At 31.6% G+C, this 57,671-nt stretch carries 67 protein-coding genes and 1 tRNA gene (1 of these 68 running past the window's edge); 52 read left to right on the forward strand and 16 right to left on the reverse strand.

The genetic code is table 11. The features are described 5' to 3' along the window. Nucleotides 1-245: 245 nt before the first annotated feature. The gene (locus LQU93_RS01060) at nt 246-809 is read right to left on the reverse strand and encodes a restriction endonuclease (RefSeq protein WP_229932039.1); all 564 of its coding nucleotides are present in this window, start codon (nt 807-809) and stop codon (nt 246-248) included. Nucleotides 810-811: 2 nt separating this feature from the next. Next, complete coding sequence (locus LQU93_RS01065) at nt 812-1,063, reverse strand: TetR/AcrR family transcriptional regulator (protein WP_229932040.1); 252 nt, start codon at nt 1,061-1,063, stop codon at nt 812-814. A 234-nt stretch (nt 1,064-1,297) separates the two neighbouring features. Here LQU93_RS01065 and LQU93_RS01070 point away from each other — a divergent pair, with 234 nt between their 5' ends. From LQU93_RS01070 to LQU93_RS01115, 10 genes are all read left to right on the forward strand, one after another. Beyond that, nucleotides 1,298-1,726, forward strand: coding sequence for a hypothetical protein (locus LQU93_RS01070; RefSeq protein WP_229932041.1), 429 nt, complete (start codon nt 1,298-1,300; stop codon nt 1,724-1,726). 86 nt (nt 1,727-1,812) lie between these two features. Next, nucleotides 1,813-2,022: a hypothetical protein gene (locus tag LQU93_RS01075; RefSeq protein ID WP_229932042.1), complete on the forward strand. Its 210-nt coding sequence runs from the start codon at nt 1,813-1,815 to the stop codon at nt 2,020-2,022. A 34-nt stretch (nt 2,023-2,056) separates the two neighbouring features. Then, on the forward strand, nt 2,057-2,200 hold the full coding sequence (locus LQU93_RS01080; protein ID WP_229932043.1) for a hypothetical protein: 144 nt from the start codon (nt 2,057-2,059) through the stop codon (nt 2,198-2,200). Nucleotides 2,201-2,674: 474 nt separating this feature from the next. After that, complete coding sequence (locus tag LQU93_RS01085; RefSeq protein WP_229932044.1) at nt 2,675-4,252, forward strand: hypothetical protein; 1,578 nt, start codon at nt 2,675-2,677, stop codon at nt 4,250-4,252. Between the two features lie 5 nt (nt 4,253-4,257). After that, a complete protein-coding gene (locus tag LQU93_RS01090) occupies nt 4,258-4,674 on the forward strand; it encodes a hypothetical protein (protein ID WP_229932045.1) in 417 nt (138 codons plus the stop codon). Nucleotides 4,675-4,677: 3 nt separating this feature from the next. Then, entirely contained in the window at nt 4,678-5,859 is a 1,182-nt protein-coding gene (locus LQU93_RS01095) for a zonular occludens toxin domain-containing protein (protein WP_229932046.1), read from the forward strand. Then, a complete protein-coding gene (locus tag LQU93_RS01100; protein WP_229932047.1) occupies nt 5,813-6,952 on the forward strand; it encodes a type II secretion system protein GspD in 1,140 nt (379 codons plus the stop codon). The genes LQU93_RS01095 and LQU93_RS01100 overlap by 47 nt, the downstream gene beginning before the upstream one ends. 11 nt (nt 6,953-6,963) lie before the next feature. Then, nucleotides 6,964-7,206, forward strand: coding sequence for a hypothetical protein (locus LQU93_RS01105; RefSeq protein WP_229932048.1), 243 nt, complete (start codon nt 6,964-6,966; stop codon nt 7,204-7,206). A 115-nt stretch (nt 7,207-7,321) separates the two neighbouring features. Beyond that, nucleotides 7,322-8,653, forward strand: coding sequence for a replication endonuclease (locus LQU93_RS01110; protein ID WP_229932049.1), 1,332 nt, complete (start codon nt 7,322-7,324; stop codon nt 8,651-8,653). 48 nt (nt 8,654-8,701) lie between these two features. Beyond that, nucleotides 8,702-9,595 carry a tyrosine-type recombinase/integrase gene (locus LQU93_RS01115; RefSeq protein ID WP_229932050.1) on the forward strand — a complete coding sequence of 298 codons (894 nt, stop codon included), beginning with the start codon at nt 8,702-8,704 and terminating at the stop codon, nt 9,593-9,595. Between the two features lie 23 nt (nt 9,596-9,618). Here LQU93_RS01115 and LQU93_RS01120 read toward each other — a convergent pair. The 4 genes from LQU93_RS01120 to LQU93_RS01135 form a co-directional block, all read right to left on the reverse strand. After that, nucleotides 9,619-9,708, reverse strand: a tRNA-Ser gene (locus tag LQU93_RS01120). Between the two features lie 64 nt (nt 9,709-9,772). Next, the gene (locus tag LQU93_RS01125; protein ID WP_229932051.1) at nt 9,773-10,312 is read right to left on the reverse strand and encodes an SCO family protein; all 540 of its coding nucleotides are present in this window, start codon (nt 10,310-10,312) and stop codon (nt 9,773-9,775) included. A 10-nt stretch (nt 10,313-10,322) separates the two neighbouring features. Beyond that, nucleotides 10,323-10,763: a C2 domain-containing protein gene (locus LQU93_RS01130; RefSeq protein WP_229932052.1), complete on the reverse strand. Its 441-nt coding sequence runs from the start codon at nt 10,761-10,763 to the stop codon at nt 10,323-10,325. A gap of 1 nt (nt 10,764) precedes the next feature. Continuing rightward, nucleotides 10,765-11,199 (reverse strand): copper chaperone PCu(A)C, encoded by a 435-nt coding sequence (locus tag LQU93_RS01135; RefSeq protein WP_229932053.1) that lies wholly within the window; start codon nt 11,197-11,199, stop codon nt 10,765-10,767. Nucleotides 11,200-11,312: 113 nt separating this feature from the next. Between LQU93_RS01135 and LQU93_RS01140 the strand changes: the two genes are divergently transcribed. The 6 genes from LQU93_RS01140 to pyrF are packed head-to-tail and all read left to right on the forward strand — an operon-like array spanning nt 11,313 to nt 14,933. Then, a complete protein-coding gene (locus tag LQU93_RS01140; RefSeq protein ID WP_229932054.1) occupies nt 11,313-12,272 on the forward strand; it encodes a L,D-transpeptidase family protein in 960 nt (319 codons plus the stop codon). 1 nt (nt 12,273) lies between these two features. Beyond that, entirely contained in the window at nt 12,274-12,495 is a 222-nt protein-coding gene (gene cmeU, locus LQU93_RS01145; RefSeq protein ID WP_229932055.1) for a CmeU family protein, read from the forward strand. Then, nucleotides 12,495-13,508 (forward strand): alanine racemase, encoded by a 1,014-nt coding sequence (locus LQU93_RS01150; protein ID WP_229932056.1) that lies wholly within the window; start codon nt 12,495-12,497, stop codon nt 13,506-13,508. Before cmeU ends, LQU93_RS01150 begins: the two co-directional genes overlap by 1 nt. Then, the gene (locus LQU93_RS01155; protein ID WP_229932057.1) at nt 13,505-13,885 is read left to right on the forward strand and encodes a hypothetical protein; all 381 of its coding nucleotides are present in this window, start codon (nt 13,505-13,507) and stop codon (nt 13,883-13,885) included. The genes LQU93_RS01150 and LQU93_RS01155 overlap by 4 nt, the downstream gene beginning before the upstream one ends. Next, complete coding sequence (locus tag LQU93_RS01160) at nt 13,842-14,246, forward strand: hypothetical protein (protein ID WP_229932058.1); 405 nt, start codon at nt 13,842-13,844, stop codon at nt 14,244-14,246. The genes LQU93_RS01155 and LQU93_RS01160 overlap by 44 nt, the downstream gene beginning before the upstream one ends. Nucleotides 14,247-14,255: 9 nt before the next feature. Then, nucleotides 14,256-14,933 (forward strand): orotidine-5'-phosphate decarboxylase, encoded by a 678-nt coding sequence (gene pyrF / locus LQU93_RS01165; RefSeq protein WP_336245560.1) that lies wholly within the window; start codon nt 14,256-14,258, stop codon nt 14,931-14,933. On the opposite strand, the gene LQU93_RS10010 is transcribed toward pyrF, so the two are convergent. The 4 genes from LQU93_RS10010 to LQU93_RS01185 are packed head-to-tail and all read right to left on the reverse strand — an operon-like array spanning nt 14,922 to nt 20,761. Further along, entirely contained in the window at nt 14,922-17,765 is a 2,844-nt protein-coding gene (locus LQU93_RS10010; RefSeq protein ID WP_336245561.1) for a response regulator, read from the reverse strand. The two genes, pyrF and LQU93_RS10010, sit on opposite strands and share 12 nt — an antisense overlap. Further along, nucleotides 17,762-18,505: a hypothetical protein gene (locus LQU93_RS01175; protein WP_229932059.1), complete on the reverse strand. Its 744-nt coding sequence runs from the start codon at nt 18,503-18,505 to the stop codon at nt 17,762-17,764. The genes LQU93_RS10010 and LQU93_RS01175 overlap by 4 nt, the downstream gene beginning before the upstream one ends. Next, complete coding sequence (gene uvrC / locus LQU93_RS01180) at nt 18,502-20,307, reverse strand: excinuclease ABC subunit UvrC (RefSeq protein WP_229932060.1); 1,806 nt, start codon at nt 20,305-20,307, stop codon at nt 18,502-18,504. Before uvrC ends, LQU93_RS01175 begins: the two co-directional genes overlap by 4 nt. Continuing rightward, on the reverse strand, nt 20,294-20,761 hold the full coding sequence (locus LQU93_RS01185; RefSeq protein ID WP_229932061.1) for a hypothetical protein: 468 nt from the start codon (nt 20,759-20,761) through the stop codon (nt 20,294-20,296). Before LQU93_RS01185 ends, uvrC begins: the two co-directional genes overlap by 14 nt. A gap of 188 nt (nt 20,762-20,949) precedes the next feature. On the opposite strand from LQU93_RS01185, the gene nhaD reads away from it, so the two are divergent. The 3 genes from nhaD to LQU93_RS10140 are packed head-to-tail and all read left to right on the forward strand — an operon-like array spanning nt 20,950 to nt 24,352. Further along, nucleotides 20,950-22,320, forward strand: coding sequence for a sodium:proton antiporter NhaD (gene nhaD / locus LQU93_RS01190; RefSeq protein ID WP_229932062.1), 1,371 nt, complete (start codon nt 20,950-20,952; stop codon nt 22,318-22,320). Beyond that, nucleotides 22,320-23,855 (forward strand): glutamine-hydrolyzing GMP synthase, encoded by a 1,536-nt coding sequence (guaA, locus tag LQU93_RS01195; RefSeq protein ID WP_229932063.1) that lies wholly within the window; start codon nt 22,320-22,322, stop codon nt 23,853-23,855. The genes nhaD and guaA overlap by 1 nt, the downstream gene beginning before the upstream one ends. Before the next feature lie 38 nt (nt 23,856-23,893). Then, complete coding sequence (locus LQU93_RS10140) at nt 23,894-24,352, forward strand: hypothetical protein (protein WP_229932064.1); 459 nt, start codon at nt 23,894-23,896, stop codon at nt 24,350-24,352. A 91-nt stretch (nt 24,353-24,443) separates the two neighbouring features. Here LQU93_RS10140 and LQU93_RS01205 read toward each other — a convergent pair whose 3' ends face one another. Beyond that, complete coding sequence (locus LQU93_RS01205; RefSeq protein ID WP_229932065.1) at nt 24,444-25,019, reverse strand: helix-turn-helix domain-containing protein; 576 nt, start codon at nt 25,017-25,019, stop codon at nt 24,444-24,446. A 177-nt stretch (nt 25,020-25,196) separates the two neighbouring features. On the opposite strand from LQU93_RS01205, the gene LQU93_RS01210 reads away from it, so the two are divergent. The 14 genes from LQU93_RS01210 to LQU93_RS01275 all read left to right on the forward strand — a co-directional run bounded on the left by LQU93_RS01210 (nt 25,197) and on the right by LQU93_RS01275 (nt 39,554). Then, a complete protein-coding gene (locus LQU93_RS01210) occupies nt 25,197-25,373 on the forward strand; it encodes a hypothetical protein (protein WP_229932066.1) in 177 nt (58 codons plus the stop codon). Between the two features lie 181 nt (nt 25,374-25,554). Then, nucleotides 25,555-25,920 carry an N-terminal phage integrase SAM-like domain-containing protein gene (locus LQU93_RS01215; protein ID WP_229932067.1) on the forward strand — a complete coding sequence of 122 codons (366 nt, stop codon included), beginning with the start codon at nt 25,555-25,557 and terminating at the stop codon, nt 25,918-25,920. A 218-nt stretch (nt 25,921-26,138) separates the two neighbouring features. Further along, the gene (locus tag LQU93_RS01220; protein ID WP_229932068.1) at nt 26,139-26,591 is read left to right on the forward strand and encodes an AAA family ATPase; all 453 of its coding nucleotides are present in this window, start codon (nt 26,139-26,141) and stop codon (nt 26,589-26,591) included. A gap of 181 nt (nt 26,592-26,772) precedes the next feature. Beyond that, the gene (locus LQU93_RS01225) at nt 26,773-27,219 is read left to right on the forward strand and encodes a hypothetical protein (protein ID WP_229932069.1); all 447 of its coding nucleotides are present in this window, start codon (nt 26,773-26,775) and stop codon (nt 27,217-27,219) included. Between the two features lie 452 nt (nt 27,220-27,671). Further along, nucleotides 27,672-27,866 (forward strand): plasmid mobilization relaxosome protein MobC, encoded by a 195-nt coding sequence (gene mobC, locus LQU93_RS01230; protein WP_472843491.1) that lies wholly within the window; start codon nt 27,672-27,674, stop codon nt 27,864-27,866. Beyond that, nucleotides 27,866-28,489, forward strand: coding sequence for a relaxase/mobilization nuclease domain-containing protein (locus LQU93_RS01235; protein ID WP_229932070.1), 624 nt, complete (start codon nt 27,866-27,868; stop codon nt 28,487-28,489). Before mobC ends, LQU93_RS01235 begins: the two co-directional genes overlap by 1 nt. A gap of 84 nt (nt 28,490-28,573) precedes the next feature. Then, complete coding sequence (locus tag LQU93_RS01240) at nt 28,574-29,227, forward strand: hypothetical protein (RefSeq protein WP_229932071.1); 654 nt, start codon at nt 28,574-28,576, stop codon at nt 29,225-29,227. 224 nt (nt 29,228-29,451) lie between these two features. Beyond that, complete coding sequence (locus LQU93_RS01245) at nt 29,452-29,670, forward strand: helix-turn-helix domain-containing protein (RefSeq protein ID WP_037607075.1); 219 nt, start codon at nt 29,452-29,454, stop codon at nt 29,668-29,670. After that, entirely contained in the window at nt 29,671-31,617 is a 1,947-nt protein-coding gene (locus tag LQU93_RS01250) for a DNA methyltransferase (protein ID WP_229932072.1), read from the forward strand. A 1-nt stretch (nt 31,618) separates the two neighbouring features. Beyond that, nucleotides 31,619-34,030 (forward strand): DEAD/DEAH box helicase family protein, encoded by a 2,412-nt coding sequence (locus tag LQU93_RS01255; protein ID WP_229932073.1) that lies wholly within the window; start codon nt 31,619-31,621, stop codon nt 34,028-34,030. A 201-nt stretch (nt 34,031-34,231) separates the two neighbouring features. Continuing rightward, nucleotides 34,232-37,999 (forward strand): YobI family P-loop NTPase, encoded by a 3,768-nt coding sequence (locus LQU93_RS01260; RefSeq protein ID WP_229932074.1) that lies wholly within the window; start codon nt 34,232-34,234, stop codon nt 37,997-37,999. Between the two features lie 243 nt (nt 38,000-38,242). Continuing rightward, nucleotides 38,243-38,728, forward strand: coding sequence for an ATP-binding protein (locus tag LQU93_RS01265; protein ID WP_229932075.1), 486 nt, complete (start codon nt 38,243-38,245; stop codon nt 38,726-38,728). A 51-nt stretch (nt 38,729-38,779) separates the two neighbouring features. Continuing rightward, complete coding sequence (locus LQU93_RS01270; protein ID WP_229932182.1) at nt 38,780-39,334, forward strand: ATP-binding protein; 555 nt, start codon at nt 38,780-38,782, stop codon at nt 39,332-39,334. Nucleotide 39,335: 1 nt separating this feature from the next. Continuing rightward, the gene (locus LQU93_RS01275) at nt 39,336-39,554 is read left to right on the forward strand and encodes a winged helix-turn-helix domain-containing protein (RefSeq protein ID WP_229932076.1); all 219 of its coding nucleotides are present in this window, start codon (nt 39,336-39,338) and stop codon (nt 39,552-39,554) included. An 836-nt stretch (nt 39,555-40,390) separates the two neighbouring features. On the opposite strand, the gene LQU93_RS01280 is transcribed toward LQU93_RS01275, so the two are convergent. From LQU93_RS01280 to LQU93_RS01290, 3 genes are read right to left on the reverse strand one after another with little or no spacing between them, the layout of a single operon-like run. Then, entirely contained in the window at nt 40,391-40,903 is a 513-nt protein-coding gene (locus LQU93_RS01280; protein WP_229932077.1) for a PaaI family thioesterase, read from the reverse strand. A gap of 10 nt (nt 40,904-40,913) precedes the next feature. After that, nucleotides 40,914-41,807, reverse strand: a complete 894-nt coding sequence (cmoB, locus tag LQU93_RS01285) for a tRNA 5-methoxyuridine(34)/uridine 5-oxyacetic acid(34) synthase CmoB (RefSeq protein WP_229932078.1) — start codon at nt 41,805-41,807, stop codon at nt 40,914-40,916. Then, nucleotides 41,794-41,976 (reverse strand): hypothetical protein, encoded by a 183-nt coding sequence (locus tag LQU93_RS01290; RefSeq protein ID WP_229932079.1) that lies wholly within the window; start codon nt 41,974-41,976, stop codon nt 41,794-41,796. Before LQU93_RS01290 ends, cmoB begins: the two co-directional genes overlap by 14 nt. 91 nt (nt 41,977-42,067) lie before the next feature. On the opposite strand from LQU93_RS01290, the gene LQU93_RS01295 reads away from it, so the two are divergent. From LQU93_RS01295 to LQU93_RS01365, 15 genes are all read left to right on the forward strand, one after another. Beyond that, on the forward strand, nt 42,068-43,147 hold the full coding sequence (locus LQU93_RS01295; RefSeq protein ID WP_229932080.1) for a transglutaminase domain-containing protein: 1,080 nt from the start codon (nt 42,068-42,070) through the stop codon (nt 43,145-43,147). Further along, nucleotides 43,144-43,464, forward strand: a complete 321-nt coding sequence (locus LQU93_RS01300; protein WP_229932081.1) for an aryl sulfotransferase — start codon at nt 43,144-43,146, stop codon at nt 43,462-43,464. The genes LQU93_RS01295 and LQU93_RS01300 overlap by 4 nt, the downstream gene beginning before the upstream one ends. Beyond that, a complete protein-coding gene (locus LQU93_RS01305) occupies nt 43,457-43,723 on the forward strand; it encodes a heavy-metal-associated domain-containing protein (RefSeq protein WP_229932082.1) in 267 nt (88 codons plus the stop codon). Before LQU93_RS01300 ends, LQU93_RS01305 begins: the two co-directional genes overlap by 8 nt. Next, nucleotides 43,710-44,975, forward strand: a complete 1,266-nt coding sequence (locus LQU93_RS01310; protein ID WP_229932083.1) for a M20/M25/M40 family metallo-hydrolase — start codon at nt 43,710-43,712, stop codon at nt 44,973-44,975. The genes LQU93_RS01305 and LQU93_RS01310 overlap by 14 nt, the downstream gene beginning before the upstream one ends. Nucleotides 44,976-45,026: 51 nt before the next feature. Continuing rightward, nucleotides 45,027-46,964: a BCCT family transporter gene (locus LQU93_RS01315; protein ID WP_229932084.1), complete on the forward strand. Its 1,938-nt coding sequence runs from the start codon at nt 45,027-45,029 to the stop codon at nt 46,962-46,964. A gap of 65 nt (nt 46,965-47,029) precedes the next feature. Then, on the forward strand, nt 47,030-48,406 hold the full coding sequence (locus LQU93_RS01320) for a sodium-dependent transporter (RefSeq protein ID WP_229932085.1): 1,377 nt from the start codon (nt 47,030-47,032) through the stop codon (nt 48,404-48,406). A 4-nt stretch (nt 48,407-48,410) separates the two neighbouring features. After that, nucleotides 48,411-49,484: a hypothetical protein gene (locus LQU93_RS01325; RefSeq protein WP_229932086.1), complete on the forward strand. Its 1,074-nt coding sequence runs from the start codon at nt 48,411-48,413 to the stop codon at nt 49,482-49,484. Further along, nucleotides 49,478-50,683, forward strand: a complete 1,206-nt coding sequence (locus LQU93_RS01330; RefSeq protein WP_229932087.1) for a M48 family metallopeptidase — start codon at nt 49,478-49,480, stop codon at nt 50,681-50,683. Before LQU93_RS01325 ends, LQU93_RS01330 begins: the two co-directional genes overlap by 7 nt. Then, nucleotides 50,670-51,482, forward strand: a complete 813-nt coding sequence (gene prmC, locus LQU93_RS01335; RefSeq protein WP_229932088.1) for a peptide chain release factor N(5)-glutamine methyltransferase — start codon at nt 50,670-50,672, stop codon at nt 51,480-51,482. Before LQU93_RS01330 ends, prmC begins: the two co-directional genes overlap by 14 nt. 88 nt (nt 51,483-51,570) lie before the next feature. Beyond that, nucleotides 51,571-52,041, forward strand: a complete 471-nt coding sequence (locus tag LQU93_RS01340; protein WP_229932089.1) for a DUF4149 domain-containing protein — start codon at nt 51,571-51,573, stop codon at nt 52,039-52,041. Continuing rightward, nucleotides 52,038-52,445 (forward strand): DMT family transporter, encoded by a 408-nt coding sequence (locus LQU93_RS01345; RefSeq protein WP_229932090.1) that lies wholly within the window; start codon nt 52,038-52,040, stop codon nt 52,443-52,445. Before LQU93_RS01340 ends, LQU93_RS01345 begins: the two co-directional genes overlap by 4 nt. Next, nucleotides 52,442-52,756, forward strand: a complete 315-nt coding sequence (locus LQU93_RS01350; RefSeq protein WP_229932091.1) for a DMT family transporter — start codon at nt 52,442-52,444, stop codon at nt 52,754-52,756. The genes LQU93_RS01345 and LQU93_RS01350 overlap by 4 nt, the downstream gene beginning before the upstream one ends. A gap of 63 nt (nt 52,757-52,819) precedes the next feature. Beyond that, the gene (locus LQU93_RS01355; RefSeq protein ID WP_229932092.1) at nt 52,820-53,596 is read left to right on the forward strand and encodes a threonine/serine exporter family protein; all 777 of its coding nucleotides are present in this window, start codon (nt 52,820-52,822) and stop codon (nt 53,594-53,596) included. Beyond that, complete coding sequence (locus tag LQU93_RS01360) at nt 53,589-54,113, forward strand: threonine/serine exporter family protein (RefSeq protein WP_229932093.1); 525 nt, start codon at nt 53,589-53,591, stop codon at nt 54,111-54,113. The genes LQU93_RS01355 and LQU93_RS01360 overlap by 8 nt, the downstream gene beginning before the upstream one ends. Next, complete coding sequence (locus LQU93_RS01365) at nt 54,100-54,498, forward strand: YbgC/FadM family acyl-CoA thioesterase (protein WP_229932094.1); 399 nt, start codon at nt 54,100-54,102, stop codon at nt 54,496-54,498. The genes LQU93_RS01360 and LQU93_RS01365 overlap by 14 nt, the downstream gene beginning before the upstream one ends. Here LQU93_RS01365 and LQU93_RS01370 read toward each other — a convergent pair. Further along, complete coding sequence (locus LQU93_RS01370) at nt 54,482-55,660, reverse strand: hypothetical protein (protein ID WP_229932095.1); 1,179 nt, start codon at nt 55,658-55,660, stop codon at nt 54,482-54,484. The two genes, LQU93_RS01365 and LQU93_RS01370, sit on opposite strands and share 17 nt — an antisense overlap. Continuing rightward, entirely contained in the window at nt 55,657-56,241 is a 585-nt protein-coding gene (locus LQU93_RS01375) for a uracil-DNA glycosylase family protein (protein WP_229932096.1), read from the reverse strand. The genes LQU93_RS01370 and LQU93_RS01375 overlap by 4 nt, the downstream gene beginning before the upstream one ends. 157 nt (nt 56,242-56,398) lie before the next feature. On the opposite strand from LQU93_RS01375, the gene rpmH reads away from it, so the two are divergent. The 4 genes in view from rpmH to yidC are tightly spaced (at most 38 nt apart) and all read left to right on the forward strand, a layout consistent with a single transcriptional unit that may run on beyond the window. After that, complete coding sequence (rpmH, locus tag LQU93_RS01380; protein WP_229932097.1) at nt 56,399-56,533, forward strand: 50S ribosomal protein L34; 135 nt, start codon at nt 56,399-56,401, stop codon at nt 56,531-56,533. Between the two features lie 38 nt (nt 56,534-56,571). Then, a complete protein-coding gene (locus LQU93_RS01385) occupies nt 56,572-56,862 on the forward strand; it encodes a ribonuclease P protein component (protein ID WP_229932183.1) in 291 nt (96 codons plus the stop codon). Then, nucleotides 56,850-57,197, forward strand: coding sequence for a membrane protein insertion efficiency factor YidD (yidD, locus tag LQU93_RS01390; RefSeq protein ID WP_418884055.1), 348 nt, complete (start codon nt 56,850-56,852; stop codon nt 57,195-57,197). Before LQU93_RS01385 ends, yidD begins: the two co-directional genes overlap by 13 nt. Next, nucleotides 57,190-57,671: the 5' end (the start) of a membrane protein insertase YidC gene (gene yidC, locus LQU93_RS01395; RefSeq protein ID WP_229932099.1), read on the forward strand. The gene runs 1,090 nt beyond the window's last position; only the first 482 of its 1,572 coding nucleotides appear in the window; the start codon lies at nt 57,190-57,192; its stop codon lies off the right edge, out of view. Before yidD ends, yidC begins: the two co-directional genes overlap by 8 nt.

Consider the following 57,671-nt stretch of genomic DNA (forward strand, 5'->3'; position numbering starts at 1 on the left):
AATGGCGGACAGAGAGGGATTTGAATTATTACTTATAAAATGATATTTAAAATTTATTTGGTATAATTTCGCTTAAGGGGCAAAAGCCAAAGGTGGCCGCCTCTGGCTTTATGTTACGCCTCAGAAAGGCGGTGATATAAATGCTTAAAATTCTAACACTTGCAATTATACTACTTTGTGTAATTGTAGTCAAGGCTTATTAGTCTTGATGATAACCCTTACAATTTGTAAGGGTTGTTAGAATTTTACACCTTTGGTATTATTTTGTAATGTATTTTTGTTTCTTGTAGGTTATTGTATTCTTTTAAATAACATTCTACGCCGTAATCCATCTTTTCGCAACTAGTTATAAAAAATTTCTTTATATCTTTGTTTTTTAAAATTTTATTATTCTTTTGTATGTATAAATCGCAATCTATTAAAAATATCTTTAAATCTTTTTGTTTTGGTGGGTTTTTCCAGTTTTTGCATTGTATTAGTATTGCTTCATTGTCTTTGTATGCTATTAAGTCTATTCCGCTATCCTTTACTCCTTTTATATATCCGTTTGGATATACTTTGTAGTTTAAATTTTCAAAGTATATTTTTATAAAATATTCATATTCTTTACCCTTTTTAATCTTTTCTTGTTGTGATAGTTGTTTTTTTGTGCTATTTTCTTGATTTGATATTGATGTATTTTCTTTATTTGTATTTTTTTCTAGCCATTGTTTATCTATATTTTTTGTGTCTATGCTTCCGCTTAGCAGGTTATTATTATTTGTTTTTTCATTTTTGGGCTTTAATAAATCAATAATCTTTTTAAGCATTTTTAGCCTTTCTTGTTTTCCGTCTCTTTTCTCTTTTTTAATGCTTTAAATTTTATTTCTGTTTTATATAATTCTTGTTCATCTATATCTAGTTCATAAAAATATTTTAGAAATTCAGCTGCTTCACTTTCTCCTTTTTCGTATTTGTATGAATTTTCTATCATTTTTATTAGCTCTGGTTTCGTTTTTTCCCAGTTGTATAGCGTTACTAGTGACACATCTATTTTTTTTGCTAGTTCTTTTTTACTAAACATAATTAACCTTTTTTAAAATATTGTATTATTTTTTAATATATTTAAGTGTTGTTTAAAATTAAATATATTAAAATTATTTAATTAATGAATACAATTATTTAAATTATACCAAATTTAAGTATTTTTGTATTCGTTATAACCTAAGCATGTTATAAAACTGCTTCACCCTTTTTTAGATTTAGAGCCTTTAAAAGGGTGTAATTTAGCTCTAAAATTTATTTTAAAGGCTTTAATATGCAAATCATTCAAGAACAGTTTTTCGTAAATTATACGATTCAAGACGGTATTATTAAGAGTTCTGCAAGTGGTAACTTCCAGGGTAACAATTATGACTCTAGCGTTAGAATAACATGCTCTAATAGATATGAAGTTTTAAATGAAAAAACTGACAACATCGATGAAACAGAACAAAGGGTTGTTTTTAAAATACCATGCCCTGATAATAAAATTGCTGGCGAAGTGGCTAAGGCTATAAGGACAATTTTAAGAGAAAAGAAGCAATCTTTATCATTTGTTGGCGGTTTTCCTAATGATAATTTGGTTGTTAATGTTTCAACCCCTTATGATACATTTTTATTAAATCCTACTCCGATTTTAGTAACTGAGTTTGAAGCTGATAAAAATGACTTAAAAGGCAAAAACGAAGTTAAAAAAGATAAATAGATAAAAATTTGTAGCTACTTGCTTAAGCATTATTTTAATTCTTACTCAAGTAGCTACTAAAAAATAAAAATTTGAAAGGATATGCAATGTTTAAATCATTTAAATCTAAACTTGCTGTTGTTGGGGCTTCTGCTCTTGTTTTTGCCAATTCTGCTATGGCTGCTATTACCTTATCTAGTACTGGCGAAATATCTGGTCAATTAGATGTTGCACCTTTTATGGCTATTGCTGGTGCTGTTCTTTTGGCACTTGCTTCTTTGTGGGCTGTTCGTCAAGGAATACGCCTAATTAAGTAAAATTTATCCCCTTTAGCAATAAGGGGGCTAGTTTTTGGATAAAAGTATGTATGAGTATGAATTTATAGATTTAATAAAATTTTCAGGCTTTTTAATTATGTATTTGTCAATTGTCATTGGATTTTTTGGCTTAGTAAAAAGTGTTATTATGGGTATAGATTTACTTACTAGGGCATAGTATGAAGTATGATTTAGGTATCCCTTTGGAGCAATATCATTTTTTAATGAGCCTAAGCGGTGTTCTTTGTGGCTTTTTGTTTGTTTTAATAGTTCTTGTTATTTTATCAAAGATGTAGTCTATTTTAACAAATTTTGCTTTTTTGCGTGGTTTGCTTGACTGGCAAATAAGCTGTGAAACAAATATTATTTTTCATTCTTGCCATAGCCACTACCAGGCAAGGTTGCGTCATTTGTCAAGGGTGCGAAGCATCTACAAACGAAGTGAAGCCCTTTACAAATGTTTAGCAACTTTGCCAGTATTTGTGGCTTAGCAAGAAAAGAAAAATAATATATTTTTATACAAGGAGATAAGAGTGCTAACTGTTACAGGAATTTATAGTTTTGATTATTTTTTTAGTATTTTCTTTTATTTCTTGCTTGTAGTTATGCCAGTTTTTGCTGGATTAGTTTTATTTACTAAAAAAGCGTAAAAATGAGAGTTTTACTTATTTTATTTTTGTTTTTTATTGGTGTTTTTGCACAAAAATATGATAAGTCAATTTTAACTTATCACAGGGTTTTATCCTATCCAAATGCAGCATATAAATCTTTTACACCTAATATTTTAAATGATGAATACTATTTATATGTATCGTCTGATAGAAAAAAATATTGTAAATATGAAATAGTTCCTTTTGGCTATGGACCTTTTAGAACTTCTAAATGTAGTCCTGGCTTTACTCATAATAATGATAATAAATATGAGGGTGGTAATTTTTATTTTTCTGCTTGCTCTGTTGATTATGTTGCTACTTGTAGAGGAACTGAAAGCACCCATTTTTTTGATTGTGGATATGATTATCCTCCAGAATCCGCGACTTTTGAACTTGAATTTAGTATTGCTTCTATGTATAAGAGTCGTGGTTGCACTTTATGCAAACTTGATGAAGAGTTTGATTTTAATAATAAGCGTTGCGTAAAATGCCCTAGCGGTCAAAAATTTGATCAGGCTAGTGGCAAATGCTATAACGATTGCACTGATACAAATAATAATAAATACGGCTTTACTGATGGTTCTTGTTGGGATTGTTCTAATAAAAAAACCAATGACGAAATAAAAAAGTGTTATTGTCAAAGGGCAGGGAGTGATTATACGCCTAGTAAGCATTTAACTTATTTTGATGATGGAACTGTTTGCCCTGATTGTTCTGTTGAAATTTCTGCTGGTGATGGTACTGGTAGATTTATGGCTAGATGTGATAATGACTTAGAATTTCCATATAAACCTGTAGGAACCTTACCAGTAACGCCTAATAAAGAAAAAGACCCTAGCAATCCAGAAAAAGGCGAAACATCTACTTTACCATCTACGCCAATTGTTCCTGATAATGATACTAATAAATCTAAACCAGGTGATGGAATACAGCCTACACCTGGTGATGGAGTTTTAAGACCTATAGTTACTGGTTGGGGCTCTATAACCGAACCCAATCCTAATTATAAGCCAGATAATCAAGATGAAAGTGATAAAAATTCAAACAATAGCGATGATAACAAAGACGGCAAAGATGATAAATCAGATAAAGATGGCAAAGATAGCCCTAGTGGCAAAGATGGCGGTAGTCCTGACGCCAAAGGCAACATAATTACAAATATTACGCACAATCACTATTACGGCGATGAAGCAAAGCAATCAGATAGTGAATATAGCGATAAGGGTTATGATTTTTCAGAGTATGAAAAGGCTATTGATGATTTTGAAAAAAAATATACCGATGAGCTTGAAGATTATGCAAGTGAGCTTTTAAAATTTGTTGATAAAGTTCAAGACACTATAAAAGATTATAAAACTAAAAGTTTTAAGCATTTAAACTCTCCTAGCAAAAAGACTTCTTGTCCTATTAGCTCTAAGGTTCCTATTGGTAGTAAAGTTATAGATTTTAGTATTGATTTTTGCGAAATTTTTCATCGTTTTTATACTGCTTTTTATTCTTTATTTTACTTTTTGTTTTTTGTTTTGTTTTTAAGATTTAGTATAAAAATTTTTGTTCTTAGTTTTCCACAAAGGTAGTAGCTATGGGTGCAATTATTAATTTAATTACCTCTTTTTTTGGTATTTTTAGTAAAAATGGTGTTGTCTCTTTTGCTTTAAAATCTCTGTCTTTTTCTAAAATGCTTATTATAAACCTTTCTATTTTAGGTTTATCATTAACATATTTTTACTTTTTGTTTGAAACTATAATATTTTTTTACAACATGACAAATAAATTTTTATCTTTATTTAATGATTTGTCATCTAGTTCCGATAGGGTTGCTAGACTTGCTTATGATATTTTAAGCTCTTTTGGAATTTTGGGTGCTTTCATTGATGTTTTTAACCTTTTTTCTCCTTTATTTTTGGGCTTTTTTGGTGCTTATTTTACCAGGTTAGGTATTATTTGCTTGATTGCTATTAGAACGTCTTTAATCACTTTATTTATATCTAAGATTTAAGCCATGATAACTTACATAATAGGAAACCCTGGAAGCGGAAAAACTTATTACGCTGTTTATATGATTTATGAAACGTTTTTGAAAAAACCTAAACAAAGCTTTATTACTAGATTAAAATCAGAGTATTACAGACAAAAAAATAAATCATCTAAATCAAATTTAAAAAATGAGTATGATGAAAATTTAGCACTTAAAAATAATAAATTAGCTAAGTATAAATACTGCTACACTAATATAAATCAGTTTAAATTTGAACTAGATGAAAGATTTATAAAATTTGATTTTGAGAAATTTTATGATGATTTATCTATCTTATATGCTCATTATCAAGATAAAGCTACAGATGAACAACTTAACGAAGTAGCTAAAGAGTTAAAACTACATAACGTTATTTTTGTGATTGATGAAGCACATAATGTCTTAAAATCTAAAAAAGATGAAGTTTTAATTTGGTGGCTCACATATCATAGACATCTTTATCAAGATATATATTTAATTACTCAAGATTTAAGCCTTATTAATAACGAATATAAACGAATTGCAGAGTTTTTTTATAAGGCTGTAGATAGTTCTAAGCGTCTATTTGGCAATAAATTTCGTTATGTTGTTTTTGGCTCTTATAAGATGTTTAAAAAAGATGAGTATAAAAAAGTTCATGTTGATTTTTTAAATGAAGTCTTTAGTTTATATCATTCAGGACAAACAAACAATGGTAAATCTATTGTTAAGAAATTTTTACTTATTGCTTTATTTTTGTTTGTTTTTGTTGTTGTTTATTTTATCATGTTTGTTAGCTCTTTAAAATCTCAAGCTCCAAAAGATACTCAAGATAACAATAAACAAGTTTTGATATCTAATTCTTATCCTGATATGAATAGTTCTTTGTCTGCTTCGCCTAATGTTATTATTAATGAGCCTAATGAAAATTTGTATCTTTATTATGTTATTTGTTTTAATTCCATATGCACTCTAAAAGGCTTTAAAGAAACATTTCCAGAAAGTTTTGTTAGCTATTTGGTTACTGAGTATCAGCCACTTTATTATATGCCTATAACTAACAATTCTAGCAATGATTATTTTTTTGTTTTTAATAAACCATATCTTGAAATTTTAAAAAATCTTAATAAAGGCTCTAATGATGAAAAAGCTTCTAGTTTTTCTGCTCCTAAATCTTTGTTTAACTAGCTTATTTTCAGCTAAGTTATATGTAAATTTGCTTGATTTTATGATGATTACTTCAAAAACAAATAACGTGCGAATTGTTGCTGATGAGAGTTTAGACCTATCAACTTACCATTTTATTTATACGGATAATAACGATAAATTGAGCCTTGATGAGTTTAGACATATACTTTTACAAAAAGATTTATACCTATATCAAAAAGACGATATCTATATAGTAAGTGATAAATCACGTAATATCAGTGATTTAAGAAGTATAAAGCTTGATAATGTTTCAAGTTCTAAGGTTTTGCCTATTGTAAATTTATTTGATTTAAACGCTACATACGAACCACACAATAACACGCTTTATTTTAGAAGCGATGAAATGACTTATAATCAAGTTAAATCAAATATAAAAAATCTTGATTTTATTCCTGAAGTTGCAAATTTTAAATTAGTTATTACAGAAAGTAATTTAAATGACTTAAAAAATAAAGGCACGGATTTAATAAGTGTATTAAAGCCTTTAAATCATTCAGATTTAAGCCTATATGTAAATTTGCTTACTTCTCCATATCTTTCTAACTCAAATATTATAAAAGATAAGAGTTCTGCTTATTTTGGGATATTAAATTTTTTACAACAAAAAGAGATTATTAAAATTATATCTAGTCCTTTTATAACTGCCTTTAATGATACTGAAGTATTTTTTAGTTCTGTTAATACTATTCCGTATCTTACCAATCAATCACAAGTAACATCATCTCAATCTAGCACAACATCAAGTTATAACTATAAAGATGTTGGTTTAAAAGTAAAGCTTAAGCCTGTATTTTTAAAAGGTGGCATTAGGCTTGATTTGCATTTAGTCATTGAAGATTTATTAGACAATCAAGGATTAACGCCAACTACATCTAAAAAAGAATTAAAATCATCTTATTTTTTACAGCGTGGTGAAATATTGGTTTTAAGTGGAATAAATAAAAACAATAAAAGAGTTATAAATAATGGTGTTCCTGTTTTAAAAGATATATGGCTTTTAAAGTATCTGTTTTCGGCTGAAAAAGAAGTTATTGACGAAAGTATTTTAACACTAAGTATAGAAGTAAATTAAAGGAGCTTAAGATGAAAAGTGTAAATAAACAAGATTTAATTAAGGTAAAAAAGCTACAGGCTAAGCTTTTATATCGTGGTGTATTTGATGTTACTAAATTTTATGATGTTGCTGGTATTGATTTTCAGTTTAAAACTATATCTTTATATATTGATGATAACAAAGATGATATTTATCGCTCTGTAATTAATATCCCTTTAGTTAATTGCTTAGAGCTTAAGTTTAAAAATGAGAGTTTATTTGATGACGAATAGGGATGTTTTATGCGAGACAGCGAAGCTGTCGAGTGTAAAACACTCCCCTTGTCAAATTAATAAAAATCTCTTAGTTTTAAGTTTTAGAGTTTAAAACAAAAAAAGGATTTTATAAATGTATGGCATTTCAAACATAGATTTAAAAGTTTGTCAATTAAAACTTGATACTCAAAGAAACTTTTTAAAAAATTCCAAATTTATCAATGCTTTGGGTTGTGAAAGAAATTTGCTTGATATTAGCATGGGTGCAAATTTTAGCACAAAGTATTATGCTGAAGTTGCAAACAGGGTTAATGTTTTTAGTTCTTTAAGTGTTGATAATTTTTTAACTCCAGTGTTTTTAACTATTACTTTAAATGGTTGTTTTAGGGGTGCTTTAGTGGCTGATTACTCTAAATTCACAGCCAAAGATATGCGTTTTTTACCTGCTTATATAAAAAGAAAGATTAAATTAAATACTGCTTTGAGCATAAAGGATTTAATAAATATCTTAAATCATCAATGGAATAGATTTATTGTAAGATATCGAAACAAATATAAAAACTCCAATAGCTCTTATATTCGATGTTTTGAACCGCATAAAAAAGATGGTGTTCCACATATTCATGCTCTTTTTTATGTGCCTGATAATTCGATTGAATATATGAAAAAAATCTATAAGCAGATATTTAATGCACCACAAAATTTAAAAACAAACGCCATAACGACCGAACAAGAAAAAAACGGCGAGTTTAATGGATTTCAGACATCTATTAATAACCCAAGTGGCTATGTTATGAAATACATTCAAAAAACCTTTATAAATTCTAATAAAACTGATAAGCTTGATGATTTATCTGCTTGGTATGTAAAACACAAAGTAAGGCGTTTTTTAAGCTCTAAAACGCAAGTTCCTTTATGGGTTTATAGAAAAATAAATTTCATCTCAACATTTCAAGATTTTTATAATTTAAATGAGTTAAAAAATGATAATAGGGTAGTTATAGAATGGAATAAGCAAGATGATTATATAAGTATTGATATACCTTTTTTAAAAGAACAAGTTATTTATTTAAATGGTAGATTAGAACACTACAGGTCAAATAGATTAATTAATATCTATGATAAAGAAAAACCAAATTTTACCAACTCTTTAAGTTCTAATAGAATAGATTTTAACCAAATAAATAAAAACCTAAAAGAAATCAAAGAACAAAAAGAAAAAAGATTAAGTACTAAATCAAACATTCCACTTAGCAAGATGAAAGATTTTAAATTATATAACTACTATAATGAACTTGATAAGGATAGTGCAAATATTCAACATTTAGCTTATGTTGAAAATTTAATCCTTGAACGCAATATGGGTAATTTAATACATATTGATAAAAAACATGATTTAAATGATAAGGATAAAATTTACACAAACCTAAGCTATAGAAAGGTTATTTATAATGCATTTGTTTAAATTAATGACAAATTTTGATTTTTTAACTCTAAATTTTAAGAAAACAAGATGACTTTTAAACATTACGCAGATTTATATTTAAAATTTGGTAAAACAGAGTGGAAATTATCTACATATTGTAAAAATAAAGGAATTGTTAAAAATAGATTAAATGTGTTTTTTGATTATGATATAGATAAGATTAATGCTAGTATGATAAAAGAATTTATATGCAGTATAGACGATGTAGGCTTAAAATCTAAAAAACATTATATAAGCTCTTTAAGCTCTATTTTTAAACTTGCTTTAGATGACGAAGTAATAAATAAAAATCCACTTATACATATAAAAACCATAAAATCCCCTAAAAAAGAGATTGAACCATTTAATGCTGATGAAGTTCATGCTATATTAAATTTAGCCAAACTACATCAGAGCTTAAACTTTTATCTTTTTTTATCAATTGGCTTTTTTACTGGTATGCGAACAGGTGAAATTTTAGCTTTAAAGCTAAAAGATATAAATTTAAACAATGGTGTTATTTATGTTAATGCTACTCGTTCTAGATTTGGCGAAAGCTCTCCAAAGACTGAACTATCTAGACGTGTTGTTCCTATTATAGATGACTTAGAGCCTATATTAATAAAGGCTTTTAAAAGTTTTAAATTTAGAAGCAGTGATGATTATGCGCTTTTAAACTCTAATTTAAAACCTTATAGAGATACTGAAATTTTTACTAAGCGTTTTAAAACAATACTTGCATGTTTAAATATAAAATATAGACGACTTTATACTATGAGACATACTTACGCTACAAATATGTTAAGAGCTAATTTAGTATCACCTTTAGAGCTATCTTATCTACTTGGTCACTCAACCCCAAAAATGATTTACGATGTTTATGTAAAATATATAAATAAAAACTTAGATAGCTTTAATAGGTCTATTAAAATTTATAACTAAGTGTTTTATATCTCTTGAAGCAATGGCGGACAGAGAGGGATTTGAACCCTCGAGCCCCGTTAAGAGCTGCACCCTTAGCAGGGGTGTGGTTTCAGCCACTCACCCATCTGTCCCTAAAAGTGAAGTTGGTATTGTAGCTAAAATTAGCTAATTTTTGGCTTAAATTAAAAAATATAGCTATTTGTTTATCATTTGCAGGATTGCCTCTTTTATATCTTCTTCGGTTAAGTTTGAAATTTCTGAGTGAAATTTGCCTTTTTTATCGAGTAAGTAAAAGCTAGATGAGTGTGCAATAGAGTAAATCATTGCCGAGTCTGGCATCATTATTTTTTTATATTTTACACCGTAATTTTTCGCCGTAGTTTCTAAGTCATTTAGCACCATTCCGATTGAATTTTGACTGAAATTTTTAACATAATCATTAAGCATTTTTGCTGTGTCACGTTCAGGATCTAGTGTAACAAGTATCAGTTTTATATCATCTCGTGCGATCTCATCAAGCACTTTTGATATAGTGGATAATGCACTTGGGCAAACATCTGGACAATATAAATAACCAAAATACACTATCTTGTAGTCTTTGTTGAAATTTTTAAGACAAATTGTTGAGTTGTTCTCGCTTACTCCTTTTAGTTCATATGGGTTTGGCTTAAAACATAAGTAAAAGCTACCAATAACTACAAATAAGCATAAAAAAATTCCATAAAAAAACCTCATATTATCCTCTTTACATCTTCAGCTCGAAGTCGATATAAATTCCAATATCCCTTCCATCATCAAGCACCTTAAATCTATATATCATCACATCTATCACACAAGCACTTAGCACTATTTTCGAGACATAATCATCTTTATCTCGTTTTAGCTTTGCTTTGATGTCGCCCATATCCATGTTTAGTCCATAAAATTTCAAGCTTGGATTTTTTAGATTAAGTTTATCTAGACCGCTTATTTTAAAAACAATTGGTTGCATTGCATAAATCGGTCTTGGTGTTATTTCAAATTTGATTATTTTGCCATTGATTGCTTTTTCACACGCCCCCATATTTAAATCACAATCAATCTTAAAATTTTCATTAAACTCCGTGTCGTTAGTATGCTTTGGCTTTAAAAAAATAAAGCCAAATATGATTATAATGACAACGGCTAGTGCATAAAATTTTTTCATTTTATGGTTCTAAAAATAACCTTTTTGCTCCGTTGTTTAGCGTAATACCATCTAGTGTTATGCTTTTGCCAGTATCAAACTCAAGCGTTACACTAAACTCAGTTTCTGGAGTTATGTCTGCATTTAATCCCATTAGCATGATATGATAGCTTCCCGGTTTTAAGCTTGTTGTCTGATTCATTGGTATCTCAATAGCATCTATTTTTGTCATCATTTTCATGCCGTTTATAACAGCGTGAGTGTGTATTTCTACTGATTTTGATATGTTTGATTTTGCATTAATTAGCTTTATATTGGCATTAAGATTGTTTGTGATATCCATGAAAATAGCACCATTTATGCCATTTGGGGCAATTCTTGCATAGATATTTGATATATTAAGCTCGGAGCCAAATGAAAATATCAAGGCAAATATTAGTAGTAAAATTTTTTTCATTGCTGCATCCTTTAAAATTTTGTAAAATCGCTATTTTAAAATTTTATTTTTTAAACATGACTTAAATAAATAATTGTATAATCTCAACTTTAATTAATGTTTTGGGAAAAATTATGAAAAAAGTTGTTTTGTTGCTCGTTGCCTTTGCTTTTTTGTTTTCAAGTGACTATGAGAGTATATATCTTAAAAGTGGTGCAAATGCTGTTATTAAAGAGATTGAAAAGAATATATTAAGTGATGAATTTTGGACTAAAAAGCTGCAAAATTTGGATGTAAGATATGGATATTATGACTCTAAAATGCTTTTGAATGTGGTTGCTAAAGAAAGCAAAAAATTAGAGCTTTTTGAGTATTTAAATGGTGTTTTAACTCTAAAATTTACGAGCGACGTGCTTGTTGGAAAAAAAGGGGATAAATTAGTAGAGGGTGATTTAAAAACACCTATTGGAGTATATCAGCTTACTCGCAGATTTACGCCTAATGATCCATATCTTGGGCCACTTGCGTTTTCGTTATCGTATCCAAATCTATACGACAAACTAAACAAACGAACTGGTAGTGGGATTTGGATACATGGTTTGCCACTTAATGGTGAGCGTGACAACGATGTAACGAAAGGTTGCGTTGTTATGGAAAATGACATATTGATACAATATGATAAGTTAATTGATTATACAAAAAGTCTTGCGATAGTGTATGAAGATGATATAAAATACGCAAGCAAGGATGATATAGGTTTATTGTTTGCTGAGATTTTTAGATGGAAAAAGGCGTGGCAAGAAAATGATATAAACGCGTATCTTGCATTTTATGATAAAAATTTCAAGCGCTATGATGGATTAGAACTTGATAAATTTGCTAGTTCTAAACGTGCAATATTTTCTAAAAACGAACAAAAAACTATAATTTTTAGTGATTTTGTCATCTCGCCGTATCCAAATTCAAGTATAAAAGATATGTTTAGGATTAGTTTTTATGAAGATTATAAAGCTTTAAATTATAAATTTCAAGGCATAAAGACACTATATGTTAAGTTAGAAAATAAGAAAATGAAAATTTTAATTGAGGAATAAGATGAACGAGATAAAAGAAAAAATAGACAATGCGTTTGCTTCAAGGGATGAGTTTTTTGCTCTTTTAGACTCACTTGTGCCTAAGAAAAATGGCACAGACGTGTTTGATTTTGAGGCTGCAAAACCAGTAAATTTAAAACAAGTGTATGAGAAATTTTATGCATATGATTACAATATGCGAAAACTAATGCCATATTTGTATAAGGCGTATGATATAAAATAATGTCAATAATTAGACTAAACAAAGCAGCATACATACATAATCTAACAAAAATATTAGATAAAGTTGGTGATAAAAATAGGGTTATATTGATACTTAAAGACAATGCCTATGGTCATGGTGCTTCAATTATATCGGACGTGGCTAGTGAGCTTGGGTTTGGTTTTTGTGCTGTAAAAAATGAAATAGAAGCCAGTGAAATGGTAAATAAATTTAGCAAAATTTTAATACTTTCTCACATTGTTAATGGCGATGAAAACAGCAAATACATCTATACTATTAATGACATGGATGCAATTAAAAATATAAAAAGTGGCACAAAAATACATTTAGCAATCGATACGCTTATGCATAGAAATGGCATTGGGGTTGATGAAATTTTAACTGCACTTAATCTTGTTAAAAAGCGTAGTTTAATACTTGATGGTGCTTTTACTCATTTTCGTTCAGCTAGTGAATTAAATGCGGATTATTTTGTTCAAAAACAAAATTTTGCAAATGCTAAAATTTTGATCAAAAAATGGGCTGATGAAAATGGATTAAAAACGCCTATGTTTCATTCGCATAATTCTGCTGGATTTGAAAGAGTGCATAAATTGCACGATGAGAGCGTTCGTGTCGGTATGGTGCAGTTTGGTTATACTCAGTTTGATGAAAATTTTGATTTAAAACCGGTATTAAGCTTGTATGCTCATCGCTTAAGCAAGAGATTGCTAAGGGCAGGGCAAAGCGTGGGATATGGTGCAAAATATACTGCAACAAATGATATAAATATAGCGACTTATGATCTTGGATATGCAGATGGATTATTTAGATATGATGGCTATAAAGAGTTAATATTGGCAAATCAAAATAAAATTTTAGGCACCATGTCTATGGATAGTTTTAGCACACTAGATGTTGGAGACGAAGTGTGCGTGTTTGATGATGCTAGGGTTTGGGCAAAGTATTTTAATACGATTGAATATGAGATATTGGTTAAGCTTTCAAAGGATATTAGGCGAGTTTGGGTATGAGAATTATTTTGATTTTATTTGTCTGTTTTGCGATAATTTTTGCTAGCAGTGAGCATGATAAGTATCTTTTAAAAAATCTCAATGCAAACGAAATAACTGCTATTATTGAAATTTTATCTGCTTCAAAGCTACCAGCTAAAATCAACGAAAATATCACGCTAAAATCGATAAAATCAAATAATAATGCCTTAAATGCGTTTTTTGTGATTGATAATCCACATGATAAATTAAAACAAGAGCTAGAAAATATGGCTAGGGATGAAATTTGCAAAAATAATATTTTAAGAGAATTAAGCCAAAAACAAGTAGTTTATGTTGGGAAATTTTATCATGATGAAAAAAATTTATTTGATATTGTGCTTGATAGTTGCGATTAATGCAGCCCCAAACCCTGAGATACTTGCTAAAAATCATGCTAAGTATTATAAGAAAGAGCTACCATACCGCACTAGTAATAATCTAATTCTTACGGATTTGTTGGCAGTTGGCGAGAGCTTGATATATCGATATACTTTAAATGACACAATGAAAAATGCCGTAAGTAAGATGAGTGAAGACGAGCAATTGGAGTATATTAAGGTGCTTGAAAAATACGCCATTAAAAGCTCTTGTAATGATAGATATATTTTAAATATGCTTAATAGTGGTGTTTATATAGAGCATTTGTTTTATTATGAAATGACAAGATTGCTTTTTGAAATTAAGATAGATGCACGAAAGTGTGCTGAGCTAAATTAAGGAGTTTTTGTGAAATTATGTGTTGCGTTGGATTTGGCTAGCAAGGATGAAAATTTAAGTCTTGCTAAGCAACTAGTTGGTCGTGATGTTTGGCTAAAAGTAGGGCTTAGGGCATATTTGCGTGATGGAGTTGATTTTATAAACAAACTAAAAGAGCTTGATTTTAAAATTTTTTTGGACTTAAAAATTTATGATATACCAAATACAATGGCTGACGCTTGCGAGGTTTTGGCTAAACTAAATGTAGATATGATAAATATACATGCTAGTGCTGGATTTGTTGCTATGCAAAATGTTATGCAGCGACTAAATTCTTTAAGCAAACGCCCTCTTGTTTTGGCTGTATCGGCACTTACTAGCTTTAATGATGATGAGTTTTTTGCTGTATATAATCAAAATATAGATCATGCCGTTAAGAAGCTTAGTGTAAGTTCTTATAAGGCTGGACTTGATGGTATGGTTTGTTCGGTGTATGAAAGCAAAATTATAAAGCAAAATACAAGTAGTGAATTTATCACGCTTACGCCTGGAATTAGACCTTTTGGTGAGTCAAGTAACGACCAAAGCAGGGTTGCTAATCTGCAAATGGCAAAACGTGAGCTAAGCGATTTTATCGTAGTTGGGCGTCCGATATACAAAGACAACAACCCAAGCAAGATAGTAGATAAAATTTTATCAACTATCTAATTTGTTTTTATTGTTTATTTGTAATTCTTGCTTTACGATAGAGCTTAGAATCGTTTTGTTGATATTTGGAGACAAGACCTTAACGTAGTGCTTGATGCTAAAATCAGATTGTGGCTTGTTGCTAAAAATAAATAATTTTGTATTTACGCCAAACATTACACGTGATTTTTCTATGTTTTCTAAGATGCGTCTAATGTTGAAATCTTTGACGCTATCATCTATAAATACTAGTCCAAATATCGTATTATCAAGATGTCTGCTAAAATCATTTATGTCTTGTGCTGTATATAAATGGCTATCAAGTTCATTGATAGCATCGGCAAATATTTTATTTTCTAATGACGTTTTGTGATATAAAAGAATATTTTTTGATCTTATGTGTATGTTGTTTTCTTTTAGATATGTTTGCAGATTTGGTATGAAACTACTAAGTATGCGTTTTAATTCTAGTTTGTTATATGGCTTTTTAATATAATCATCAAAGACTACTAGTGCATCCTTTGCTGAAATTTCACTTGTGTTTGATAGCATGGCTATTAGTGGTGTATGTTTGCCTATGTCATTTGCTTTAAATTGTTTTGCGATTTGCATTGTGTCTATGTTTGGCAAAGCTGTATCCATTAAGACAATGTCAAATTTTCGTTTTTTTGTAATTTCTAATAAGCTTCTATATTCGTATATGGATACGATATCTACATTATAATCTTCAAAGGCATGTTTTATGATTTGTAAATTTATGCTATTGTCTTCTAAGACTAATATATGTGGTCTGCTAGAGTTTAAAAACATTGTATTGTTGTTTGATGGTGTGCTTTGTAGGTAGCTCAGTATCTTTACTGGCGTGATGGGGTCTTTTATTTGTATTAAATTTGGAATATTTAGCATATTTTCACTAATACGTCTAGTTAAAACCATATCATACGATTTTGATGTGTTTAGTTGGTTCAGGTTTGTGTATATGTCGGCTTTAATATTAAAATCACTTAAAGTTTGTATCACATTTTTATTGTAATCTTTGTTTATATCTTCAAAAAAAGCAATCGATTTTTTAAAATTTAAATCCTTTAAGTATTCAATTTTATCACCATTTTTAAGCAGCAATTCAAAGCTAAACATATTTCCGACATTTTTTATTGTTTGAATTACTAAATTTGATTTAAATAATTTTAAATGTATGTCTATTATTGATAGCCAAAAAGACACATATTCATCCTTGATGCTAAATAGTTTGTTTTTAGGTTCATGCGCTATTTCTGTATCGGCATCGTTTTGGATGATAAATTCTATACTTGTTACATCTGCACTTAAAAATGTTATTTTTTGTTTTATTTCAACGCTAAGTTTTGAATACTGGTTGCATTGATATATCGCACAATTTAGTAAATTTGATAATATAAAAACAATCTTACTACTATCGCTTATGAGATTTTTATTTATTTTTGTATCGATATATGTGATGTAGTTTATCTCTTTTTTTGTGATGTCGTCTGCTACACTTTGTAATGCTTTGCTAAAAAGCTCTTGCGGATCAAAAACTTTTTCATTTAGTTGAAGTTTTTTACTCTCAAGAGCCAAAACGCTTTCTAAGGTCTTTAAATTTGCTAAATTTTTTGCTTGGCTTTCTTGTAGCATATTTATGGCTCTTACTTGTTCGTAGTTTAGTGCGGTTTTACGTAGATAAGCAATGTTTTGCAGTCTTTCTTCGTTTTCATTTTCTGTAACCTTTAAAACCTTGCTTAAATAGTCGTTTTTTATATTTTTGTATATTGTTGCGTTTTTGAGTGCTTCACTTAAAGCATCATATGCTTGTTTGATGCGTATTATACTTTTTACTGGTGTATCTTTTTGATTTTTTATGTTTAGTTGTTCTTTTGCTTTATTTAGTGCTTCTATAATATTTTGATTGATTTTTATGATGCGTGATGTTTTAAATAGCGTTATGGTGCTTAATGTAAATATAAATATATAAATTACTAAAATTAATTGAGATTTACTTAAGGCTTCTTTGCAGTGTATAAATAGTTCAGACTCTAAAATATTAGAAATTTCAAGCATAAATATAAATTTTTCTCGCTGCATTATAGATAAAGAAGACAATTCATCTTCTGTTATCCATTCGGTTTCTAGTTTGTGTATTGTGTTATGTAATTTTTGTGATTTGTTTATTATTTTTTTGTAATCATTTGCATTTTGAGTATATTCATTTACACGCTCTTGTGTTTCGTTGTTTAGTAAAAATAATATATTGTGCTTGTCTAGCGTGTCAAAGTCAAGCCATTTTAAGGCATTGTCTTTATATACACGCTCTTTGTTTATTATTGCTTTTTGAATATATTCTCGATTTTTATTTATTTCTATCATATCATCATACATTACTTTTAGTCCCAATATGTATGCTTTTGTGTTGATATTGAGTAGTTCATTGTCAATATATGTTATGTAATTTTGATTAATTGAGTTTATGATGTCTATATAAAATGTTATAAAAGTGCTAACGCCATTGCTTTCTTGTGTATTGTCTATGATGGTATCACGCAGTTTTTTTACATGCGAAGACAAAAATATACTTTTGTTATCTGTGTTTGATTCGTTTATTTTTTTTATATATTCATCGGTATTTGCTTGGATTTGCTTTAAATTTGGACTTGTTGGTGCCGTGGTAATTTCTGCTATTATGCTTCTTATTATATTTTTTAATAACTCTTGTTCTTTTAGTGTATTAAGAATTTGACTTGAGTTATATATGTTGTGCGAGTGTATGTAGATATTATAAACACATATAAGCATTGCAAGAACTATTGGTAGTAAAATTGTGCTTTTGTTGATTTTCATAATATATCCTGATAGCGTTTAAGGGTATTTTGAAGGTTGCTTAAAATTTCTTGTGTGTGCAACAAATGAATATTTATATCATTACTATTTGAGTTTAATATTTCGTTAAAAACCTTAACTACTGGTGTTAGATGTAGGTTTATGGCTGGTTCTTTTAGTTTTGCAATGATGTTTTTTATGGCTTGTATGTTGTTTGTAATAATTGCATTTTGCATGGATATTTCCGCCTTTTTACAACCCTGTAAAAATATCTCAACATACTCTTTATACTCTTTCATCTCTAGTCCTAGCAAATTTTTAGCCTTTTCAAGAACTTCATAATTTAGCTGATTTGATCTAGTTACATTTTGTATCTGTTTTTGTTTAATGCCTTGTAAAATCGGAAGTCTAAGTTCTGGCAAAGAGACGCTTTTTGTTAAATTATTATCTATTGCATCTTGGATATTTAAGTCCAACTCATAAAACACATCATCAAATTTCTTTTGTATTTGTAGTGCTTTGGCGATTACTATTAGTGTTTTGTTTTCTTTTGTTTTAATTTTTACCATTTCGCCAGAAATTTTGCCATTAAGAACGCTTTGTATAAGTTTTGTGCCACTATCTTTTCCGCTATAGCTTATTGTTACATCGTCTATATCGTTGTGAAATGATGTAAATTCTTCAAAATTTTTGTAGCCTAAAATTTTAAGTACTTTTTTGCCTATTCCGATTAAATTGTAATTTTTATCATAAAGTATCAATTCTTATCCTTAAATAGTTTATCAGCTACGCTTTTGTTTGTAAGCTTTGCAATTTCATCGTATGAAGCTTGATGGATTTTATCAAAATTTCCATAAAATTTTACTAATTTTGCAATGCTTGCATCTGATATACCGAGTGATTTTAACTTTGAGCTTTGCATATCGTTTTTTCGTCTTGTTTTTTGATGAAAACTTATGGCAAATCTATGTGCCTCGTCACGTAGTTTTTGTAAAAATTGTAATTTTTTGTCATTTGTGTCAAGGCTAAAAGTCGCATTTAGCGTGTAAATTTTATCTTTTGCACTGCCTTTTGCACGATGTGCTAAAGCATTTATTTTTTCTTTTGAGATTGCGATTACATCGATGTTTGCACCACTTGATTTTATGATATCGTGTGCCAAATCAAGCAATGCTTTACCGCCATCAATTACCCATAAATCAGGTGGATTTAGTTTGTCAAATCTCATTGCTCTCATGCTTAAGCTTTCACGCATTTGTTCATAGTCGTTTTTGCTATCTAAGTGCATGTGCCTATACTTTTCTTTGATAAATTCGCCATTTTCGTATCTTATCATAGCTGCAACTGATGCTTCGCCAAACAGATGAGAATTGTCAAAACACTCTACGCTAAATGGGACATGAGATAGCGAGAAATATTTGGCAAATTCATAATAAAAGCTCTCGTTATTGTTGCTTAAGTGTCTTTGTATGCTAAGTTCGGCATTTTGTCTTGCGATATTTGCTATGCGAAGTTTTTCTCCTATTTTTGGCGTTTGTATGCTAAATTTTTTGCCATGTCTGGAAGTTAAAATTTCAGATACAAGCTTGCTGTCGTCAAATTCATCAAGTGTGTATAATTTTGTACTTGTAAAAGGCGTATCGATACTGAAACTATCAAGTATAAATTGCTTATAGATTTCATTTTTTTCATTGCTTGAAATTTCGCGTGATTTTATTATTTCGCTTTTTACACCACTTATTTTTCCACTATTTATGCTAAATCTAACCACACAATATATATCATGATGCGAGGCTATGGCAAACATTTCAAAATTTTCAAGCTTTGCGATATCAACTTCGATTTTAGTATCAAGTAAGCTTATGGTATTTATTTGATCTCTTACTTTAGCGGCTTGTTCGAAGTTTAAATTTTTTGCATAAGTTTGCATTAGCTCTTGTAGTCTTGGTATTAAAATATTTGGATTTTGCAGTGATTTTATCGCCTGATTTACTATTTTTGCATATTCTTGTTTGGAAATTTTACTTTCGCAAGGTGCAAGACAGCGTTTTATTTGATAAAACATGCATGATTTTTTATTTTTCAAACAGTTTTGTTTTTGAATTAATTTATGATTTAGATAAATGGCATCAAGTAGCTCTTTGCAACCACTAAAAAATGGACCAAAATAACGTATTTTATCGCCTTTTATAATTTTTCTTGTTATGTCAAATCTTGGAAAATTTTGACTTAAATCAATATAAATATAAGGATAGGTTTTGTCATCCCTAAGGAGTATGTTGTATTTTGGCTTGAGCTGTTTTATGAATGAATTTTCAAGGATTAAAGCGTCGGCTTCTGTTGGGGTTATGATGTATTCAATGTGTGTTGTCTCGCTTATCATTTTAGCAATTCTTGGGCTTAGTCGCGGACTTGGCGAGAGTTTTGGCGTGAATATAAAGTAGCTTTTAACGCGATTTTTTAAAATTTTAGCTTTTCCAACATACAAAAGTCTTGAATTTGCATCAAAATATTGATATACGCCTGGATTATTGGGTAGATTTTTTATTTCAAGACTTAACAATATTTCTCCTTAAAATTTCCCTTAATTCTTCGTATGCGTTGTAAATTGTATCTGTTTTTGCACGATTTACAAACTCTCCTTTGCTTTTTTGCTTAAATTTTGGATAGTTTGTCACAAACGGATCTTTTGGTGCTTGAAATTTGATGTTTTTTAATACAAACACAACTATTTGTGTAATATTTTTAAAAATAGAGTTTTCGTTGGCTAAAATATGCATTTTTAATAGATTTTTTATCATTTTTATACTACTATCGTGGCTTAGTTCTTGTTTAGCGAGTGGGTGAGTGACTGCTAAAAACATCGTGTTATCACGCACGTAAGCAAATACTATAAGTTCTCGTTTGCGACGTTCTAGTAAATTTAATATGTCGCGACATTGTTTGGCGTGATATACTTTTTTATATAAAGGATTTTCATAAATATGCGATTTTATAATACTTTTAATATCTTTCATATGGCTATTTTAGCATTTTTTACATTAATTATACTTAGTGGTTGTGGCTATAAAGACGATCCATTTTATATTGATAGTAATGGCAGTGTTTATAAGCATGAGTTCAAAAAAGATAAAAATAAATTTTAAATTTAGATTAAATTATGTAGAATAACCAGATTTTAAAATTTCTAAAAAGGAGAAAGCGTATGAGATTTCTAGGTCTTTTAGCCCTTGCCTTTGCGATGGCTTTTGGTAGCGGTGGTGATGCGCATGAGCAGCTTCACTTGACGACAACATGGGTTGGCATAGCTTGTGCTGTAATTTTTGTTGTTGGTTACTTTTTTATTGCGGCTGAAGAGGTTTTTCACGTAAATAAAGCAAAACCAGCGATTTTCATTGGCACAGCGATGTTTTTCATCATTGGAATATACATGGTTGTAAATGGTATGGATTTGCATCCACTTCAAGGCAAAATTGATCATTTAATTATTGAAGTTGCCTCTATTGTATTTTTCTTAATGGTTGCCATGACATATATCGAAGCACTTATTGAAAGAGATGTTTTTAATACTTTAAAATACAACTTGGTATCAAAAGGCTACACATATAAAAAGCTATTTTGGCTAACTGGTGTGATTGCGTTTTTCTTAAGTCCAGTGGCTGATAACCTAACAACAGCTTTAATCTTATCAACAGTTCTTTTAACTATCGATAGAGAAAATAAAGCGTTTTTAATAGCTGGTGCGATAAATATCGTAGTTGCTGCAAATGCTGGTGGTGCATGGAGCCCATTTGGTGATATCACTACACTTATGGCATGGGCTGCTGGCAAGGGTACATTTACTGACTTTATCTCACTTTTCCCTGCGTCAATAATTGGTTGGGTTGTTACAGCGTTCTTGCTATCTATGTATGTCCCAGTTGGTGCACCTCATTTTGATGTCGCAAAAGAGAAAAAAGTAACAATTAAACCAGGTGGCAAAGTCATAATAGCACTTGGAATTTTAACCATAACTTCTGCTGTTTTAGGACATAATTTCTTTCATTTACCAGCTATGTATGGCATGATGTTTGGTTTTTCACTACTTGCTATTTATTCATATTTTTACAAAAAGACACACAAAAACGACGAGCCAATACATGTGTTTCACTATATGTCAAAAATAGAAAATGATACATTAATATTCTTCTTTGGTATTCTATCAGCTGTTGGTGCATTACACTTCTTAGGATTTTTAGAGTATCTAATAGCACTTTATGAGAGCATGGGACAAACTCCTGTAAATATTGCAGTTGGTATTGTTTCAGCGGTAGTTGATAACGTGCCTGTAATGTCAGCTGTCTTAAATGCTAATCCACAAATGAACCTTGATCAATGGCTACTTGTGACACTTACGGCTGGTATTGGTGGTTCGCTTATTAGCTTTGGTTCGGCTGCTGGTGTTGGTGTAATGGGCAAAATGCGTGGTATTTACACATTTGGTGCTCACATGAAATTAGCATGGACTATACTTATAGGTTATATTGTTTCTATTGCAGTTTGGTATGTGCAGTTTGAAATTTTGGGACTTTATTAATGAAAACATCTGACATAGTAGTTTTGGATTTTGGTTCTCAATATACTCAATTAATAGCAAGAAAGCTTAGAGAGCAGGGATTTTATACTGAAATTTTACCATTTAATGCAAAGCTTGACGATATAAAAGCAAAATTTCCAAAAGGTATAATTTTAAGTGGTGGTCCTGCGAGTGTTTATGCTGATGATGCTTATTTTTGTGACAGGGGAGTATTTGAGCTAGGTATTCCTCTTCTTGGCATATGTTATGGTATGCAGCTTTTAGCTCATACTTATGGTGCAAATGTTAGAGCAGCAAACAAAAAAGAGTATGGTAAAGCAGAACTAACTATAGTCAAAGAGCATGTTTTATTTAAGGATACGCCTACAAATCAAGTGGCTTGGATGAGCCACTCTGATGTTGTTGAAGAGTTGCCAAATGGATTTACGGCACTTGCAGTTAGTGAGCATTCGCCGTTTTGTGTATTTGGTGATGATGAGAGAAAATTTTATGCTATGCAGTTTCATCCAGAAGTAAATCATTCTGAATACGGACAAATTTTACTTAAAAATTTCGCCAAATATATTTGCGGTTGTGAAAGCACTTGGAATATGGGAAGTTTTGCAAAAGAGCAAATGAAACGCATAAAAGAAAAAGTTGGCGATGATAAGGTGCTTTGTGCTGTTAGTGGTGGGGTAGATAGCTCTGTTGTTGCTGCACTTTTGGCACATTGTATAAAAGACAACTTGATTGTGGTATTTGTAGATAATGGTTTGCTTAGAACAAACGAGCGTGAGCAAGTTGAAAATACGTTTAAAACACGTCTTGGTGTTGATTTAATAACCATAGATGCTAGTGAGTTGTTTTTAGGTCGTTTGGCTGGGGTGCGTGATCCAGAGACGAAGCGAAAAATAATTGGTGAAACATTTATAGAGGTGTTTGATATGGAGGCTAAAAAGCATACAAATGTCAAATACCTTGCTCAAGGCACACTATATACTGACATTATTGAAAGTTCGGTTGTTGGTGCTGGCAAGACTATCAAATCTCATCATAATGTTGGTGGTTTGCCTGATTGGATGAAATTTGAGCTTATCGAACCACTTAAGGAAATTTTCAAAGATGAAGTTAGGGCTTTGGGGCTTGAGCTTGGTCTTAGTCGCGATTTGGTGTTTCGCCACCCATTTCCTGGGCCAGGTCTTGCTATACGCATAATGGGTGAAGTAAATAAACCTAGCCTTGATTTACTAAGAAAAGCAGATGTTATACTTCGTGATGAGTTAAAAAGCACTGGTTGGTATGATAAAACATGGCAAGCTTTTTGTGTGCTTTTAAATGTTAATTCAGTTGGCGTTATGGGCGATAATCGAACGTATGAAAATGCCGTTTGTATTCGCGTGGTTGATGCTACTGATGGCATGACGGCTAGTTTTTCACGTTTGCCTTATGATGTGCTAGAAAATATTAGCAAACGCATCATAAATGAAGTTAGTGGTATAAACCGCGTTGTTTATGACATTAGCTCAAAACCACCTGCTACGATAGAGTGGGAGTAGTTAAAAACAGGCTCTAAAGCCTTATAAATAGCCATTTTGTGATTGGTGTGCTTGCGAAATGCTTGCAAATTTTAGAAATTGGTCACCTGAAGAATAATTTTCAAGGAATACAAAAAGCAACTAAGAGAAAAATCCTAGTTGCTTTTTTGTTTTTTATCATTTATAAGTTTAATGCTGCTTTCATCGAAACTGCCAACAAATCTGTGGCGATGGTTTTAGCAACTTCTAATGTAAACGGCAGAGCTTTATCTTTAATTATCTTCTTGACATTATTCCATGTAGTATCTTCTCTAATTTTATCTAAAAAATCACGTCTTTCCCAAGTTAATGAACCAACTGAAAAAAGTATAATGAGTTATCAGCATACTGAGCATTATAATAATCTATCAATCCAGCTTCATTTAAAATTTTACAATGATAAGCATTTTGTAAATTATCATAATTTTCTAGCTCAAGATTTGACAATGCCGTATCAATATATTGTTCTTAGATTTTAAATAAAATTTTTCTGCATAAGCCCATATCTCTTTTCAAGCTTAATACCTCCTGCATGACTTATAAAATTTTGTCGTTTTAACGATTCCGTTTTTATAGCAAATTATTTTCTTTCAAATACTCAATTCTCTTTTTTAGAATTTCATCTCTTGAAAGTTCCTCAAACTCTTTCTGTGTTAATGGGAGAGAATAATATTCTACAGACTTATTTTTCATAGAATCAAATTGTTCTTTTGTAATAGAGTAAGACTTCAAGTCAAACAGATTATCAGACAATTCTTTTAGAATATTGCATACGTCAGCATTAAAAGCGTTTTCTTTATCATTACCATAGAACACAAGCTTAATATTCCATTTATTTTCATCGGTTTCAATGTCATGATTGGGGAATTTATCTTCCACAATTATTTCAAATCCGATTTCTTTTTTCATTGCCAGTTCATACATAAATAATACAAAATCTCTCATGCTTGAAAGACCTAAAGTATAGTCACTTCTTCCGGTAAGCCAATCTAAAGATACTTTGCATTTGTTGGCAATATCTATCAGCACATCTATTGTAGGATTATTTTTACCATTTTCGTAAGCAGACATTGACGGTTGAGGTATTCCTAAAAATTCTGCAAACTCCTTTTGTGTTTTTTTATTTATAGAACGAAGATATTTCAATCGTTCCGATACAGTTTTATTATTAATATTATAATCTCCTATATTTATTATATCAAATCGTATACTAAAAATAAAGAGAAATTCTGATAAAAATTAGAAATAACTATTGACTTATATTATATAAATCAGTATACCAATATATATCGCAAGTTCAAATAGCGAGAGAGAAGGAAAAATATGAGAAAAATGTATGTTGATACTGAAGAAGTCAGCAAAGATTGGGGAGTTTCAAAACCTAAGGCATACAAAATGATAAAAGAATTAAATGAGAGAATGTTAAAGAGCAATCCAAATCTGATAGTGATTGCAGACAATATTAATCGAAAATTTTATGAAGAAAACTGTTATGGATAATCTAAAGAAGTGTAGGAGGTGGTGCTGTGTCAGCAAGCAAGGATAAAGAAAGAGGTACATGGAAAATTTATTTGATGGCAAAGAGTAAAACAAATCCATGCAAAACGTGGATTCGCTACAAAGAGAGAGGCATTGGAAATATGAAAAGGAGTTTTTAGCGAGTAAGTAAAGAGATTTGAACATGTTATTTGAATCTTTTGTTGAAATCTATTTGAGTGTTTTAAAGCCGAGGATTAAATACGACACTTATTTGACAAAGGCTCATATTATAGAAGCGAAAATAATACCATACTTTGCCAAGAAATCTATAGCTGAAATAACAGCTCCGGATATTTTACAATGGCAAAATGAATTGCTTAAAAAGTCAGATGGTGAGGGAAAACAATATCCTCAAACTTACTTAAGAGCAATTCAGAATCAACTAAATGCAATTCTTAATCATGCCAATAAGTATTATGGCTTAACAAGTAATCCTGCTCATAAAACTACTAAGATGTGGAAATCAAAGGCACAGGAAATGTTATTTTGGACTAAAGAGGAATATTAAAAATTCGCCGATTATAAAAATATAGATAGTAATGTGCCTGATATTGAAGGAATTTTAAAGGCAATCTATATGACAAATTGCAAAGGCAGAGAGCTTTTTAGAGGAGAATATTCCACAGGCGATGCAAGCAAAGACGATTTTTAATTGCTTCTTATCCTGAACAGCTTTACACACGGCAATGCAGACTTAATGCTTGAGATATTCCTAAAATCAGTGATATGAGTAAGAGAAGAACTGAAACAGCCTACATTAAATACTTAAATCAAAGCATCCAAAAGGCACAGGAAGTTGGCGGAAGGAATTATTGGGATTATAACTATCACAGAAAAACAAGGGAGGCAGTTCGTACAATAAACACTGAGTTTGATGCCTCTGATAAGTATATTGTAGACAATATTATTGCAAGAAAAAGCATTACATTGATTGTAGCTTCTTCTAAAAAAGGCAAAACTGCATTAGGACCAAATCTTGGTACTTGTATAAACGAAGGAATTGATTTTCTTGAAAATAAAGTTAATAAAGTAAAAGTTGTTTACTATTGCAATGAACTTTCCGGAAGGCTAATTCAAGAAAGAATTAGAGGGTTGGAGCTTCCTTATTCAAGTACTATGAAATTTTATGAAGGCACAAGTTATGTGGATTTTGATGAGTTTGAAAAAATCATAAAATAAGATGTTGAATCAGGCTATGAGGTGTTTATCGTCGATACTTTTTCCAAAATAAAATATGACAGAAAATACAATGCAAATGATTACAATGACACCTATGAAGTGATGGCAAAATACTATTATTTGATAGACAAGTATGGTTGCACATTTATTATGATGTATTATACAAAAAAAAGATTCGTCAGTGAAAAGTGTAAGCGAAAAGGTCATCGGTTCACAGGCATTATCCGGTTCAGTAGATACGATTATAGCTATAAATAAAGCTTCTGAATTTGATACAGAGTTTAGCTTAGATGTAACCAGTAGGCTACTTGAGTCAAAGATATATCAGGTTAAAATTCATCCGTCAAAGAAGATATTAGAGCTTGATAAGATAGATCCTATTGAAATGCTTGAACCATCTATTCAAAGATTGGTACAGGTTATGCCGAGATTAAAAGAAATAGAGGGAACAATCGTAGATATTTGTTCCAAAATCAATTTAGAAATTGAAAGTCCTCAGCAGTTTGGTAAGACCTTAAACAGGAACAAAGAAGTTCTCAAGAAAAATGGAATAAGTATTACCATGAAGCGAGGGAAAAACAATAATAACTATCAAGTTAAATATAATTCAGAGGATGTAATTTACTAAAATGCCGTTCAGAACGTTCGCATCGTTTGATGTTTCATGTGTAAGGGAATGTCGTGCGGTATGAACGGTGCAAACGGTAATTGAAGAATTTACATCTATTTTTTCTGTGCAAGTTAAAGACTAGTTTATAAAAATCATGAATTGCATGTTGATAGTAAGCATATACTTTTTGACCACACTCAAAAAGTAGGCTTGTAAGCTGCTAATTCAGCTTAATCAATTTTAGGGAGAACCCTAAGACCCCGAATGAGAAAGGAGTGATAAAAAATGTCAAAGACAGTTAGTCGTAAAAATAATTATACCATTCACTTTATGGTTAACGAAGAAGATATGAAAGAATTAAATCGAAGATTTGCATTGACCAATTTTAAGAACAAGAGAGAATTTTATAGGGACAGTATTTTAAGAACAGAATTATCAGTATTGATATTTCCGGAGCCTTCAGAAAAGAACTGAGGGAATTATCTTCTCTTGTAAGTCGTAACTCAGCAAACCTTAATCAAATTGCAAAAGCAGCAAACAGTACAGGAATTATTTATAAAGATGATATTGAAAGCATTAAGAAAGCTTTGCAAGGTGAACTACTTTTTTTGTCAGAATTTAGAGAAAAAGTTTCCGACTATATCGTCAACAAGGTAATAAGCTGATGGCAGTTACAAAGATACATCCCATTAAAACAACACTTAAAAAAGCCATAGACTATATCTGTAACGGAGACAAAACGGACAATGAAATCTATGTTACAACTCACCTATACAGCAGAGAAAATGCCTACAAGGAATTTGAACTCACCAAGAAACAGTTTAACTCAAGAACAAAGACGTTGGCTCATCATCTGATTCAATCTTTTGTTCCGGAAGAAGTAAGCTTTGAAGAAGCACATCAAGTAGGAATTGAACTTTGTGAAAAGATTTTAGAGGGAAAATATGAATATGTCTTAGCAACGCATATCGACAAATACCATATCCACAATCACATCATTTTTAATTCCATTGATGTCGAAGAAGGTAAGATATATCATTCCTATTACGGCTCATATATGAACATCAGAAATCAAAGTGACAAACTTTGTAGGGAGCATAATTTGTCTGTCATCGACCTGGAAACGCAAAGGGAAATCAACGAGATTAAGCGAAGAAAGTTCGTGAATTGGTATGACTGGAATGAAGATAAAAAAGGTAAAAGTTATAAGTCAAGACTTCAATTTGATATGGATAGAGTAATTCAAAAAGCAATAAACTGGGAACATTTTCTTAAAATAGTGGAATAATATAGATATGAAATTAAGTTTGGAAAGTATATTACTTTCAAACAGAAAAATCATCAGAGATTTACAAGAGCAAAGACCATTGGAGTGAATTATACCGAAGAAAAAATCAAAGAAAGAATCCGAAATAAGGATAAAGAAATAGGAGATTTTGTTGATAAAACCAAATATGGAAATCAGGATTGGGTAGTTCACACCAACATGCAAGTAGCATCCAAAATTCTGTTAAAAATAAGAGATAAAGGATTTAACTCTATGGAAGCATTGGAAAAAGGAATTCAAAAAATATCATTTCAAAAAATATCATTTCAAAAAATTGAATTGAAACAAGAATTTGATAAACTTTCATGGGAACAAAAGAGGATAAAGGAAATGGTTAAGCATATTCAAATCTGTATCAGCAAAAGAGAGCATTATCAGGGTTATCGCAAAAATCCGAATGATAAAATTTATATGATGATGAACCGAAAAGATATAGAAGCCTATCAGAAATCCTATGAGGAAATAGATATTTTTCTTAAGCAATTTCCGCATTTGAAAGATATTGTATTAGAAGGATTGAAGAAAAAATCAAGTAAAAATCTTTTTAGGAGATTAAACGAGCATTCTAAAGAATTACAAGCTAAACAAGAGGAGATAATCAAGAAACATAATTCATTAGTAGCACAATATGATGAATTGGAGCATTTAAAAAATAATATGAATGAGTATCTTGGTAAGGATAAAACAGAGAAAAAGTAATCAGTTATTGGTGCAATTAGGAAACATAGAAGTGAAGAAAGGGCAAATTCTAAGGAAAAGAATAAAATATCGAAAGAAAATGAGAGATAAATTCATGGTTGGTGTGGTCTTAGGGCTGCACCGATTATTTTTTTGTATACGATTTGTCTTTTGCAACTATATGTAGTATGTGTTATAATATGATGTATAAAAAATCCATTTTTATGGAATAAGGAGAAATAAAAATGAAATTCAATTACAATGGACTTTGGAAGACTCTAATAGATAAGAATATGAAGAAAAAAGACTTAATTGATAAAACAGGGGTATCGCCTACTACAATCTCAAAAATGGTTAGGGGAGATGCCGTATCGCTTACGATTATCGGAAAAATTTGCGAAGAACTTGGAACAGATATTGGGGATTTAATCTGTATTGAAAAAAATAGCTTGGAGGATAAATAAATGAATAAAAACATTTTTGAAATAGTCGAGGAAGTATTAAAGACCAATTTAAAATATATTTCTGATGATGGTAAATTACTCAAGGCGATAGTTTATAGCGATGTAATGACAATGGATAAAGAATTGTTGTGTTTGCTTTTATCAAATGAAAAAATCAAAGAAAGATTTTTTAAGGATGTAAATGGGACGCTTATTTTCGACAAACAAGGTTTTGCTTGGTTTATTGAGTCGAAAGAATTTTTGCCAGACTCATATACGAGATATACAAATAAAATCGGATTAACTAATGGCGGAGACTTCATCTCTAAGTCGAATGATGCGGTATTAGACTTCCCCTATAAAGATTGTGTGCTTGAAGGTGGTCAGGATAAGGAGGAACAGAAGCGTAAAGAGATTTTCTACAATGAGACTATCGCAAGCGATGAGATTAGCAAAATGCTTGCTCCGAAAGTTTTTACGAACGCAAAGAGATATACGAAAGACGGCATCGAAGAAAATATTATTTTTGATGAGAATGACAATTTAATTATTAAGGGAAATAACTTGATTGCACTTTCAAGCTTACTGAAACGATATGAAGGCAAAGTTAAGTGTATTTATATTGATCCTCCATATAATACTGGTGCTGATAGTTTCGGATACAACGATTCATTTAATCAGGCTACTTGGCTTTTATTTATGAAAAACAGGTTAGAGTTAGCGAAAAGAATGCTATCTGATAATGGTGTAATATTGATACAAATAAGCTTTCATCAATATCCATATTTAAGGATTCTTGCTGATGAAGTGTTTTCGCAAGGAAAACATCTATTAGATTTTAATACTTTGGTTAGACATCCGGAGAGAAGCTTAGCTGGAGATAAGGAATTTAATGATGTTGTTGAATATACATTGGTATATTCCAAGAATCCAGGTTATAAAATGCCTAAAATGAGAATAGAAAAAACAGATGATGACTATCAATATGATTTTGTGCTGTCTGGTGAACCGAAAGAAATATTAAATCTCGGAGGGAAATCAGTTTCTGTATACTATCCTGAGCAGGTGGATATTAGCAGAAGCACTGGTCATATAGGTGGTTTGAAATCAATGTCAATTCGAGGCAGTATTAGAGAAAAAAATTCGAGTGGAAGATTTTATGTGGCATATTTAGAACCATTGATTGGGAAATATCCAAAAGGAACAATTTTCACAGTTCCTGAAATGGGAGATGATGGCAATCCATATAGAATTTTTGAGCTGCCGAAAGGTAACAATAAAAATGGATTCTATTATCCTGGAAAACCAATTTCATCTGATGTTACCTTAAAACCATATCCAAATTTTTTAGATTTTGTGCAACAATATAATTTAGTTAATGATGAAGGAGATGTATCTTTTAGGAATGGGAAAAAGCCAGAAGAATATATAAGCTATTATTTAGATATTTTCTCTTCGAAGGACGATTTAATATTAGATTTTCAATTAGGATCGGGTACAACCTGTGCGGTAGCTCATAAAATGAACCGTCGATATATTGGAATAGAGCAAATGAACTATATAAGAGATATTTCTTCAGAGAGGCTAAAGAATGTCATAGATGGAGAACAGGGAGGGATTTCCGAGTCCTTTAATTGGCAAGGTGGCGGCTCATTTGTCTATTGTGAGCTTCTTGAAAACGCAAATACGCTTATTGAAAAAATTCAGGCAGCTTCAGAAGAAACAATCTCTGAAATAAAGAATGAAATATATGCTGATGAGCGTATTGTTCCATATATCACAAGGGAAGAGCTTAAGAAAGCTGATGAAGAATTTAATTCACTTGAACTTCAAGAAAAGAAAAAAGCTCTTATCAGCTTAGTCGATAAGAATAAACTCTATGTAAATTACTCGGATATGGACGATGAAAGTTATGATATAAGTGAGTCGGATAAGGCGTTCACAAAATCTTTCTATGCGGAGGTCTAATATGGCGGGACAGTTTTTATACGAAAAATTAGATGTCGCAAAAGAAGTTGGTATGAATGTCGACTTTCCTGAAATTATAAAAAGCGGACTATCAAAGAGAATTTCTCTAAGAGAATATCAAATTGATGCTTTTACAAACTTTGCTTTATATTTTGATAATGACGGATTAAGAAAAAACAAGCAAGTCCATACTCTTTTTCATATGGCTACAGGTAGTGGTAAAACTGTCATTATGGCAGGTCTGATATTGTACTTGTATACAAATGGATATAGGAAGTTTTTATTCTTCGTAAATCAGACCAATGTTCTTGAAAAGACGATTGATAATTTTATCAATCCACTTTCAAATAAGTATCTATTCAATGATGTTGTAGAGTACTTAGGAAAAAAGGTCAAGATAAAAAGGGTTGAAAATTTTAGCGGTAATGTTTTAGATGATGACATCGAAATATTGTTTACTACTACGCAAAAGCTTCATATGGATTTATTTGAAGCGAAAGAAAATTCGCTGACCTATGATGACTTTGAAAATAATAAAGTGGTTTTTATTTCTGATGAGAGCCATCATATCAATTCACTAACTAAGAAACCTACTAAAGACGAAGAAGAAGCTGCTAAAAGCTGGGAATACTCTGTTACAAATGCTTTGTCACGAAATAGAGATAGTATTATGCTTGAATTCACAGCTACTTGCGATTTAAAAGATGCAAATGTGTTACAGAAATATAGGGACAAAATTATCTTTAACTATCCGCTTATTTCTTTTAGAGAAAGTGGATATACAAAAGATTTTCAGAATTTCGCAACGGATACCGATTTATGGACAAGAACGCTTATGGCTCTTGTAATGAGTGAGTATAGGAGGTTTTTGTTTGCTGACTTAAAACTCAATATTAAGCCTGTAGTTATGCTTAAATCGCAAAAAATAGATGAGTCAAAAAGTTTCTACGATGAGTTTTTTAAGAAAGTAAAGGAGCTAACGAGCTACGAAATTCAGAACTTAGAATTGGTTGGAATAGAAAAATTGGCGGAAGCGATAAACTATTTCAAGGAAAAAGATGATACTCTGGAGCTTTTGGAGCAGTCAATTAAGACTGCATTTACTGAAGATACTTCGATAATAATGAATGGTTCTTCGGATAATAATAAGGAAAACCAGTTGTTAGTCAATTCCTTGGAAGACCTTGATAATCCGATTAGACTTATCTTTGCAGTAGATATGCTCAATGAAGGCTGGGATGTACTCAACCTCTTTGATATAGTCCGTCTGTATGATACAAGACAAAGTAAATCCGGCGGAAAGATAGGAAGCTATACAATTAAAGAAGCGCAGCTTATTGGAAGAGGTGCGAGGTATTGCCCATTCGTTGTAGATGATGAGGAACTTAAATTCAAAAGAAAATTTGATGGGGATATATCAAATCCGAATCGTATTTTGGAAACAATGTACTTTCACAGTAAAAATGACTCCAGATATATATCGGAATTGAAGAACGCCCTTATAGAAACAGGATTGCAGGCACCTGATCCGATCATCTTGGAATACAGACTTAAAGACGAGTTCAAGGAGAGTGATTTTTATAATAAGAGCTATGTATTTTCTAATAAGAGATTGCCTAAAGGTCGAGACGAAGTGCATTCTCTTGAGCCGAGTATGAGAACGAAGACATATTACTACACAGCTCTTTCTGGCAAAGGAAATATTATAAATCTTATAGGCGATGATACTCCAAACACAAGTTCCATTAAAACAAACCTGAAGAGTATTAAATTCAAGGACATAGATTATAACATCTTGCTTGGGGCTATAGAACGCTTTGAGGAACTTCGTTTTGATATACTTAAAGAGAAATATCCATCTCTAAAATCAATGAGGGAGTTTTTAATTTCAGATGAGTTTCTCGGAAACTCTAATGTGGAAATAACATATTCTCAAGATGAAGTTAATGGAAAGATTTTATTTTCAGCTGTGAAGCACGCCTTAGTAAAAGTTGCATCGCATGTTATGGCCATCAAGCCTGAATATGTAGGCTCTAAAGAATTTGAACCTAAACAGCTTAAAGTGATTTTGAAAGATAAGAAGATTAGTTTAGGCTCAATTGAGGGGAATGGTGGAAAAGGAAATTCACAAAACAACTGCTCCAATGAAGAATACAGATTAGACCTAACAAATGAGAGTTGGTATGTATTTAATGACAACTACGGAACGAGCGAAGAAAAGCTTTTTGTAAAATATTTCAAAACCAATATAGAGCCAAAGCTGAAGGAAAAGAATTTGGAATACTATGTTGTTAGGAATGAAAGAATTCCTGAATTGGCTATATATTCTTTTGAAGCCGGAGAGCGATTTGAACCTGACTTTTTGCTGTTTGTAAGAAAGCAAAAAAACGAAGGAAGTCTCACTTATCAGTGATATGTTGAGCCTAAAGGCAATCAACTCTTAGATAATGATGCTTGGAAAGAAGCATTTTCAATGCAGATTGAAAAATACCATTCTGTTAAAGGATTATTTGCTGATGATTACAAAATAATTGGTTTTCCGTTCTTTAACAATGATAATAGAATGGAGGAATTTAAGAAAGCGATTAACACATGGATGGAGACGGTGTAATTTATGGATAAAGAAAAAAATAAGTTTAATGCGCTTACTCCGGAAGTGCTGACCGAAAACAAGCAAATATATACAGAAGCACTTGATTATGCTTTTGGTAATAGCGATATAAAAAATATCGCTATTACTGGTATATATGGTGCAGGGAAAAGTACCGTATGGAACACTTATGTTCATCAAAAGGGATTAAGCAATGTAATTACTGTTTCTTTGGGTAAATATAAAAATAATATTAATGATGACGATAGTCTAAAAGAAGTATCGGTGACTAAACTTGCCGACTCAGAAACTGATGGTATTGAGGGTAAACTTAGAAATGAAAATCAAAGAACAGTGGATATAGATGATGACAATAGAGTGGAAAGACAGCTCATTAATCAGATTCTATCTCAGATAGCATCAAAGAAAATACCACTTAGTAAATATGGGTTTAAATCAAATAAAAGCATTCTGAATATATGCTTACAGTCATTGGCATTTCTATCAATAATATGTTCAATACTTCTTTGGATAACGAGAGATACCTTTTTACCTTTTATTAATGAGTCGTATAAAAATTTCAATGGCATATCAGTGATGCTTTTATGTGCCTTGTTGTTGTTTGTGCCATTGTTTTATTATTTGTATATATTCTATAGAGGGAATAAATTTAGAATTTCTAAAATCACATTCAAAGGTGCAGAAGCAAATGTAAATGATGATAAGAGCGATGAGTCAGTATTAGATAGAGACATAAAAGAGTTAGTTTATTTATTAAGAAGCTCTGATACAAAAATTGTTGTTTTTGAAGATTTAGATAGATATAACAGCACATCTATTTATACAAAGTTGCGAGAACTAAATTTTCTCTTAAATCACTATGTAAAAATAAGTGGAGATAAGAAGCCTGTGCGGTTTATATACATGCTTAAAGATAGTCTGTTTTTTTCTAAAAACAGAACTAAATTCTTTGACTTTATTCTACCTATTGTTCCTATTGTGGATTCGAAGACGTCAGAAAATGAGCTTATCGAACTTTTTAAAGCTGTTGAAAATGCACCAGATAGGAGCGTATTAGCGGATATTTCTTTATATGTAGATGATATGAGACTCCTTAAAAATATAGTTAATGAATATATTGTGTACTCTAAAATTATACCATTAGGACAGATTGATTTGGAGAGCAACAAGCTATTTGCTCTAATAACCTTAAAGAATATATTCCCCAATGAATTTGATCTTTTGCAGGAAGATAAAGGATTTATAAGAACTGTATTTGATAAATTAGAAGCTAATAAGAAAAAAGTTGTTAATAATCTTAATCAGAAATTGATAAAAATTGATGATAATCTTGAATTTATTAGGGATAGAGTTGAAAATGATAAATTCAAAGCAATGGCATTGATGATTCAATCAGATGTTGGATATTATTATCAGGAAACAAGGACTTGGGCTGAGTATCTAAAAGAATGGAGTAAAAAGCCAAATGAGCAGGCTTATATTAGGTATTCTGGGAGCAGTTCATATTTTTCATATAATGAATTTATCAATAGGTTTATTTTGAACACCGATGAAAAAAAGGTGTTAGTTGAGAAATTACCAGAAAATTTTTCGCTGGAAGTAAATAAACTTAATTCGGATAGAGAAAAAATAAAAAAACAAATCAGAGATATTGAGATATATAGCTATAAAGAGCTGATATCTATTATGAGCGCTGAGCAAAAAGATGATTTGTTTTCAATTGATGGTTTTGATATTGTAGAAAGCCATTACTTCCCTTTAATTAGAGTTTTAATTTTAGATGGTTTATTGGATGAAACATACTGGTATTATAAAGGAAACTTTGATGTAGATAGATCAAATACATTGAAGCGTAATGACATAATCTATGTAAAGGGTTTAAAAGAAGGAAAAGAACTTGATATCTTTTTAGATGTAGAAACACCTGAACAGATTATAAATCGTTTGAAATTAACTGATTTTAGCCGTGATAATATACTCAATAAGAAAGTATTAAAAACATGCATAGAAAAAAATAATATTAAATGCGTAATAGCTATAGCAGACTCAGTTGATGTCAATGATAAGTATGAGGATTTAGTTAGAATTTTAGACGAGTTTGATTTAGAGTTAGTGAGAAAATATTCTAATATACTGATTAATGATAAGTCATACAGACTTGTTAGCACTTTGGAATATTGTGAAGGTGAAAGTGTTGAAACATTCAAAAACATACTGATTTCAGTTGCAACAAATAAAACTATAGCTTTAGATAAGATGGTTGTATTTAAGGAATATATAGAACAAAATGAGAACATAATTTCTTTAATACCCGAGGAGCAATTTGATGTTTTCATTGATAATATTCGTTCTGCGGACATCAAATTTGAAGATGTGTCAGAATCAAATTGTGATAAAGCAAGATTGGTAGCTGTTGAACAGATTCAGGCGTATAAGCTAAATGTTGGGAATCTAATATTTATAACTGAAGCAATATTGGAAAAGACGATAAATTATGGAAGTTTACTGAATGAGATTTATAAATCTTTGCAATTATTGTCGAGCAAAGAATATATAGAGGATAATTTTTCGAGTATTGTATCTAACTATATAGATGAAAATAAGAGTGAAAAAAACTATGCCAACAACGAAGAGATACTGCTTAAAATTCTTAATTCCGATATTTCTGATGAACATAAATTTGAGTATGTAGAGAAGAACGAAACAGTGATTTTAAAGTTAGATAATCTACAGAACAGCTCTGTAACTACAAAAATACTGGATTGCTTATTGCGTAAAAATAAGGTTGAGTTTTGCTCAGATAACATAGCTGCATATTGGAATATGGTTGAAGAATACAGTAATGATTTCATTGAATATCTTGATAACAACTTGGATGAAAACAACTATGAAGATACACTAAGAAATAATGTATCGATTTGTAATACCTTTATAAATAGTCCGTTGATAAGTGGTAAAATTTTTGCATTTGTCATAAATTACGCGGATGAGGCAATAAGTGATATCAATCCTAAACTTCCACAAGATAGAGCTAATATTTTAATTCATCGGAGATTGATTGAAGTTACGGAAAAGAATATAGAAGTGTTATGTAATAACTCATATAATACCGAATTGACTTTGTTGGCAAATTGTGATGAAGAGGTAGAAGACATCGTTATTAATACGCTATTAAAATATGAACTTTCTGACGATTTAATATATAGTTTGGTTAATAGTGCGATTTCAGATGAAAATTCTTTGAATTTAATAAATTCAATAAAGGACAGCGTTTTAGTAGAAAGGATAAATCCGACTAAAAAATCTATCATAGAAGCCATTATAAAGGGCTATTTATCTTCGGTAAATATTAACTATATATGCAAGTCCTTTAAGATATTTGAGTTAAAAGATGAGTTTATAGAGTCATTAGATGATGAAGACAAATTGGAGGAATTGGAAGACGAAAATCTTAATGAAGATTTTATGAAATATGTCTTAAGATTATCAAATATAAAAACAGACACGAAGGTATCATTGATTGAAACAAAGATAAATAATCATTCTGATATAAATACTTTGAAACAGTATATATCTTCAGTTTTGGAAATTTCCGATTTATCAAGTGTTTGGGATAGGAGGCAACCGTTATTAGATAATGCGTATAAAGAGAGAGTCGGGCAAATGTTAATAAAATCAGGTTATGTTAGATTTCGTAAAGACAAGGCTGGTAAACGGATTATGCTCACAAGACGACTGAGAAATACCACTGTTGATACGCATCTATTGTAGAATAAAGGAGAATGAGGCTTCTACCTTTAGGTAACTGAAACTTTTGATTATTAGTTGATTATTAAAAAAATATTTTACAATGTAATGTTAAATGACAAAAATATCCCCCACTTTATCAACCACATATGATATAATAAACGTGGGTAATAAAGTGAGGGATAAAACTATGAATAAGTATCTTGAAATCATAAAAAATTTAATAAGTCATCAAACAGAAGAAGAATGGTTTGAATTCAAAGAAAATTGGTACGAAGTACATGGAATAGGAGAATATATATATCAGCACTGTCAAATGCAGCTGCAATTTGCAGACAGGAATATGGGTATCTTGTTTGGGGTGTAAATAATGAAACTCATGAAGTTTTAGGAACTAAATTTAATTATAGAGCAGATGTTAAAGGTGAGCCATTAGGGCATTATTTAGCAAGGCAGTTGAAACCGGATATTGTTTTTTCTTTCCATGAAGTGGATTTTGATAATAAGAGAGTAGTTCTATTAGAAATTCCTGGAGCTAAAAATGTTCTAACTTTTTTTGATGGGATGAGATATATTAGAATAGGTTCAAGTAAAGTGAGTGTTGCTAAATATCCTGATAGAGAAGCTCATTTATTTGAAGTACTAAGCAACAAAGAAAAAACAATAGATAGTATTGAATCTGAATATCAAGATTTAACTTTTGAAAGATTGTTTACATATTATGCAGGCAGAGGAATTTCTTTAAAATTTTAAACTTTTAAGAAAAATCTTGGGCTTTTAACTAAGGATGGCAGGTATAATTTGATGGCTCAATTGTTGTCGGATGATAGCCATATACATGTAAGAGTGTCGGTATTTAGCGGAGAAACGAAAGCAAGTCCCTTATATTCTGTAAAAGAGTTTGGGAACACGTGCATTTTGTTAAGCTTAGATAAAGTATTAGAATATGCAGATGTCATAAATATAATCCAAGCAGATGAAAGCAGAAGAATTACTACAAGAAAAGATGTTGCTTTATTTGATATGAGTGCTTTTAGAGAGGCGGTTATAAATGCCTTTGTTCATAATAAGTGGATAGATGGAAATGCGCCGATGATTACGGTATATAGTAACCGTATAGAGATTCTTTCAAGAGGAACACTTGCTCCGAAGCAGACGATTGAAGGATTTTATATGGGTGAGTCTATCCCTGTTAACCAAAAACTGTCGGGAATATTTTTGCAGCTTCACATCAGCGAGCGTTCCGGAAGGGGCGTTCCTAAAATCATAGATAGCTATGGAAAAGATGTGTTTGATTTTAGAGAAAATTCAATTGTAGTTAACATTCCTTTTAATTGGATTAACAATGTAGGGGGATAAAGTGGGTAATAAAGTGGGAGATAAAAGACCTCTAAATGATAGACGAAAGAAAATTTTAGAAGAAATAAGAAACAATCCTAATGTAACTCAAGCACAATTATCCAAAATTATAGGTATAGGATTAACCGCCATCGAAAACAACATTAGATTTTTGAAAGAAAATGAATATATAGAACGAGTAGGATCTAACAAGACAGGCTATTGGAAAATTAAGGAATAGTTTCGTGCTTGCAATATGCTTGCAAAAAATCGGATAAACATAAATAAAATGGATAATAAGGCTAAATTCGATAACAAAAACCTTGATTTTATGCCATTTATACAAAACGATATCAATGGACATATCGAGTGGGAGTAGAGTATTTATTTGATTTAGCCGCTTTTAAAAATCTCTTTAAGCGGTTAAATTTTAAAAAGTTTTGAGTTTTTAATTTGCATTGTCTTATGACTTATAAAATTAATTAAATTTTTAAAAATTTACTTATATTAATTTATACTTAACAAAGCTTAATTATATTAATCTCAACTTTAATTTAACGTCTAAAATAACTCTTATTTATTTTAAAATCCATATAAAAATATAGGCAAAATTGTATATTTGTTTTATGTGAGTTGCTTAAAATAGCTTTTGCAAGTTTTGCACTGCTAATAAATTTATCTTTAATATAATCATAAATAGCAACCTATTGTGATAGGGTAATTTAATATTATTTATTTTAATTTTGCTTTACAGGCATCTGTAAAATTGTAGTTAAAAACATCTTTAAAAAATTTTGGTTTATCTTAAACTTTTATGCTTTATTGTGGCACATTTTTGAGTAAGCAAATTAAAAATAGTATAAATTTAGACATGGTAAAAATCATAAAACTTAAATTTTATTGTCCATTTAAAGCCACCATTAAAGCAGAAAATTTACAAAATTATGCAGTCTTTAAAACAATATGACAAGACTAGATTGGGCTTTAAAATTGTTTTTACGCAAACACAACAAGCAAAATAATCAATATTTTATTATGCTAAATTAAGGTTTAGGCTTTAAATTTTATCTAAGTCTTTTATTGCGCCTTGTCTTTTGCACGTCTAATTGCTGCTTCTTTTTGTATGTTTTTTTGCTGTGCTAAAAATATATGTTCTTCAAGTACAACTAAGCTAAATGTGCCTTCAAACACCTTGATATCACGCACTTTGCCGATTACTCTTGCATCACGTTTGCGTGAGTCGTCAAAATATGCCTGAGCTTCAAACTCAACAACATCACCAAGCCTAATAGCTCCTAAAAAATTAATTCTGGCATTTATTGTCACGCAGTATTGCTCGTTTATAGATGCGAGTGCTGCATAATTTGCTGCTGAAAACACAAAACCACTGTGTATTAGCCCATCGTCATCGCAAACCATATCCTCTATAGTAAAAAGCTTTGTTTTTGCGTGCGATTTTTTAAGCTCAGTTGCTACACCTGAAAAATTTAGCTTAATTGCAGTTGATGTTTTTATCTCGTTTCTTAGTGGGTTTTCATCCTCTGGTAAGATTATATTGTCCGTGCTTTCTTCAAATATATCATCGCTCATTTTTATCCTTTTAAATTTTCACCTTCACATAAACTCTTTTTGGTGCTGCATAGCCCTCTATCGTCTTTGAGCTATCATTTGGGTTTAAAAACTGCTCTAAACTATACCCATCTATCCACTCAGTTTTTCTTTGTTCGTCTAAATCAGTATCTTTTGTTGCTAGTATCTGAAAGTCTTTAAATTTAGCTCTTTCGCACCAGTTTTGCAAGGCTTGTATTGTTGGCACAAAGTAGATATTTGGTATTTTTGAGTAGGTGTTTTTTGGCGTGAGTGCAAACTCGCCGTCCATGTCAATATACATCGTGTCTATATATGCTTCACCGTTAGCGTTTAGTGATGATTTTATATCTTTTAGCATTTTTATAGGATCGCTTCTGTGATAGATTACTCCAAGGCAAAATATCGTATCAAATTTATGCTCAAAATACGGCAAATGCTCAACACCAAGTAGTTCGTATGTGATATTTGATTTAACAAAATGATTTATAAACTTAAACTGTATTGCTGTGTGAGTGCTTGGATCAAAACCAACTATTTTTTTGGGATTAAAATCAAGCATTTTAAACATATAATAGCCGTTATTGCAGCCAACATCAGCAACAATCTTGCCATCTAAATTAAGATGTGGTTTTAAAAGATTAAACTTAATAAAGCTTTGCCACTCTGTATCTATAAATAACTCATCTATGCTAAATGGACCTTTTCGCCACGGTTTAAGCATTTTGGCTAAATTTTCTATCTTGTTTGAAACGTCATTTGTTGTATTGAGTGTTTTTATGCTTATAGTATCGTTAAAGCTTACTTCACACTCAGCGTCAATCTCATCTAAAAGAGCTAAAATTTCAAGGTGTTTTGCGGTTTTTAACTCCTTTTGTTTTGCCTCTCTTATGCTATTTAGATTCATGTTTTTGCCAGTCTATTATATTGTGCGGACACTCTTTTTGATATACTCCAGTAGCGTCATAATACTCTTTGCAGTCGTTATAATACTGCGTTGAGATACCGCGTTCATTTACAAACACACAGCCGTTTAAACAAAATAGTATTAAAAATATATAAATTATCTTTTTCATGTGTTAATTTTACATAAAATTTTATAAAAATAGTATATAATGTCTAAAATTTAGGGCTAAGTTTTAGCCAAAATAATACAAGGCAAATAAAATGCAAAGACGTGATTTTTTAAAATTTAGTGGTGTGGCTGCGGCTGCAAGCACTGTGCCAAGCGTAATTATGGCTAGTGAGATACAACAATCTGAGTGTAAAAAACGTATTTTTGATATTAGTTTAAGGCACAGTATAAAAGAGCAAGGCAAAGAGCATAAATTTTGGCTTCCGCTTCTTACAAGCAACAAATACCAGCAGTTAATTAGCGACTATAAAGTAAAAACAAATGCTAAAAATTACTATATTTCAGATCTGGCTATACCGACTTTATACGCTGAGTTTGATGATGTTGGCAGTCCATATATTGATGTTAGTTTTAGGGTAGCAACGGTTGATAGAAGTGTTAAAATTTCTTATAAAAATGGCGATGAAAAACTTCTTGATGATGTGCTTTATTATCTAAAGCCAACTACACAAATACCAAATGATGGCATTGTTAAGCAAAAAGCTGATGAGATAACAAAAGGACTAAAAACTGATCTAGATAAGGCTCGTGCGATTTATACCTGGGTTGCAAATACAATGCAGCGTGACAATAGTATAATGGGGTGCGGCATAGGTGATGTTAAGGCTATACTTGAAAGTGGCAAGTTAGTAGGTAAATGCACCGACATAAACAGCGTATTTGTCGGGCTTTGTAGGGCAGTTGGCATACCAGCTAGAGAGCTTTTTGGCATACGAGTAGGGCAGAGTAGATTTTCAAATGAGATGGGTAAGGCCGATGAAAATGGGGTGGCTAAAATTTCGCAAGCTCAGCATTGTAGGGCTGAGTTTTATCTAAAAGGCACTGGTTGGGTGCCGGTAGATCCTGCTGATGTGGCAAAGGTAAGACTTGGCGAAAATTTAACAAATGATAGCGAAAAATTGACAATTATTAGGGATTATTTGTTTGGAAATTGGGAGATGTGCTGGATAGGGTTTAATTATGGACGTGATTTTGTGCTTAAGCCAGAGCCAGAGCAAAGCCCTATAAATAACTTTGGCTATCCATATGCCGAAACAGATGGCAATGTGGCAAATTATTACTCGCCAAAAGATTTTTCTTATGAGTATGAGGCCGTAGAGATAAAAGCGTGAGAAAATTTTGGCTTATTTTTCTTAGTTTTGTGAGTGCGGTAGCGGCTAGTTTGTGCTGTTTGCCTGCACTTTTATTTTTGCTTTTTGGAACAAGCTTTGGCTTTTTAGCACAGGCTCAGTATCTTTATGAGTATAGATGGTGGCTTAGTGTGTTTTCGATATTTTGCTTTGTTTTATATGTTTTTTACATGTTTAAACAAAATAAAAGTTGTAATGCTTCATTTAAAACAAAGAGTAAAATTTTGCTAATTTTTGGCTTTGTTGTGTTAAATTTACTTCTTTTTTACCCTGAAATTTTAGGATATTTTTATGAATAAGATTATTTTATTATCGATGTTTTGTATTTTTGCGTTTGCAAAAGAGACTATTATAGTGCTTGATAGTATGCATTGTCCGCTTTGCACGGCAATGGTTCGCAAATCTTTGCTTGAAGTTGATGGAGTAAAAAGCGTAAAAGTATCTTTAAAGACAAAACAAGCCGTTGTTGATGCAAAGGATGATGTGAGTGATAAGGTATTGTTAAAGGCGTGTAAGGCGGTAGGTTATTTAGGGGTGATAAAAAATGAGCGTAATTGAAAATTTCAAACAAATTTCAAAAATTCCACATTGTAGCCACGATACGGCACAACTTAGAGAGTTTTTGCGTGAGTTTTGCATAGATGCTGGTGCTAGTGTGAATGTCGATGAATGGGGCAACATACACGCCATAAAAGGCAGTGCAAAAATATGCTTACAAAGCCATTATGACATGGTTTGCATAGGACAGGCACCTGAAATTTGCATGTATGAAAAAGATGGATTTTTAATGGCGAAAAACTCATCTTTAGGTGCTGATAATGGCATAGGCGTAGCCATGATGATGGACGCACTAAAAAATTACGAAAATATCGAGTGCTTATTTACAAATGATGAAGAAGTTGGCTTAATAGGTGCAAATAATTTTAACTCAAAGCTTGTCTCAAAATACCTTTTAAATTTAGATAGCGAGAGCGATGATGAAGTGATAATAGGCTGTGCGGCTGGAGTGGATATATGTGTGAATTTTAGCAATAAAATACAAAAAACATCACCAAAAAATGCGTTTTTGGTTGAAATTTTAGATCTTGTTGGCGGACACTCTGGCGTTCAAATACATCAAAATTTGCCAAATGCGATTAAGATTTTAGCTAAATTTTTGGCACAAAATAATTGTGAGATAGTAAAAATTTGGGGTGGAGAGCGAAGCAACTCAATCCCTGCAAATGCAAGGGCTGTGGTGCTTTGCGAAAAAGAGCTAAAAAGTAGTGATTTTAAGATAACAAATCTTGGGATAAAAGATGAGTTTTTAAAAGATAGTGATAAAATTTTAAGTTTTATAAACTCTTTTCATCAAGGTGTAAGAAAGTATGACACATCGCTAAATATTGTGCTTGATAGTATAAATTTATCACTTATAAATAGCGATGAAGATGAGATAATAGCTATAATGTTTGCTAGAAGCATGAGCGATGAAGGGCTAGATGAGATATGTTTTGAGATACAAAGTTTAGCAAGGGCTTTGAGTTGTAAGATTTATTTTAGTGATAGATCGTTTGCGTGGAAGCCAGAAATTTCAGAGTTTGCAAAATCTGTTTGTGACGAACTAAGAGCATATAACCCAGATGCTAAAATCACAGCGGTTCATGCTGGACTTGAGTGCGGAGTGCTTAAAAATTGCGGTGAGAATATGCAAGTTTGTAGCATCGGTCCAAACATTTACGCACCCCACTCTGTAAGCGAAAAAGTTGAGATAAAATCTGTGCATATGATAGCTAGTGTGGTTGATAAAATAGTTAAAAAATATCAATAAATTTTGTATATTTACCTTTTTATGCTACTTTGGTGAGATAAAGGAGCAAGAATGAAAAAAAGTAAATTTAACAAAAATGTTTTTTATCCGTCACTTGTTATAGTGATTACTATTACGATTTTTTCACTCATTTTGCCAGATTTTTCAACTAATTTATTTAAAAATGGTCAAAATTTTATCTCTGAGCATTTTGGTTGGTTTTATGTTTTGGCTATCGCTATTATCGTCCTTAGCGTATTTGTTCTTGGTTTTTCAAAATACGGAGAGATAAAATTAGGAGCCGATCATACGCGACCTGAATATAGCTTGATATCGTGGTTTGCTATGCTTTTTGCGGCTGGTATGGGGATAGGTCTTGTGTTTTTTGGCGTTGGTGAGCCACTCATGCACTATCTTACTCCGCCTATTGGCGAGGCAAGGAGCGTTGAGGCTGCACGACAAGCTATGAATATAACGTTTTTTCATTGGGGTATTAGTGCGTGGGCTGTTTATGCTATTGTGGCTTTGATTTTGGCATTTTTTGCTTATAGGCATGGACTTGCTTTAACGCTTCGTTCAGCGTTTTATCCTATAATTGGCGAAAAAATACATACAAAATTTGGTGATGCAATAGATGTTTTTGCTGTTGTAGCAACGCTTTTTGGTGTCGCGACATCGCTTGGATACGGCGTTTTACAGATAAATGCTGGTTTATCTCATGTGTTTAATGTGCCAAATATAAATATTTTATTGCTTGTGATTTTGTGTGCTTTAGCGACTATTTCGGCGGCTAGTGGAGTGGATAGGGGTATTAAAATTTTATCAAACACAAATATTGCAATTGCCATTATTTTTATGATATTTATTTTATTGCTTGGGCAAACAACTGGGCTATTAAAGGCATTGGTTCAAAGTAGTGGAGAGTATATTTCTACCTTAATCTCAAATACGTTTAATTTAAATGTGTATAAAAGAGCTGATGAGAGTTGGCTTGGTGGCTGGACGTTGCTTTATTGGGCGTGGTGGCTTAGTTGGTCGCCATTTGTGGGTCTGTTTATCGCTAAAATTTCAAAAGGCAGAACGATACGAGAGTTTGTCATTGGTGCTTTATTTGTTCCGACTGGATTTACATTTATGTGGATGACATTTTTTGGTAATAGTGCAATTGAACTTGTAAGCATAGGCAATGAAGCCTTGGCAAATGCTGTATCTAATGATATTTCGCTAGCACTATTTGTATTTTTACAGAGCTTTGCTTTAAGTGATTTTTTAAGCATCGTGGCTATAGTGATGATTATTGTGTTTTTTATAACTTCAGCAGATTCAGCTGCAATGATTATAAATATGCTTTGTTCAAACGGTGCTGATAATACGCCTGTATGGCAGAAAATTTTCTGGGGCGTAACCATAGGTGTTTTAGCAGCTTCATTGATGCTTGGTGGTGGTTTGGCATCTTTACAAGCGATGACGATTATGGCGGCGTTGCCATTTACTATTGCACTTATGTTTGCGATATTTGGACTTTTTAAAGCTTTAAGAATAGATTATATTAAAAAGTCTAGTCAAAATTTTTCAAATATGCCAATTTCAGAGCTTTCAAAAAGTTGGCAAGAGAGATTAAAGGCTATAATTGAGCTTCCAGGTAGGCGTGATGCGTATTTGTTTATGCAAGAAGTTGCAATGGTTGCTTTATGTGAGATAAGGGATGAATTTATTAAAAATGGATTAAATGCTGATGTTAAAATTTTGCAAAATGGTGCTTTTGTTACACTTGTAGTTGGTCTTGGTGATGAGCGTGATTTTAGTTATGGCGTTAAACTTGTAAGACGAAGTAGTCCAGGATATACTCAGGCACTTGATGGAGAAGACTTGTATTATAGGGCCGAGGTATTTTTAAATGAGGGCGGACAAGATTATGATATACTTGGTTGGAGTGAGGCGACGATTATAAATGATGTGATAGAGCAGTATCGCCGTCATATGCAATTTTTACATACAATCAGGGAGTAAATAGCAAAATTTAAAGGCATTTTTGATAAAATTATGGCTTTTTTAAATTAAATTTAGGGTAAATTATGAAAAAAAGACAAAACTGGAGCTCAAAACTTACATATATATTGGCAGTTGCAGGAGCTACGGTCGGCTTTGGTGCAACGTGGCGGTTTCCATATCTAGTCGGTCAAAATGGGGGTGGGGCATATGTGCTTACATTTGCTATTGCGATGGTGGTTATTGGTATTCCAATGATACTTGTTGAAAATGCCATCGGTAGGCGTTTAAAAGTAAATGCCGTTGATGCATTTAGCGGTATGGCAAATGGCAAAAAGATAGCTAAGGCATGGCAGATAGTGGGCTGGATGGGGCTTTGCGGTGCTTTTGGAATTATGGCGTATTATATGGTTATAGGCGGTTGGGTTCTTAGCTATATTGGACAAATTGCGTTTGGGTTATTTGATTTATCAAATCCAATTACGATTGCACAAACTTCGGCATTTTATGAACAAAATATTATAAACAATCCAATGACAATTAGTTTTGCAACGCTAGTTTTTGTGCTTATAAATTACGTTATTTTGGTGCAAGGTGCAGTTGAAGGCATGGAAAAAGCAGCAAAATATCTAATGCCACTTTTGTTTATTTTAATGCTTTGTATGGTAGCTAAAAATTTAACGCTCGATGGTGCTTTAGATGGTGTTAAATTTTATCTTACACCTGATTTTTCAAAGATAAATACAAAGCTTTTTGTCGATGTTTTAGGGCAGGTGTTTTTTGCACTTTCGCTTGGATTTGGCGTGATGATAACACTTTCAAGCTTTGTAAAAAAGGATGAAGGACTTATTAAAATTTCTATTATAACAGGGCTTTTAAATACCGCAATTGCAGTTCTTGCTGGTTTTATGATATTTCCATCGCTATTTAGTTTTGGTATTGAGCCAAACAGCGGACCAAGCCTTGTGTTTAAGTCGCTACCGATAGTTTTTTCACATATGCCATTTGGCACAATTATTGCGATTGCGTTTTTTACTCTTTTGATGATCGCCGCACTTACGACCTCGCTTCCGATTTATGAAGTAATAATTACAACGCTTCAAGAAAAACTAAAAATTTCTCGTAAAAAAGCGATATTTTTGGTTTTAGGCGGTATTTTTGTGCTAGGAAATATTCCTAGTTTAATGGCTACAAATTTACTTTCACACATTAGCATCTTTGGCAAAAATATTTTTGATGCTTATGATGCGATTTCGGCTACGATCTTTTTTGTTCTTACATCTTTTGGATGTGCGTTGTTTGTTGGTTGGGTGCTTGACGAAGAGGCAAAAAGAGAAATTTTAAAAGGTAGCGAACGATATGCTAAAGTTGTTAAATTTTGGTTTTGGTATGTTAAATTTATGATACCTTTTATCATTTTGATTGTTTTTGTAAGCTCTTTTTATGACAATTTTTTAAAATAATCAAATGCGTAATCTTATAAATTTAAAAACTGGCGATACTTTAACTTTAAGGCTTGATGGGCTAAACTTAGTTTCAACAAGCGTAAAAAATACCAAAGTGCGAGAAACGAAAAAGCAGTTTTTAAATCAAGATGAAGCAAAAAAGGCGTTAAGTAAAAAAGAGTGGGATGCTTTAAAAAAGGGTTATGTTTTAAAAAATGAGAGCGAAAAGCACCTTTATATCGGCGGTGGATACACTGGTGCTTTGGCGTTTGATGAGCTAAATGGTGTTTTTTATATCTATAAAAATAATAATTTAGACGCAAAGCTCATATGCGTAAATGAAAATTTAGAAAAATTTTTAGAGATTAACTTACCAAAGCCATTGGCGTGGGATATATGCGGCACTTGTAGCGATTTGTTTTTAAACTTAGATCACTACATATATAAATTTGATACAAAAAGTAAAAATTTTAAAGATCTTTATGAAACGCTCGGACTTAAAAAATCAAAATTTATGAGCTTTTTATGCTCTTATGAAGAGCGTGTAGCTTTTTGTATGTTTGGTAGGGTTTTTGTTTATGAAAATGATAAATTTAATGAGCTTTTTAAGCAAAAAATTAAAATCAACCAGCCCAAAGCACTGCTTAAAGCAGATATTAGTAAAAGACACCTTGCACTTCATACAAAGGCGAATGAAGTTTTAGTTTTTGACGCAAAAAGTGGTCAGCAAATAACACAAATATGCCATAAATTTGGCTATTTAAGTAGATTAAAATTTGCTCTAAATGGCACTATTTTACTGCTTCTTGATATGCTTGATTTTAAAATTCACGTCTTAAATAGCGAGTTTGAACCACTTGATATTGATTTTGGCGAGGTGGATGATTTTTGCGTTAGCAAGGACGGTTTGCTGGCTGCAGTTAGATTAAGACAGAGTGTGAAAATTTATGATTTAAAAGCTATGAAAGTCACGCAAAGCATTGCTATTAGGCACATTGTTAGGCATTGTGAGATGAAATTTATAGGCGATGATTTGGCGGTTAGAACCGATTATGGATGTTTTAGTTTGTATAAATTAAAAGGAGAACTATGTTAAATATTTTGATAACTTTATATATTGCTTATGTTTTGTTTAAGCTTGTTTTGTGTGTTTTGGATATGCGTTTTACAAAGATGCAAAGCACTAAACCTGCGGTTGTTTTGGCACAAAATGAGTATGAAAGTGCCGCTTTAATAAAGATAGCAAATCACAAATTTGAGATTATAACTACGATTTTTGGCTTTTTTGTCTTTTTGTTTTGGGTTTGCGGTGGGCTTGAAATTTTGCAAAATTTAGTCATTAAAAATGGCACAACAGCCGAAAATATCGCATTTGTGATGAGTTTTATCATTATCTCATCGCTCATTGAGCTTCCGTTTGGGATTTATGAGAAATTTATCAAAGATAAACGACACGGTTTTTCAAATGTGACGGCTAAAATTTTCATCATCGACACGCTAAAAATGCTTGGCTTAACTCTTGTTTTTGGTTTGGCTTTTGTTTGGCTGATTTTGTTTTGTATTAAGCAGCTTGGGACACTTTGGTGGTTTTGGGCGTTTTGCATTAGCTTTGCGATTATTTTGCTTATAAATTTGATATATCCGACCATCATCGCTCCGCTTTTTAACAAGGTAAAACCGCTTGAAGATGGCGAATTAAAGAGTAGTATTGAGAATTTACTAGATGGGCTTGGCTTTAAAAGTAGCGGTGTTTTTGTTATGGACGCTAGCAAGCGTGATAACCGCCTAAACGCCTATTTTGGCGGACTTGGAGCTACAAAGCGAGTAGTGCTTTTTGACACGCTTATAAAAAAGCTTAGCCTTAATGAGATAATTGCGGTTTTAGGGCATGAGCTTGGGCATTTTAAACATGGCGATATATTTAAGATGATAGCGATGAGTGCAATGATGATGTTTGCGATGTTTGCGGTTTTTGGCAACATTCCTGCTGAGTTTTATGTTGCCGTGGGATTGCCACAAAATGGCTCTGGAGTGATTGTTTTTATGCTGATTTTTGCACCGATTTTTAGCCTATTTTTTAGCCCTTTTATCTCTTTTGTAAGTCGAAAAAATGAGTTTGGCGCAGATGAGTTTGGCGCTAAAACAAAGAGTAAAATCGACATGATAAACGCTCTTAAAAAGCTAGGCAGCGAAAACAAAGCTTTCCCAAAGTCGCACCCACTTTATGCCTTTGTCTATCATAGCCATCCAAGCCTTTTTGAGCGTATAGCAAAGCTTGAAAATGACGATAAATGAAGCATTAAATCACGCCAAAAGTGAGCTTAAATTTCACGAAAGTGCAGCTTTTGTGGCTCGTGCTTTGATGCAGCATTTTTGTGGCTTAAGCAAGGAGCAAATTTATCTAAAAGGCGGCGATGAGCTTAGCGATGCTAGTGGGTATTTTAAGCTTGTAGATAGATTTAAACAAAACGAACCACTTGAGTATATTACTGGCAAGGCTGGATTTTATTCGCTTGAGTTTGAGTGTGAAAGTGGTGTATTAATACCTCGTCCTGAGACTGAAATTTTAGTCGAAAAAGCGAGTGAAATTCTATCTATCTTAAGCAATCCAAAAGTATGTGAAATAGGTATTGGAAGCGGTGCGATAAGCGTGAGTTTGCTTTTAAAATTTCCTAATCTACATATGAGTGCAACCGATATAAACGAAAAAGCACTCGAGCTTTCAAGGAAGAACGCCTTGAAATTTGGCGTGAGTGATAGGCTAAAGCTTGTAAAGACAAGCTTGATGGACGAAGTTTTGGGCGAGTTTGATATGATAATCTCAAATCCGCCGTATATCGCAAGGGATTATAAGCTTGATGATTTTGTGCTAAACGAGCCACATAATGCGCTTTTTGGCGGCGAAAATGGCGATGAAATTTTAAAGCAAATCATCGCTTTGTGTGCTTATCGTGGCGTTAAAATTTTAGCCTGTGAAATGGGACATGATCAAAGGCAAAGTATGCAAGAAGAGCTTGCAAAATTTGGTTTTAAAGCGGAGTTTTACAAGGATTTGGCTGGATTTGATAGGGGCTTTGTAGCAAGAGCGATTTAGTCAAAAATTGCCAGTTAAGCTTGATAAATTTAGCACAAAAACTAATTAAGCAAAGCTTTTTGCGGATTAATAAATTTAAAGGAGCAAAATGAGAAGTATTTATCTATTTTTACTAGCGTCGCTTGTGGGGATTGAACTAGCACTTGGGATGTTTGTCGCACCTGTGATATTTTACCCATCATCGCTTATAGGCGAGGGCGTTTTGACGCACTTTCAAAGTGGCATTTTGATGAGTCAAATTTTTATAAAATGCAACTATGCACTGCTTTTTGTCGCTGTTTGGGCGATTTTGTATGAGCTTTTTCATATAAAAAAAGATTTTTGTTTGCATATTAAAATTTCAAGCATATTTTTAGCATTGATTAACCTTACTTTAACAATTGCTTTTGTCTATTATTTTACGGATTTTATACTATCAGCTCAAGCACAAGGCGAGAGTGCAACGATAGGAAATGCCGAGTTTGATGCTATGCATAAAGCTAGTGAGTATGTGATGAAACTTATGATTGTTTCGCAAATTTTGCTATTTTTTATGCAAGGTTACAAAGAAAAAAGATGAGCAAGCTAAATTTTGCTTGGTTGCTTGTTATTTTGGGTGGAGTTGTTGAAGTATTTTGGGTTACTGGGCTAAAACACGCCGACACTTTGGCTACTTACGCGCTTACTGGTGTTGGTGTGTTGTTTTCGTTTTCGGCGATGATTATGGCTTGTAAAAATCTAGAAGTAAGTGTTGTATATGCAGTTTTTGTAGGCATTGGGGCTAGTGGTGTTGTGCTTAATGAGATGATTTTGTTTGGCGAGCCATTTTCTGTTATTAAAGTGTCGCTGATTGCTTTGCTTATGCTTAGTGTGATTGGGTTAAAATTTTCAAGCAAACAAAATGACGAAAAAATAGTGAAAAATATCTCAAAAGATCTTGGTTTAGACGAGCTACAAGATGAGATAATACAGGGGGCAAAATGAGCTGGATGGCACTTTTTGCTGCCGGTTTATTTGAGATATTTGGCGTAATAATGATGAAAAATTTAGCTCTAACTGGCAAAAAGAAATTTTTACTTTTTATTGCTGTGCTTTTTATGTTTAGTTTTTCGCTTTTAAGCTATGCTATGCGTGAGATATCTATGGGTATTGCGTATGCGATATGGACTGGTATTGGGGCTAGTGGTGGCGTGATGGTTGGAATTTTATTTTATAACGAGAGTAAAAATGCTAAAAAAATATTTTTTATAACGATAATTATAGCGTGTAGTGTAGGGCTTAAGTTTTTATCGTAAATTAGCCATTTTTAACATAGTAATTGCTAAAATATGGTTTAAAATTTCAAATTAGACAAGATAATGAATCCAAATATAGATGAATTTAGCGAGTTCTTGGTCGCTTATACTGCTAAAATGTTAAGTATTGGCACATACACAGCTAGGGTAAATCGTTGTGTGTGTCGTGTAGCAAAAGCTTATGGTTATAATGTTAGCCTGACCGCTTTTACTAAGCATTTTAGTATATCTGTTGTAGATAGAAATGATCACTCAAATCATAGAACTTATGTTGAAAATATCCCTTTTTCGCCTATCAGTTTTACTCATATTTCTGAGCTTAGTGCTCTTAGTTGGCATGTAAAAGACGAGCGATATGAGTTTAGCAAAACAGTTCAAATTTATAATCAAATATGCCAAATCACTTTAAATTCTCACATTAAATCGCTTCTTCTTATGAGCGTTGCTAGTGCTTCGTTTTGTCGGCTGTTTGGTGGTGATTTTGGCGGAGTTTTGGCTGTATTGGTTGCGACATTTTTTGGTTTTTTGCTTAGATTATATCTTGCAAAAAATACAATTGATATCAAAATACAATATATAATTGTGGCATTTATATCGTCTTTTATAGCTTACCTTGGCGTTTATTTTGGTTTTTCATTAACTCCAGATGCGACAATAGGCTCAAGTGTGCTTTATATGGTGCCTGGAGTTAGGCTTATAAATGCAGTGCTTGATGTGTTAAACGAAAATGTTTTGGTTGGCATAAGTCGTGGCATAAGTGCATTTTTGCTTATTATTTGCATGGCGGCTGGTGTTTATATCACGCTTTCATTTTCAAATATAGGGCTTTTAAATGTCTGAAATTTTACTTGCTACATTTTTGGATGCGATTTTTGCTGCCGTGGCTGGACTTGGCTTTGCTTATGTAAGCTCTCCACCTAGAAAAACGCTATTTTTAACAGCATTTTTGGCAGCCGTTGGACATTCGTTTAGATTTATGCTTACTAAAACCGATTTGCTTGGTATATCTGTGGCTACGCTTTTGGCATCTTTTTTAATAGGGGTGCTTGGTATGGCTTTTGCAAAACGCCTAAAAGTTCCAGCTGAAGTCATAGCATTTCCAGCATTGCTTCCTATGGTGCCTGGCATATATGCTTACAAAAGCATACTTGCATTGGTTTTATTTTCAAGACATGAGCATGTGGATATGAAATCATATTATTTAATACAATTTTTAGACAACGCCTTAATCACGCTTTCTGTTTCATTAGCCCTTGGAGTTGGCGTGTCAATTACTCTTTTGTTGTTTTATGAACAAGCACTTATGAGCACAAGGGGTGCTAGAAAATTTAGACTAAGGGTAGATGATGAAGATTAGGGTGTATTATGAAGATAGTGACGCACAGGGGATAGTTTATCACGCAAATTATATAAAATTTTGCGAAAGAGCAAGAAGTGAGATGTTTTTTGATGCTGGGATTTGGGCATTTAGCAATGAGTGTCAGTTTGTTGTATCGTCATTAAATGCAAAATTTCTAAAATCAGCAAAACTCGGTGATATTTTGGATGTAAAAACAAGCGTAGTTGGACTAAAACGCACAAATGTTACATTGCTTCATGAGATATATAAAATAGCCGATATTAATGGTAATGAGTGCAACGATCTTGTGTTTAGTTGCGAAGTAACTTGCGTATGCATGAGCTATTTAAAAATTAGTAAAATTCCAAAAGACATATCGTTATTTTTTAAGGCACAAGCTTAAAAGCGTAGTTGTCTGCTTTGTAAATTTTAACATCGTGCATAATTTGATTTTCGTTTGTTGTTGCGTTTAAATTTAGTGTTTTTTGAGAGCTTTGCTCCAATAAATAATCAATTCCTATACTACAAGCATATGCTAGCCAATTTGTGTTGATATTTATGTTTAATATCGAGTTTTTTGCGATTAGGTTTTGATTTTGCATATTGATTGAGTTTGCGATGTATAGGTTTTTTCGGTCGCTGTTTTTTATGAGCGATAAAATTTTTGTATCAAAATTTATCTGAGTAGAAAATAATCCATACGGCTGTATTTCATGCATCTTAAACTGAGTAACAACAAGTGAAGCTTTAATTGGCGGTATGTTTAAAAATATGCTTGAGTTGTTTAGTTTATTTGCTTTTGATAAGTATGAGTTTATCTCAGTTTGTTTTTGTGATATTGTTATTTCATATGTATTGTTTTGTTCGTTTTTTATGTGATTATTTAACCATCTTGCGACATTGCTGCCATCACTAAATGCTGAAATTTTATCATTGCTAAAACTTAGCAGAGCTTTTATTTGAGCTTCATAATCAACTCCGCCAAAAATTAAATTTTGTTTATTTGTATTGGCTAGTTTGGCGTTTATTGTTGGTATATATACAACTTCATTTTCATTTATTAGTGTTGAAATTACTTTTGTGCCATCTTGTGTTAGGACGGCTATGATACTTGAAATGCCAATCTCTCTTGCTTTTATTAGGGCTTTATTTATTGATATTTCACTTTCATCTCCACTTTTTATAAAAATAATTTTAATATTTGAATTTAATTGGCTTAAATAAGCTATTAAGGTATTTGTTATAATATTTGTGTATGATTTTATAATTTTTTCAGGCATTATTACAGCTATTGCATGAGCGTTATTAGCATAAAAATTTTCTTTATCATGATAATATTTTTTATACTCTTTGATTAAGTTTAAATTTTTAATATAGCTAAAATTAAACCTAGCCAAAAAGCTAACAATCATATCCTTTTTTAATAATTCACTTAAACAGATTTCATTGCATAAATCCGGTTCTAAATCCATATAATACACGGTTGCTGGTTTAATCGGTGATAGTGTTTGTTCTTTAGTAAATGCAAATAAAAAAATACAAAATAAAACTAAAATTAATCTCACAATCTCTCCTTTAACCTATCTAAATCACTTAAAAACACTTGTTTTAAACTTGGATTTTTAGATATTTTTTCAAATGAATAAATTGGCATTATACTAAAATTTTTATATTTTAAAAAATTACCTCTAACATCATCAAAATTAATATTAGAAATTAAGCTTTTTAAGCATCTTGCTCCAAGCGTTATTATAAATTTTGGCTTAAGCATATCAATTTCGTCTAGCAAATATGGCTTACATTGTGCTGTATGCTCCATGTTTGCTGTGCTTGCATTACATTTTATAACGCTTGTTAAGTAAAAATTAGCATATTTTTTTGATAAAATTTCAATTATATCATTAAAGTTATTGTTATTTGGCAAAAAAGATACTATGATTATTGGATTTTGTGTTGAGCCAGTTCCTATTTTGATATTTGTTGATATGTTTTTTAGGTTGCATAAGGCACATGATTTTATTTGTAAATTTAATGATGCAAGATTGTTAAAATTTGCTTTATTTTTTAAATAGATATCGCTATCGCAGACGTAATTAAATCCGATTGTTTTTAAAAAAAGTAGCCTTTGTCTTATTTGTTCTTTCATTTTGTTTGTGTATTTTTAATTTTGTTAATGTTTTTATAATTATACAAAACTACACTTAAAATTAAAATTTCATACATTTTAGACTGAAATTATTTTCAAAGCTTTTTAAGTATTGCTTTGATAAAATCACGCTTTTATATTAAATTTAAGGATTTTCATGAAAAGGACTTATCAGCCTCATAATACTCCCAAAAAAAGGACTCACGGCTTTCGTGTAAGAATGAAAACAAAAAATGGTCGCAAAGTACTAAGTGCTAGACGTGCTAAAGGTAGAAAAAGATTGGCAGTCTAATTGGCTTTGAGTCGTTAAAAGACTCAAAGGAATTCTCTCTGGTTTATAAAGAGGCTAAAAAATGGCACTCTGATGTTTGTGTGCTTTTTTATAAACCTTCGCAAGAAAATAAAATAGCAGTAGTTGCAAGCAAAAAGGTAGGTAAGGCTGTCGTTAGAAATAAGTCAAAAAGACTTCTTAAATCAGCTTTTGTGAGTATTGCAAGGGATGGTTTGGTGTCACAAGGTACATATGTAATGATAGCTAAGGGTGGTTTGGACAATTTCTCTTTTGTAAATATACTAAAGAGCTTAAAGTGGTCAATGAAAAAATTGGGATGTTTAAGGTGAGAGATATTTTACTTACTTTCATAAAATTTTACCAAAATTATATTTCAAAACTTTTGCCAAATTCATGTCGTTATTATCCTAGTTGCTCTGAGTATGCTATTTGGCAATTTAAAACAAATAGCGTTTTTCTTGCTATGATTGCTGTATTTATGCGGATACTAAGATGCAATCAGCTTTTTAAAGGCGGTATTGATTACCCTATTATACGTAAAAATTTCCACTCTGCTTACTTTTTAAATAAACATTTTATACAAGATATAGATTTTTGGTTTGTTCCAGTTAAAAATGGAAAATTTTATGTCATAAAAAATTACAAGGATACAAAAAATGGATAAACTATCAACTCAAAAAAGAGTACTTATAGCTACTTTAATATCGTTTGCTTTTTTTATAGCTTACGAGTATTTTTATATATCTAAATTGCCAAAAAATGAACAAAATGCAACACTGTCTGCAAAACAAATATCAAATAATACACATACAACTCAAGTGCCGACTAATACAGAAAGTCAAAGTATATCAAATGCTCCTATAACTACAAACAAAACCTTAGTGATAATAAAATCTGATAAATTTGAAGCAAATATTGACGAACTTGGAAGAATTAGTAAATTTTACCTAAATGAGAATAAATATAAATTAGAAGATGATACGAGAACGCAACTTGTAACTGATAGCTTAAAACCGCTAGAAATTAGATTTAGTGATAATTCGTTAAATCAGTTATCTTTCGTGACACCGTTTGTTGCTGATAAGAGTGAGATTGATGTCACTTCTGAATCACAGGTTGTGACATTGACACAAAAGTT

It is taken from the genome of Campylobacter majalis, assembly GCF_905120465.1.
GTDB lineage: Bacteria > Campylobacterota > Campylobacteria > Campylobacterales > Campylobacteraceae > Campylobacter_A > Campylobacter_A majalis.

Bases quoted from the DNA above. Each gene is read 5' to 3' on its own strand.
- LQU93_RS01185 (WP_229932061.1), bottom strand. From the start codon at position 20,761: ATGAAAGATATTAAAAGTATTATAAAATCGCATATTTATGAAAATCCT.
- nhaD (WP_229932062.1), top strand. From the start codon at position 20,950: ATGAGATTTCTAGGTCTTTTAGCCCTTGCCTTTGCGATGGCTTTTGGT.
- LQU93_RS01310 (WP_229932083.1), top strand. From the start codon at position 43,710: ATGAGCGTAATTGAAAATTTCAAACAAATTTCAAAAATTCCACATTGT.
- LQU93_RS01140 (WP_229932054.1), top strand. From the start codon at position 11,313: ATGAAAAAAGTTGTTTTGTTGCTCGTTGCCTTTGCTTTTTTGTTTTCA.
- LQU93_RS01235 (WP_229932070.1), top strand. From the start codon at position 27,866: ATGGCAGTTACAAAGATACATCCCATTAAAACAACACTTAAAAAAGCC.
- LQU93_RS01085 (WP_229932044.1), top strand. From the start codon at position 2,675: ATGAGAGTTTTACTTATTTTATTTTTGTTTTTTATTGGTGTTTTTGCA.
- LQU93_RS01340 (WP_229932089.1), top strand. From the start codon at position 51,571: ATGAGAAGTATTTATCTATTTTTACTAGCGTCGCTTGTGGGGATTGAA.
- LQU93_RS01160 (WP_229932058.1), top strand. From the start codon at position 13,842: ATGAAAAAAATTTATTTGATATTGTGCTTGATAGTTGCGATTAATGCA.
- LQU93_RS01095 (WP_229932046.1), top strand. From the start codon at position 4,678: ATGATAACTTACATAATAGGAAACCCTGGAAGCGGAAAAACTTATTAC.
- LQU93_RS01125 (WP_229932051.1), bottom strand. From the start codon at position 10,312: ATGAGGTTTTTTTATGGAATTTTTTTATGCTTATTTGTAGTTATTGGT.
- LQU93_RS01360 (WP_229932093.1), top strand. From the start codon at position 53,589: ATGTCTGAAATTTTACTTGCTACATTTTTGGATGCGATTTTTGCTGCC.
- LQU93_RS01365 (WP_229932094.1), top strand. From the start codon at position 54,100: ATGATGAAGATTAGGGTGTATTATGAAGATAGTGACGCACAGGGGATA.
- cmoB (WP_229932078.1), bottom strand. From the start codon at position 41,807: ATGAATCTAAATAGCATAAGAGAGGCAAAACAAAAGGAGTTAAAAACC.
- LQU93_RS10010 (WP_336245561.1), bottom strand. From the start codon at position 17,765: ATGAAAATCAACAAAAGCACAATTTTACTACCAATAGTTCTTGCAATG.
- LQU93_RS01075 (WP_229932042.1), top strand. From the start codon at position 1,813: ATGTTTAAATCATTTAAATCTAAACTTGCTGTTGTTGGGGCTTCTGCT.
- LQU93_RS01255 (WP_229932073.1), top strand. From the start codon at position 31,619: ATGGCGGGACAGTTTTTATACGAAAAATTAGATGTCGCAAAAGAAGTT.
- LQU93_RS01305 (WP_229932082.1), top strand. From the start codon at position 43,457: ATGAATAAGATTATTTTATTATCGATGTTTTGTATTTTTGCGTTTGCA.
- LQU93_RS01065 (WP_229932040.1), bottom strand. From the start codon at position 1,063: ATGTTTAGTAAAAAAGAACTAGCAAAAAAAATAGATGTGTCACTAGTA.
- LQU93_RS01060 (WP_229932039.1), bottom strand. From the start codon at position 809: ATGCTTAAAAAGATTATTGATTTATTAAAGCCCAAAAATGAAAAAACA.
- yidD (WP_418884055.1), top strand. From the start codon at position 56,850: ATGTTTAAGGTGAGAGATATTTTACTTACTTTCATAAAATTTTACCAA.
- cmeU (WP_229932055.1), top strand. From the start codon at position 12,274: ATGAACGAGATAAAAGAAAAAATAGACAATGCGTTTGCTTCAAGGGAT.
- LQU93_RS01320 (WP_229932085.1), top strand. From the start codon at position 47,030: ATGAAAAAAAGACAAAACTGGAGCTCAAAACTTACATATATATTGGCA.
- LQU93_RS01295 (WP_229932080.1), top strand. From the start codon at position 42,068: ATGCAAAGACGTGATTTTTTAAAATTTAGTGGTGTGGCTGCGGCTGCA.
- LQU93_RS01115 (WP_229932050.1), top strand. From the start codon at position 8,702: ATGACTTTTAAACATTACGCAGATTTATATTTAAAATTTGGTAAAACA.
- LQU93_RS01355 (WP_229932092.1), top strand. From the start codon at position 52,820: ATGAATCCAAATATAGATGAATTTAGCGAGTTCTTGGTCGCTTATACT.
- LQU93_RS01220 (WP_229932068.1), top strand. From the start codon at position 26,139: ATGAGTAAGAGAAGAACTGAAACAGCCTACATTAAATACTTAAATCAA.
- rpmH (WP_229932097.1), top strand. From the start codon at position 56,399: ATGAAAAGGACTTATCAGCCTCATAATACTCCCAAAAAAAGGACTCAC.
- LQU93_RS01090 (WP_229932045.1), top strand. From the start codon at position 4,258: ATGGGTGCAATTATTAATTTAATTACCTCTTTTTTTGGTATTTTTAGT.
- LQU93_RS01155 (WP_229932057.1), top strand. From the start codon at position 13,505: ATGAGAATTATTTTGATTTTATTTGTCTGTTTTGCGATAATTTTTGCT.
- LQU93_RS01315 (WP_229932084.1), top strand. From the start codon at position 45,027: ATGAAAAAAAGTAAATTTAACAAAAATGTTTTTTATCCGTCACTTGTT.
- LQU93_RS01330 (WP_229932087.1), top strand. From the start codon at position 49,478: ATGTTAAATATTTTGATAACTTTATATATTGCTTATGTTTTGTTTAAG.
- LQU93_RS01375 (WP_229932096.1), bottom strand. From the start codon at position 56,241: ATGAAAGAACAAATAAGACAAAGGCTACTTTTTTTAAAAACAATCGGA.
- LQU93_RS01110 (WP_229932049.1), top strand. From the start codon at position 7,322: ATGTATGGCATTTCAAACATAGATTTAAAAGTTTGTCAATTAAAACTT.
- LQU93_RS01070 (WP_229932041.1), top strand. From the start codon at position 1,298: ATGCAAATCATTCAAGAACAGTTTTTCGTAAATTATACGATTCAAGAC.
- LQU93_RS01210 (WP_229932066.1), top strand. From the start codon at position 25,197: ATGAGAAAAATGTATGTTGATACTGAAGAAGTCAGCAAAGATTGGGGA.
- LQU93_RS01345 (WP_229932090.1), top strand. From the start codon at position 52,038: ATGAGCAAGCTAAATTTTGCTTGGTTGCTTGTTATTTTGGGTGGAGTT.
- LQU93_RS01270 (WP_229932182.1), top strand. From the start codon at position 38,780: ATGGCTCAATTGTTGTCGGATGATAGCCATATACATGTAAGAGTGTCG.
- LQU93_RS01245 (WP_037607075.1), top strand. From the start codon at position 29,452: ATGAAATTCAATTACAATGGACTTTGGAAGACTCTAATAGATAAGAAT.
- LQU93_RS01290 (WP_229932079.1), bottom strand. From the start codon at position 41,976: ATGAAAAAGATAATTTATATATTTTTAATACTATTTTGTTTAAACGGC.
- LQU93_RS01260 (WP_229932074.1), top strand. From the start codon at position 34,232: ATGGATAAAGAAAAAAATAAGTTTAATGCGCTTACTCCGGAAGTGCTG.
- guaA (WP_229932063.1), top strand. From the start codon at position 22,320: ATGAAAACATCTGACATAGTAGTTTTGGATTTTGGTTCTCAATATACT.
- LQU93_RS01215 (WP_229932067.1), top strand. From the start codon at position 25,555: ATGTTATTTGAATCTTTTGTTGAAATCTATTTGAGTGTTTTAAAGCCG.
- prmC (WP_229932088.1), top strand. From the start codon at position 50,670: ATGACGATAAATGAAGCATTAAATCACGCCAAAAGTGAGCTTAAATTT.
- LQU93_RS01280 (WP_229932077.1), bottom strand. From the start codon at position 40,903: ATGAGCGATGATATATTTGAAGAAAGCACGGACAATATAATCTTACCA.
- LQU93_RS01325 (WP_229932086.1), top strand. From the start codon at position 48,411: ATGCGTAATCTTATAAATTTAAAAACTGGCGATACTTTAACTTTAAGG.
- LQU93_RS01250 (WP_229932072.1), top strand. From the start codon at position 29,671: ATGAATAAAAACATTTTTGAAATAGTCGAGGAAGTATTAAAGACCAAT.
- LQU93_RS01135 (WP_229932053.1), bottom strand. From the start codon at position 11,199: ATGAAAAAAATTTTACTACTAATATTTGCCTTGATATTTTCATTTGGC.
- LQU93_RS01150 (WP_229932056.1), top strand. From the start codon at position 12,495: ATGTCAATAATTAGACTAAACAAAGCAGCATACATACATAATCTAACA.
- LQU93_RS01100 (WP_229932047.1), top strand. From the start codon at position 5,813: ATGAAAAAGCTTCTAGTTTTTCTGCTCCTAAATCTTTGTTTAACTAGC.
- LQU93_RS01105 (WP_229932048.1), top strand. From the start codon at position 6,964: ATGAAAAGTGTAAATAAACAAGATTTAATTAAGGTAAAAAAGCTACAG.
- LQU93_RS01130 (WP_229932052.1), bottom strand. From the start codon at position 10,763: ATGAAAAAATTTTATGCACTAGCCGTTGTCATTATAATCATATTTGGC.
- LQU93_RS01350 (WP_229932091.1), top strand. From the start codon at position 52,442: ATGAGCTGGATGGCACTTTTTGCTGCCGGTTTATTTGAGATATTTGGC.